Source organism: Pseudomonas sp. AC242, from assembly GCF_979258655.1.
This window is the reverse complement of the sequence record NZ_OZ409873.1, coordinates 3550807-3608477: the sequence shown is the minus strand read 5'-3', so window position 1 is coordinate 3608477 and position 57671 is coordinate 3550807. Positions and strand designations below refer to the sequence as shown.

The following is a 57671-nucleotide window of genomic DNA, read 5'->3' as shown; positions in this document are numbered from 1 at the left end:
CCCGATCATGGCTGGAAAGCCAAGTACGAGATCCTCCCGGGTAAAGAGAAGGTCATCGAAGAGCTGCGCCGGCTCGCCAAAGATGCTGACACCATCTATCTCGCAACCGACTTGGATCGCGAGGGGGAAGCCATTGCCTGGCACCTGCGCGAAGCCATCGGTGGTGACGACAGCCGCTACAAGCGTGTGGTGTTCAACGAAATCACCAAGAAGGCGATTCAGGAAGCCTTCTCGGAACCGGGCGAGCTGGACATCGATCGTGTCAACGCTCAGCAGGCCCGTCGTTTCCTCGACCGCGTTGTGGGTTACATGGTCTCGCCGCTGCTGTGGGCGAAGATCGCCCGTGGCCTGTCTGCCGGTCGCGTGCAATCGGTTGCCGTGAAGCTGGTGGTCGAGCGTGAGCGTGAAATCCGTGCATTCAACCCGGAAGAGTACTGGGAAGTGCATGCCGATCTCGGCACCACCAAAGGCTCGACCGTGCGTTTCGAAGTGGCTCGCGAGAAAGGCGAGGCCTTCAAGCCGCTCAACGAAGCCCAGGCCATGGCCGCGCTGGAGAAGCTCAAGTCTTCCAGCTACAGCATCGTCAAGCGCGAAGACAAGCCGACCAGCAGCAAGCCTTCGGCGCCATTCATCACCTCGACACTGCAACAGGCTGCGAGTAACCGCCTGGGCTTCGGCGTGAAGAAAACCATGATGATGGCCCAACGTCTCTACGAAGCCGGCTACATCACTTACATGCGTACCGACTCGACCAACCTCTCGGCTGATGCCGTGACGATGGCGCGTACTTACATCGAAGACGAGTTCGGCAAGAAGTACCTGCCGGAAACGCCAAACGTCTACAGCAGCAAGGAAGGCGCACAAGAGGCTCACGAAGCGATTCGTCCGTCCGACGCCAACACCATTCCGAGCAAGCTTGCAGGCATGGAGCGTGACGCTGAGCGTCTCTACGAGTTGATCTGGCGCCAGTTCCTCGCTTGCCAGATGCTGCCGGCGCAATATCTGTCGACCACCGTCAGCGTGGGTGCTGGCGATTTCGAGCTGCGTGCCAAGGGTCGTATCCTCAAGTTCGACGGTTACACCCGCGTTATGCCGCAAATTGCCAAGCCGGGTGATGACGACGTTCTGCCCGATATGGCGCAGGGCGACGTGATGAAGCTGATCAAGCTCGATCCGTCCCAGCACTTCACCAAGCCGCCGGCGCGTTACTCGGAAGCGAGCCTGGTTAAAGAAATGGAAAAACGTGGCATCGGTCGTCCTTCGACTTACGCTGCGATCATCTCGACCATTCAGGATCGCGGCTACGTGACCCTGCACAACCGTCGTTTCTATTCGGAAAAGATGGGTGACATCGTCACCGAGCGTCTGTCGGAAAGCTTCTCCAACCTCATGGACTACGGCTTCACTGCCGGCATGGAAGAGAATCTCGATGACGTGGCACAGGGTGAGCGCGACTGGAAAAGTGTGCTGGACGAGTTCTACGGCGACTTCAAAAAGAAGCTCGAAGTAGCCGAAAACCCGGACAGCGGCATGCGTGCCAACCAGCCGGTCATGACCGACATTCCGTGCACCACTTGCGGCCGTCCGATGCAGATTCGTACTGCGTCGACCGGCGTGTTCCTTGGTTGCTCAGGCTACAGCCTGCCGCCGAAAGAACGCTGCAAGGCCACCGTCAACCTGGTGCCGGGCGACGAAATCGCTGCGGACGACGAAGGTGAGTCGGAATCGCTGGTGTTGCGTGGCAAGCATCGTTGCCCGATCTGCAGCACGGCGATGGACGCTTACCTGCTGGACGAGAAGCGCAAGCTGCACATCTGCGGTAACAACCCGGATTGTGCTGGCTACGAAATCGAAGAGGGCAGCTATCGCATCAAGGGCTACGAAGGTCCGAGCCTGGAATGCGACAAGTGCGGCAGCGAGATGCAGCTCAAGACTGGCCGTTTCGGCAAGTTCTTCGGCTGCACCAACCCTGAGTGCAAGAACACCCGCAAACTGCTGAAAAGCGGTGATGCAGCGCCGCCGAAGATGGATCCGGTGAAGATGCCTGAGCTGAAATGCGAAAAGGTCAACGACACCTACATCCTCCGTGACGGTGCCTCTGGTCTGTTCCTGGCCGCCAGCCAGTTCCCGAAAAACCGTGAAACCCGCGCTCCGCTGGTGATCGAGATTGTGCCGCACAAGGACGAAATCGATCCGAAGTACCACTTCCTCTGCGACGCGCCGAAGAAGGATCCTGATGGTCTGCCAGCGGTCATCCGCTACAGCCGCAAGACCAAGGAGCAATACGTGCAGACTGAAGTCGACGGCAAGCCTACTGGTTGGAAAGCTTACTACGACGGTGGCAAGTGGACGGTTGAAGACAAGCGTACGAAGGCCAAAGCTGAATAAGCATTAGCCTGATACTGAAAGGCCGCATGAGAACCCTTGGGTTTTCATGCGGCCTTTTTGTTTTGTGCTTGCGGTGGGATCGGCTGATCCATGACACTGTCCGGCCTGTGTGAAGCAATTATTTCGTTGTGGGGAGCGCCGTCATGGCTCACGAACTCTATACCCGTACCAATCAGAAGATCTATTTCGCTGGCCTGTCGCTCGAAGCCTTGGCTCGCGCTGAGGAGGGGCGGGCGATGAATTCACTGGCGTTGATTCAGGCCGGACGTGAATCGGCGCTGTTTCACCTGTACGGCGCCTTGCTGGGTCTTTGCCACGAGATCGCGGGTTTCTATCGTCTGCCGCAGGCCAATGCGCCACGGGCTGAGATGCTGCTGACGCGTGAAGTGCTGGAGTCGATTGCGATTCCTGAACTCGCCGAAATGGTTGAGTTGGCGGGCAACTCTGAAACCTGGCTGGCAAAACTGCTGGCTGCGCATTCGGCGCTGTTCCAGCCGCCACGGGTGCCACACAAACCGAAAGGGGATGTGACTCAGCCGTTGATTCAGGCGATTAATCTGGATGAAGAGGAAGCGCCGGAAGAGTTGAGTCGAGAGGAGCTGGAGAGCTGGCGGCAGAACTTGAAAGGTCTGGCGATACGTTTTCGCGAAGGCTTGAACGAGTGCTGAGGGCGATTGACACGGTGGCAATCTGAAACATGCTGCTGGTCAAGATCCCGAGCGAAGCCTGAATGATGTCTATATAATGCCTGCCTTTCGTGGAGAACAGACCTTTATGCCAACGTCCTTTCTAGAAATTGTCGAGTTACCAGACGGCCGAATCGAACTGCGCAGGGCTGAGGACGAGGGTTCTTTGGTGACGCTGGATTTCTCCGACGATGCCAAGGCGTTCCTGCAAGGTCAGCATGTGGAAATCGCTAAAGCGATGTTGAGCGTCGGCGTGCAAATGGCCGGTCGTATGGTCGAAGGCGAGTTTGATAAGGAAGAGGGGCCGCGGGTTCTTCATTGATCCCCGCCTTTCTACTGTTTGACGTTACCGCTTCAGATCGGCTTCTCTGTCCCTGGAGAAGCCCTGCGCTTCACACAGCGCGTGCTGCCAGCAATCAACCCAAGCGGATGTTTAGACTCTGAGCGTCGCCCGTGCGTGCAGCGCTGATCAGTTGTTGCCGCGAGTGGGTGTTTAGCGGGTTGAGCCAAGTGACCACGGTATGACTGCGACCCAGCTTCAGAGCTTCGCACGCCAGTTGTTGAGCGCTCTGAGCGCCCCTTGGTTGCAGTAGCAGAATGCGTTCGCGATTCAGCCCGGCATCTCGCAGCCATGTCTGGGTCAGGCTGGCAGGTGGTGCGATCAGCGTCAGCCAGCGCGCGTCCTGATCTTCACTGAGTTCGCGCAGGATCGGGGCGAGCAGGTTCAGGCAGTTCCCGGCAGCACCGCGCAGTGACAGCTCACTGAATACTTCGGGTTCGGCATTCCAAGGGCGTTCGACCACGTCTTTCAGGATCGGCGCCATCGGTTGCGCCAGAAACGCTTCGAATAAAGGCAGTTGTGTTTGCTGAGGGGTGTGTGGGAACTGCATAAAGCCTCCTTTAGCGGCGAATGACGCCGACACTCAAGCCTTCGATCACCAGTTCCTGATCTTTCAGGTCGACTTCGATCGGGGCGAACTCAGGGTTTTCGGCAATCAGCCAGACCTTGCTGCCTTCACGCTTGAAGCGTTTGACCGTCACTTCATCGCCGATGCGGGCGACGACGACCTGGCCATTGCGCGCTTCGCGGGTGGTGTGCACGGCGAGCAGGTCACCGTCGAAAATGCCGATGTCCTTCATGCTCATGCCGTGTACACGCAACAGATAATCAGCGCGTGGATGAAAGAAGGCCGGATTGATGTTGCAGGATTCTTCGATGTGCTGCTGGGCGAGGATTGGCGCGCCGGCAGCGACCCGGCCAATGATCGGCAGAGTGGAGTCGTCGGCCTTGGCTTCGAAGCCGGGAATGCGAATACCGCGAGAAGCGCCAGGGGTCATCTCGATGGCACCTTTGCGGGCTAGTGCCTTGAGATGTTCTTCAGCCGCGTTCGGCGATTTGAAACCCAGTTCCTGAGCGATTTCCGCGCGGGTTGGCGGGTAGCCGTTGTCTTCGAGGCAGCGTTTGATAAAGGCCAGAATCTCGGCTTGGCGTGGCGTCAGCTTTAGCATATTGATCGCTCTGTCTTTTTATACAGTGACTGGGATTATATACAGTGAATCGCCCTTGGCAATGCCCGTTTTTTCCTGCGCCGCCGGACGGTCGGCTTTCGTGCTTATTAATGCACTGGGCTTGTGTGGTTAAATAGCTGACCGACCATTCCCAAAACGAACAGGCGGGCTTGACAAGGCACAGGCTGAAACGTATGTTTCAAACAAGTGTTTGTCAGGCGGAGTAGCCATGGCCCAGTCGGAAACCGTTGAACGCATTCTTGATGCTGCCGAGCAGTTGTTCGCGGAGAAAGGTTTCGCTGAAACCTCATTGCGTTTAATCACCAGCAAGGCTGGCGTCAACCTGGCAGCAGTGAACTATCACTTCGGCTCGAAAAAAGCGCTGATTCAGGCGGTTTTCTCGCGCTTCCTCGGGCCGTTCTGCATCAGCCTGGACAAGGAACTGGAGCGCCGTCAGGCCAAGCCTGAAAACAAACCGACGCTCGAAGAACTGCTGGAAATCCTCGTCGAGCAGGCGCTCGTGGTTCAACCACGCAGCGGCAACGATCTGTCGATCTTCATGCGCCTGCTCGGTCTCGCGTTCAGCCAGAGTCAGGGCCACTTGCGCCGTTACCTGGAAGACATGTACGGCAAGGTGTTCCGTCGCTACATGCTGCTGGTCAACGAAGCCGCACCACGCATTCCGCCGATCGAACTATTCTGGCGCGTGCATTTCATGCTCGGCGCCGCCGCGTTCAGCATGTCCGGCATCAAGGCCTTGCGCGCGATCGCCGAGACCGATTTCGGCGTCAACACCTCCATCGAGCAAGTGATGCGCCTGATGGTGCCGTTCCTCGCTGCGGGCATGCGCGCCGAAACCGGTGTCACTGACGCCGCGATGGCCACCGCGCAACTGCGTCCGCGCAGCAAGTCTACGCCGGTCGCCGCCAAGGTTTAACCGCGCACGGGTGGGCGCGGCAGCTTGTATCCGCTAAGCTAGCCGCCCATGCCGACTCTCGTTCTGAACCCGAAATCCATAGAAATTGCCGACCTGCCGAGCATGGCTCACGGTAGCGATTTGTTGCGGATCGGGTTTTTCGTTTTCAAGGAATCTCTATGACTGCTGGCCTGCAAGGCTCGTTGATGGTGGACGTCGCCGGTACCTGGCTGACGGCCGAAGATCGCCAATTGTTGCGTCAGCCCGAAGTGGGCGGCCTGATCATTTTCGCGCGCAACATCGAGCATCCGCGCCAAGTGCGTGAGCTGAGTGCGTCGATTCGCGCAATTCGCCCGGATCTTTTGCTGGCAGTGGATCAGGAGGGCGGTCGCGTGCAGCGTCTGCGTCAGGGCTTCGTGCGGCTGCCGGCCATGCGCGCGATCGCCGACAACCCGAATGCTGAATACCTCGCCGAGCAATGTGGCTGGATCATGGCTACCGAAGTGCTGGCGGTCGGTCTCGACCTGAGTTTCGCCCCGGTGCTCGATCTGGATTACCAGCGCAGCGCCGTGGTCGGCACCCGTTCGTTCGAAGGCGATCCTGAGCGCGCCGCGTTACTCGCCGGCGCATTCATTCGCGGCATGAACAGCGCTGGCATGGCCGCTACTGGCAAGCACTTCCCCGGTCATGGCTGGGCTGAAGCCGATTCCCACGTGGCGATTCCGAATGACGAGCGCAGCCTCGACGAAATCCGCGCCAACGACCTCGTGCCGTTCGCCAAACTGAGCAAACAACTGGCCGCGATCATGCCGGCGCACGTCATCTATCCGCAGGTGGATTCGCAGCCAGCCGGTTTCTCCCGGCGCTGGTTGCAGGACATTCTGCGCGGCGAATTGCAGTTCGACGGCGTGATCTTCAGCGATGACCTGTCGATGGCCGGTGCCCACGTGGTCGGCGACGCCGCCAGTCGTATCGAGGCTGCGCTGACTGCCGGCTGCGACATGGGCCTGGTGTGCAACGACCGCGCCGCTGCCGAACTGGCCCTGAGCGCCGCACAACGTATGAAGGTCAAGCCATCGGCCCGAATCGCGCGCATGCGCGGTCAGGCCTTCGCCAGCACCGACTACCGTCAGGATCCGCGCTGGCTCACCGCCATTGGCGCGCTCAAAGACGCTCAACTGATCGATTAAGGATTTTTCGCTATGACGGTTTACGCAATCATCGGTGGCACCGGCCTGACCCAACTCGAAGGCCTGACCATTCGCCAATCGCTGGCAGTGGACACGCCCTACGGCGCGCCGTCGGCCGACGTGCAGATTGGCGAATACGCCGGCAAGGAAGTGCTGTTTCTCGCCCGTCACGGTCACCCGCATCGCTTCCCGCCGCATAAGGTCAACTACCGCGCCAACCTGTGGGCGCTGAAGCAGGCCGGGGCCGAAGCGATCATCGCGGTGAACGCCGTGGGCGGGATTCATTCGGCCATGGGCACAGGACATTTCTGCGTGCCACACCAGATCGTCGACTACACCAGCGGGCGCGAGCACACCTTTTTCGCCGATGATCTGGAGCATGTCACCCACATCGACTTCAGCTTTCCTTACAGCGAGCCGCTGCGTCAGCAATTGATTGCCGCGGTAGCTGCCGAGGGCTGCGAGTACAGCGATCAAGGCGTATACGCCTGTACCCAAGGCCCGCGTCTGGAAACGGTCGCCGAGATCGTGCGTCTGGAACGTGATGGCTGCGACATCGTCGGCATGACCGGCATGCCGGAAGCCGCACTGGCCCGCGAGCTGGATCTGGATTACGCCTGTCTGGCGCTGGTGGTGAATCCGGCGGCGGGCAAGACCACGGAAGTGATCACCATGGCCGAGATCGAGCAGGCGCTGCATGACGGCATGGGTAAGGTGAAATCGGCGTTGGCGCGGGTGCTGGCTGGCTAAGGACTGCCCATGAGCATTCTCATCGAACGGCTTAAGTCGTTGGCCTGGCCCCGGGCATTCACTAGCGGCGCGCTGGCCAAGGCCCGGGCTTATGCCGCTGATGATCGGGTAGAGATCATCGAAATCGATGACAGAAAGATTGAGGCGTTCTGCGTCGGTTCGGAAAATCAGGCGTATGAACAAACCATTTACCTGTCCGAAGATCGGCTGGGTTCTGTCAACTTGCGTTGCCTGTGCACCTGTCCTGTCTCAATCGACTGCAAACACTGCGCTGCGGTGCTCTATCACCTGCAGGGCAGTGATCATGAAGCGTCTGAAAGTGACGCACAGATCCCGTTGGGTCGGGCGCTGGAACATTGGCTTTCGACCATCCCCGTTCCGGCCAAGCCTGCCGAAGAAGGCGCGCAAACCGCAGGCACGCGCCTGTTTTACAAACTCAAGCCAACGCCTGTGAGCGGCAAGTGGCTGCTCGATATTTTCAAGGTTTCCCAGCTCAAGAGCGGCGAGTTACGCGAAGTCAAACCGATGTATTCGCTGGCGGAAATGCTCATGCGTCAGCCCGGCTACCTGTCCGAGATGGATCTGCGTGTCGCCAGGCTGCTGGTTGCCATGCACTCTCACCACGCCTATTACAGCGGCTATCCGCTGGAAGGCAGCAGCGGCGCCGAACTGCTGGAAATGCTCCTGCGTACCTCGCGGCTGTTCCTCGATTTCGAGGATCTGCGACCGTTGGTGCCGGGCGCGAAGCGCATCGGCCAGTTCGCTTGGGCCGAGCAGGCCGACGGCGGTTTCCGCGCGCAGTGGAGCAGTGCCGAGGCGGCGCAGGAAACTGTGCTGGCGCTGGAGCCGCTTTATTACCTGGATCGTGAACAGCGGCAGATTGGCCCTCTGTTCAATGAACTGGAAGAAAAACTGGCCAGCCATTTGACTCTGGCGCCGGACATTCCGGCGCGTCAGGCCATGCAGTTCAGCCATCGCATGAGTGCCGCGACGAGAATCCCGCCGCCACACCAGCTGACCGAACGGATCATCGACGACGTACTTCCTCAGCCACAACTGACCCTCGTCAGCGGTCGGGAGCGCTCGCGCTGGGAATACGTTCTGGAGCACCGCGCCGCTCTGGTATTTACCTACAACGGCCAGCCGACGGTGGATCGCAACCCGGAAGTGATGATCCTCAACGGCACCGAAACCCAGCGCATTCAACGCCAGCCTGCGGTGGAAAAGAAACTGCGCCAGATCCTGCAAAGGCTCGGCTTCAAGAAAACCACGCGCAAGAGTTCGCTGGATCGTCCCGGCGAGATGTTCACGTTGGCGGATGATTCCGCCTGGCTCGGGTTTATGCACGAAGGGCTTGCCACGTTGCGCGCCTCGAACTGGGAAGTGGAGATGAGTCCCGGCTTTCATTTCAATGTGCAACCGGTTGAGCATTGGTACGCCGAGGTCGAAGAAGAGGCTGGGCATCAGTGGTTTGATTTGCAGTTGGGTATCGTCGTCAATGGCCAGCGCTACAGTTTGCTGCCGATCCTTCTGCACTTGTTGCGCACCCAGCCGCGCTTGCTTGACCCGGTCAATCTGGCACAACGCAGCGATGACGAAAAACTCCTGATCGAACTCAAGCCCAGTGGTTTTGGCGACTCTTCGGGCGACAAGGTCGCGCTGCCGCTGAGCCGGGTCAAACCGCTGATGACCGCGCTGGGCGAGTTGTACCTGGGCGGTCATCAGGGCGATGCACTGCGTTTGAGTGTCCCGGATGCCGCGCGCTTGAGTATGCTCGATGGCGTGCCGCTGGATTGGCAGGGTGGCGAGCGGCTGCGCACCTTCGCCAAGCGCTTGCAGAATTCCAGTCACACCCAGGTCGCTGCGCCGGCCGGCCTTAACGCGCAACTGCGCCCGTATCAGCTCGAAGGCCTGAACTGGATGCAGACCCTGCGCGAGCTTGAGGTCGGCGGCATTCTGGGCGATGACATGGGGCTGGGCAAAACGCTGCAAACCCTGGCGCATCTGCTCACGGAAAAACACGCCGGTCGCCTTGATTGTCCGGCTCTGGCGGTGATGCCGACCAGCCTGATTCCCAACTGGCTCGACGAGGCCGAGCGTTTCACCCCCCAGTTGAAAGTATTGGCGCTGCACGGCTCGGGGCGGCAAAAGGATTTCGCTGATCTGGCTGAGTACGATCTGATACTGACCACTTACGCGTTGCTGCCAAGGGATTTGGAGACCTTGCAGCCGCAGCTGTGGAGCGTACTGATTCTCGACGAAGCGCAGAACATCAAAAACCCGATCAGCAAAGCCGCGCAGGCCGCACGCGACTTGCAGGCCCGCCAGCGCTTGTGCCTGAGCGGCACGCCATTGGAAAACCATTTGGGCGAGCTTTGGTCGCAGTTTCATTTCCTCATGCCCGGTTGGCTTGGCGACAGCAAGTCCTTCAATCGCGATTACCGCACGCCAATCGAGAAGCACGGCAATGTTCAGCGCATGCAGCACCTGACAGCGCGCATCAAGCCGTTTTTGCTGCGCCGCAAAAAGGATCAGGTGGCCACCGAGTTGCCGCCGAAAACCGAGATTGTCCATTGGGTTGATCTCAGCGACGGCCAACGCGACGTCTATGAAACGGTGCGCGTGGCGATGGACAAAAAAGTCCGCGACGAAATTGCCCGCAGTGGCGTGGCGCGTAGTCAGATCATCATTCTTGATGCCTTGCTCAAGCTGCGGCAGGTCTGTTGCGACTTGCGTCTGATCAAGATGCCGCTGACGGCGAAGGCACTGCGCTCCGGCAGTGGCAAGCTGGTCAGCTTGATGGAGATGCTCGAAGAACTGCTCGGCGAAGGTCGCAGGATCCTGCTGTTCTCGCAGTTCACCTCAATGCTTGCCTTGATCGAGGAAGAATTGCAGCAACGTGACATTGCCTATTCGTTGTTGACCGGCGACACCACGGATCGGCGCACGCCAGTGAAGGACTTTCAGGGCGGCAAGGTGCCGCTGTTTCTGATCAGTCTGAAGGCCGGGGGTACCGGTTTGAACCTGACCGCTGCGGACACGGTGATCCATTTCGACCCTTGGTGGAATCCGGCAGTGGAGAATCAGGCCACCGATCGTGCCTATCGAATCGGGCAAAACAATCCGGTATTCGTTTACAAGCTGATCGCTCGCGGCACAGTAGAGGAAAAAATACAGGCGCTGCAGCAGGAGAAAGCAGCGTTGGCCGGGGCGGTGCTTGAAGGCGGGACGACGGGTGGCTGGAAGCTGGAGCAGAGTGACATTGAGGCGCTGTTTGCGCCGTTGCCTGTTGCCAAGGGCTGAGCCCTAAGTAATAGAGCAATATCTGATGGCCCCATCGCTGGCAAGCCAGCTCCCACAGGGTTTTGAGTCGTACACAAAACTGTGTTCCAACTCGATACCTGTGAGAGCTGGCTTGCCAGCGATAGCTATCTAACCGGCTACGCAAATCTCAACGCTTGTCGAGCTTGTCCGGCAGGGGCGCAAACAACGCTTCGATATCATCACTCTGCAACTTCCAGTCCCCGGCCTTGCGCCCATCCAGCACGCCCGCCGCCAAGTCGGACTTTTCCTTCTGCAGGTGCTGAATCTTCTCCTCCACCGTACCCCGGGCAATCATCTTGTAAACGAACACCGGCTTTTCCTGACCAATCCGGTACGCACGATCCGTCGCCTGATTTTCGGTCGCCGGGTTCCACCACGGGTCGTAGTGAATCACCGTGTCCGCTTCCGTCAGGTTCAAGCCGACACCGCCAGCCTTCAGGCTGATCAGAAAGATCTGACGCTTGCCACTCTGGAATTCCTTCACCGGCGTCCGTCGATCGCGGGTCTGGCCGGTCAACAGCGCGTAGGAAACGTTACGTTTTTTCAGCTCGTCTTCGATCAATGACAGCATCGAGGTGAATTGCGAAAACAGCAGGATCCGCCGGCCTTCCTCGAACAGTTCTTCGAGCATTTCCATCAAGCTGTCGAGCTTGCCGGAGGTGCTGCCGCGAGCGGGCAGGGTGGCGTCGTTGACCAGGCGCAGATCGCAGCAAACCTGACGCAACTTGAGCAGCGCCTCCAGAATGATGATCTGGCTGCGCGCCACGCCTTTGCGGGTGATCTCGTCGCGGACTTTCTTGTCCATTGCCAGGCGCATGGTTTCATACACATCGCGCTGCGCTTCGTTGAGATCGACCCAGTGGATGATCTCGGTTTTCGGCGGCAACTCGGTGGCCACTTGTTCCTTGGTGCGGCGCAGCAGAAACGGTTTTATCCGACCGTTGAGGTGCTGAAGTCTGACTTCACTGCCGCGCTTTTCAATCGGCACGCGGTAATCGGCGTTGAAGCTTTTCACGTCGCCAAGCCAGCCCGGCAACAGGAAGTGAAACAGTGACCACAACTCGCCCAGGTGGTTTTCCAGCGGCGTACCACTCAAGCACAAGCGCTGACGTGCATTAAGCTCGCGCGCGGCTTGAGCGGCTTTGCTGTTCGGATTTTTGATGTACTGCGCTTCATCCAGCACCAATACGTGCAGCGGCTGCTTGGCCAGCCGTTCGACGTCCTTGGGCAGCAGCGCGTAGGTGGTGAGGATCAGGTCGAAGTCACCCAGGTTGTCAAAATGCTTCTTGCGAGTGGCGCCGTACAGCGCGACTACTTTCAGTTGCGGGGTGAAGTGCGCCGCCTCATCCAGCCAGTTTGGAATCAGGCTGGTCGGCATCACCACCATGCATGGTCGATCGAGACGCCCGGCGTTTTTCTCGCTGAGAATATGCGCCAGGGTCTGTAGGGTTTTACCCAGACCCATGTCGTCCGCGAGAATCCCGCCGACTTCCAGTTGTCGCAGCGATTGCATCCAGCTCAAGCCTTCAAGCTGATACGGGCGCAGCGTCGCATTCAAGCCTTTCGGCGCTTCAACGCTGAAATCACGAATGTCTCGCAGACGTTGAGCGAACGTGCGGATCTGCTCGCCGCCTTCCCACAGTAGCGGAATGCCTTCCAGCGAGTTGAGTCGCGTAGCGTCCGCCTTGCTCAGGCGCAGGGTGGTTTCGCCCGGCTCCTGCAAATAGAACTCGCCGAGCGTCATCAGCACAGGTTTCAGCCGGCCTAGCGGCAACGCCACCTGCAGTGGCCCGTGCTCAATGTTGCGTTGTGGGACGTTGACCAGAATCAGCTCGTCATCGCGGCGGCGCGCAAGGCGTTCGGGATTGAGAATCTCCGCATGCGAGCGCATCAGATTGAGCAGGATCGGCAGCAGGCTCAGGCGCTCACCGTTAACGATGATCCCCAACTCCAGATCAAACCAGTCACGCTCCGGCGCCTGCTCGACTGTGGCGTACCAGTCATCCACAGCGGTCAGGTCAAAGCCGAACTCTTCATCGATCTGCAATTCCCAGCCCTGCGTTCGCAGTTTCGGCAGATCGTTAAGGGTGAACGTCAGCCAGGCGCTATCGTTGACCATTTCGTACAGCTCGCCCGCGCTCTCCGGCAGCGCTTTGCTCTGGCGAGTGGCGATACGAAAGCCGAGGATTCTTAACTGTTCGCGGTAGGACTGTTCGACTTCCGGGTGACGTTTTATCCGCAGCGTCTGGGTTTCCTGACGGATCAGAATGTCGCTGTTCTTCTGCCCGCTGACGTATTCGTCGAGATAGCTGAACGACAGCGCCGCGCGATGCTGAATATAACGCTGCATCTTGCCGTTGCGTGGTTCGAAAGCGCTGAATTCGACGCTGGCCAGCCACAGCCGCGGCAGCGGCTGAACATTATCGACCAGCACTTGCGGCGGTGCTTTCGGGCCACGATTCTCCAGCACGGCTTGAAGTTTCTCCAACAGCTCGGCGTCTTTCGCAGCGGCGGGGTAATCAAGGGTTTCCTGCACTTTCAGCAGTACCGCTGCGCAGTGTTTGCAGTTGCTGCGAACGGGGCAGGTGCAGCCGGCATCGACCAGCAGCAAGGTGCCTTTGGCTGACTCGCGCAGGTGAATGGTCTGACGGTAAACGTTACCGCCAGAGCCTTCACAACTGGCGGTGATCGTTGCATCGCCGACCTGGGCGATGCGTACTCGATTTTCCAGGGCGTAGCGTCGGCCACGTTCCAGGCTCTGTTCCTTGAATCGGCTGACCCAGGAGGGCGCCAACGGTTTACTCAGCGGCGGGTTCATAAGGACTTCGATCAGTCCGGAATCGCTTCAGGCGCTTCCCGTGGCGCAGGTGCGGTCAGGGAAGTGATCTTGATCAGCAGGGCCAGATGGCCGTTGTCGAGATAGTTGAGTTGGCCGTTCTTGGTGTGGCTGTCCTGTTTCAGGCGTTCGCTGGCAGTGACCATGCCGTTGCTGTCGATCTGGTTGACCCAGAAATCGGCGCTCACGTCGGTGAAACGCCCCAGTTTCATTTCCAGCGTGCCCTCGATCGGGAACTGACCGAACTGTTCCTGACCGTCGCTGACCGCAACTTTTGCCGGTGCTTCGCCAAGGGTTTGCTGCCAGGCCTTGTGCATCAACACGCTGTAGTCGCCGCTGGCGGTAAGCTTGCTGACAACGTCATTCAGCGCAGGCGTGCGCTTGCTGTCGTCGCCCAAGCGCTGGGCGCCAGCGGCCCAGTCTTCCGGCGCGGCGCGGCTGACGATGGCCGGTACGGCGTTCTGGCGCACCAGAATCATTTCGACCTGATACAGGTCATCGGCGAAAACCGAGGGTGCTACCAAGGTGAGTAGCAAAGTCAGCGAACGAAACAGGCGCATTGGGCGTCCTTCAAACAGATTTCGGGAGGAGGCGCTCAAACAGCGCCTCTACAGTATTAAAGCGCTCTTCCGGGCGTTCCATCGGCACCTGGAACTTGAACATCGTGGCGCCTTCGAATTTGTAGCGTTTTGGCTGGCTCTGGATCAGCTTGATCAGCGTCATCGGATCGACCGGCGTCTGCGCTTCGAACTCGATACGTCCACCTTGCGGGCCGCCATCGACTTTTTTGATGCCCAATTGCTCGGCCTGCAACTTCAACGCGGTGATGCGCACCAGATTCTTGGTCGGTTCCGGCAGCAGGCCGAAACGGTCGATCATCTCGACTTGCAGATCCTTCAAGCCTTCCTCGTCGGTCGCCGAAGCAATGCGCTTGTACAGAATCAGACGAGCGTGAACGTCCGGTAGATAGTCTTCCGGAATCAGCGCCGGCACCCGCAGATTGACTTCCGGGCCACCGCCGAGGGGTTGATCGAGGTTCGGTTGTTCGCCCTTGCGGATCGATTTCACCGCACGTTCAAGCATCTCCATATACAGTGTGAAGCCCACGGCCTGAATCTGCCCGCTCTGGCCATCGCCGAGCAGTTCGCCGGCGCCACGGATTTCCAGGTCGTTGGTGGCCAGGACGAAACCGGCGCCGAGATCCTGAGTATTGGCAATCGCTTCCAGACGCTTTTCCGCGTCCGAAGTGATTTGCTGGCGCGGCGGCGTCAGCAGGTACGCGTAAGCCTGGTGGTGACTACGGCCGACACGACCGCGCAACTGGTGCAGTTGCGCCAGGCCGAATTTGTCGGCGCGCTCGATGATGATGGTGTTGGCGCTCGGCACGTCGATACCGGTCTCGATAATGGTCGAGGCGATCAGCACGTTGAAGCGCTTGTGATAGAAGTCGCTCATCACCTGTTCGAGTTCGCGCTCGCGCATCTGTCCGTGACCGATGCCGATACGGGCTTCCGGCACCAGTTCGGCGAGGTCGGCAGCGCATTTCTCGATGGTTTTCACATCGTTGTGCAGGTAGTACACCTGACCGCCACGCAACAGTTCGCGGAGCAGGGCCTCTTTGACCGTGCTCTTGTTCTGCTCCATGACGAAGGTGCGCACCGACAGGCGTCGCGCCGGCGGCGTGGCGATGATCGACAGGTCGCGCATGCCCGACACCGCCATGTTCAGCGTGCGCGGAATCGGTGTGGCGGTCAGCGTAAGAATGTCGACTTCGCTGCGCAGGGCCTTGAGCTGTTCTTTCTGACGCACACCGAAGCGGTGCTCTTCGTCGATGATCACCAGCCCGAGGTTTTTGATCTTGACGTCGTCGGACAGCAGTTTGTGCGTGCCGATGACGATGTCGATCTTGCCTTCGGCCAGATCGGCGATCGCCGCGTTGACTTCCTTGGCCGACTTGAAGCGACTCATCACTTCCACGGTCACCGGCCAGTCGGCGAAGCGGTCGCGGAAGCTGTTGTAGTGCTGCTGGGCGAGCAGGGTGGTCGGTACCAGAATCGCCACTTGGCGGCCACCGTGTACGGCGATGAACGCCGCACGCATGGCCACTTCGGTCTTGCCGAAACCGACGTCACCGCAGACCAGTCGATCCATCGGTTTCGGCGCGAGCATGTCTTCGCGCACGGCTTCGATGGTCGATTGTTGATCCGGGGTTTCTTCGAACGGGAAACCGGCGCTGAACGTCGCGTAATCGGCTTTCGGGTCGGCGAACGCGTAGCCTTCGCGAGCGGCGCGACGGGCATAGATGTCGAGCAGTTCGGCGGCGACGTCACGCACCTGTTCGGCAGCTTTGCGTTTGGCCTTCTGCCAGGTCTCGGAGCCGAGGCGGTGCAGCGGGGCCAGCGCATCGTCGCTGCCGGTGTAGCGTGCAATCAAATGCAGGTTGGCTACCGGCACGTAAAGCTTGGCGTTCTCGGCATATTCGAGGGTAAGGAATTCGGCAGCCTGATTGTCGATTTCCAGAATCGTCAGGCCCAGATAACGGCCGACACCGTGATCGATGTGCACCACCGGCGCGCCTTCGCGCAGCTCGGTGAGGTTTTTGATCACCGCATCGTTATTGCCGTCGGCACGCTTCTCGCGGCGGCGACGCTGCATCACGCGTTGGCCGAACAGCGGACTTTCCGCGACCAATGCCAGCGCCGGATCGTCGAGCATCAGGCCTTCGTCGAGCGGGGCAATGGTGATCGCCAGACGATCCTTGCTCGCGACGAAGTCTGGCCAGCTGTCGACGGTTTTCGGTCGCAGCTTCAGGCGCTCAAGCAACTCCAGCAGCACTTCGCGACGGCCGGCGGACTCGGCGGTGAACAGCACGCGACCGGGGAATTCATCGAGAAATGCCGACAGCGCCGCCAGCGGTTGTGTGGCTTTGGCTTCGATCGCCAGATTCGGCAGTGCTTGTGCCGGGAAGCGCTCGCGACCTGCACCGCCTTCTACATCCTGTTGGCTGGCGACCACACGCGGCCAACTCTTCAGGCGGGCGAAACAATCTTCCACCGGCAGGAACAATTCCGCCGGTGGCAATAAAGGACGCGATGGATCGACGCGGCGCTCTTCATAACGATTGCGCACGTCGTTCCAGAAGTTTTCCGCCGCTTGCTCGATGCCCGGCAGGGAGAACACTTGCGTGTCCTGCGGCAGGTAGTCGAACAGCGTCGAGGTTTCGTCGAAGAACAGCGGCAGGTAATACTCGATACCGGCCGGGGTAATCCCGCTGCTCAGATCCTGAAAGATCGGGCAGCGCCGGAAGTCGACGTCGAAGCGCTCGCGAAAGCGCGCCTTGAAACGGGTGACCGCGTCTTTTTGCAGCGGAAACTCACGGGCCGGCAGCAGCTTGACCGACTCGACCTTGTCGATGGAGCGCTGGTTTTCCGGATCGAAGGTGCGCAGGGTTTCGATTTCATCGTCGAACAAGTCGATGCGATACGGCAGTTTGCTGCCCATCGGGAACAGGTCGATCAACGCACCGCGCACGGTGAACTCGCCGTGCTCATACACCGTGTCGACGTAACGATAGCCGCTGGCTTCGAGCCGCGAACGCATTTGTTCGACATCGAGTTTCTGCCCGACATCCAGCACCAGGCTGCTGCCAAGCAGGAATTTGGTCGGCGCCAAGCGGTGCAACGCTGTGGTGATCGGCACCACCAGCACGCCATGCGCCAGTTCCGGCAGCCTATAGAGGCTGGCGATACGCTGGGAAATGATGTCCTGGTGCGGCGAGAACAGGTCGTAGGGCAGGGTTTCCCAGTCGGGGAAATGCAGCACGGGCAAATCCGGGGCGAAGAAACTCAGCTCCTGTTCCAGTCGTTCAGCACTTTGGCTGTCGGCGGTCAGTAGCAGGGTGAAGCGCTTGGCAGCGCTGGCAGCCTCGGCAATCGCCAGGCTGAGGGCAGCGCCGGGCAAATTGCCCCAATGCTGTTTACCTGCCTCGGCAGGGAGTTGCGGTAGACGCAGAACGGGCACGGAAGGTTGAGCTCCAGGCTTTGCGACAAAGTCGGTAATTGTAGCGGCGTCCGGTGTCGCCTGTCAGTTGCAGACTACGTCTATCTTCGATGTTTGCGAGAAATGTAGTGGTAACCATAAAAACCAGCGCTTTTTTAGCGATTATGTAGTGCCAAAAGTGGTTGGTGTTACGGAGGGTTACAGACATCGTCTAACAGTCGTCGAAAAATTGACAGCGCTGGAAGCCGCGTATTTACTGGGCTGGCGCGAGGTGTGATTTTTTTGAAAGGAATTTTGTTACCGATTTCGCGACAAGCGCGCATTGCTGAATGAGGTTGTGGGCGGCATAATGTAGCCCCTTTTTTCTGCCCCTACATGTGGAAGGTTACCGTGACTCAGAAGCCCGACCAGTGTCTTGGTGAATGGATCGACCGTGAAGCACTCGCAGAAGCGATGATTCCGCTAATCGGTCAGCTCTACCGCAATAACAACGTGGTGAGCTCGATCTATGGCCGCAGCCTGATCAACCAGTCTGTCATCGCGATTCTCAAAGCTCACCGCTTTGCGCGCCACCGTTCTTCCGACGACAGCGAACTCTCCGTCCACGAAACATTCCCACTGCTCAAAGCCATGAGCGAGCTCAAGCTCGGCGCGGCTTCGGTAGATCTGGGCAAGTTGGCGTTCAAATTCCGCAACGAAGGCAACGGCCGCAGCGCCGAGCAATTCGTTCGTGAAGAAATGGCTGACGTGGTTGGCCAGCAAAACGCTTCCGCACGTAAAGGCACTGACGTTGTGCTGTACGGCTTCGGTCGTATCGGCCGTCTGCTGGCGCGCATCCTGATCGAGAAAACCGGTGGTGGCGACGGTCTGCGTCTGCGTGCCATCGTCGTGCGCAAAGGCGCCGACAACGACCTGACCAAGCGCGCCAGCCTGCTGCGTCGCGATTCGGTACACGGTTCGTTCAACGGCACCATTACCATCGACGAAGAAAACAACACCATCACCGCCAACGGTAACCTGATCCAGGTGATCTACGCGAAGAACCCGACCGAGGTGGATTACACCCAGTACGGCATCAAAGACGCGCTGCTGGTGGATAACACCGGTGTATGGCGTGACGCTGATGGCCTGGGCCAGCACTTGCAGTGCCCGGGTATCGACCGCGTTGTTCTGACCGCGCCTGGCAAGGGCAAGCTGAAGAACATCGTTCACGGCATCAATCACGGTGAAATCACCGCTGATGACAAGATCGTCTCTGCCGCTTCCTGCACCACCAACGCCATCGTGCCGGTGCTGAAGGCTGTGAATGACAAGTTCGGCATCATCAATGGTCACGTCGAAACCGTTCACTCGTACACCAACGACCAGAACCTGATCGACAACTTCCACAAGGGCGATCGCCGTGGTCGTAGCGCCGCGCTGAACATGGTCATCACCGAGACCGGTGCTGCCACCGCTGCTGCCAAGGCCCTGCCTGAGCTGGCCGGCAAGCTGACCGGTAACGCGATCCGTGTTCCGACGCCGAACGTATCGATGGCCATTCTCAACCTCAACCTTGAGAAAGCCGCCACCCGTGAAGAAATGAACGAGTACCTGCGCTACATGGCGCTGCACTCCGATCTGCACAAGCAAATCGACTTCGTTAACTCGCAGGAAGTGGTTTCGACCGACTTCGTGGGCTCGCGCCACGCCGGTGTGGTCGACGCTGAAGCGACCATCGTTCAGGACAACCGCGTTGTTCTGTACGTCTGGTACGACAACGAGTTCGGTTACAGCTGCCAGGTTATCCGCGTGATGGAAGACATGGCTGGTGTAAACCCGCCAGCGTTCCCGCGCTAAGCGATAGCTGCACATGAAAACGCCCCGACCTAGGTCGGGGCGTTTTTTTATGCCTGCTAAATCTCGATTGACTGTTGCGGCCTCATCGCTGGCAAGCCAGCTCCCACAGGGTCTTGGGGTGTGAATGCAATCGTGTAACCGCCAAATAAACTTGTGGGAGCTGGCTTGCCAGCGATGGCGTCCTATCGGGCGCCACCGGGTATGGCTGCCTGCGCCGTGCGCAGTTCATGCTTATTGCCCCGGAACAACACCAGCGTCGCAATCAACCCCAGCACCGCCGCACCACTGAGCCAGATCCCCGGCGCAGCCTTGTTATCCAGCACATGAATCAGATACGTACACGCCGCCGGGGTAAACCCGCCGAACGTCGCTGTCGCCAGGCTGTAGGCCAGCGAGAAGCCGGTCGTGCGCACTTCAACCGGCATGATCTCGGTCAGCGCCACCACCATCGCGCCGTTGTACGAGCCATACAGGAACGACAGCCACAACTCGACGATCAGCAAATGGCTGAAACTCGGGTTCGCCACCAGCCACGACAGGGCAGGGTAGGCCGTCAGAATCGCCAGAATCGTCGCCGCGAGCAGTAGGGGTTTACGTCCGATCTTGTCGGACACTGAACCCATCACCGGCAACCAGAAAAAATTAGAAAGGCCAATGCACACGGTAACCAGCAACGCGTCGAAGTCCGACAGGTGCAGTTCAGCCTTGCCGAATGTCGGGGTGTACGCGGTGATCAGGTAGAAAGAAACAGTGGTCATCACCACCAGTGCCATGCCTGCGATGACGATGCCAAAGTTCTGACCGATCGAGCGGACGATTTCCCGCAGGGTAGGGCGATGTTTTCTGGCCTGGAACTCTGGGGTTTCCTCCAGTGAGCGACGGATCACGAAAATGACCGGCACAATCATGCAGCCGATCAGGAATGGCACGCGCCAGCCCCAGTCACCCATCTGTTCCGGGCTCAGCCAATGGTTGAGACCCACACCGAGCAATCCGGCGAAGACCACTGCCGCTTGCTGACTCGCCGACTGCCAACTGACGAAGAAGCCCTTGCGGCCCGGTGTGGCGATCTCTGCCAGATACACCGACACACCACCCAGCTCCACGCCGGCCGAGAAGCCTTGCAACAAGCGACCGAACAGTACGATTAATGGCGCAGCGACGCCAAGGGTCGCATAGCCCGGAACGCAGGCAATCAGCACCGTGCCGGCAGCCATCAACGCCAACGTGATGATCAAGCCTTGGCGACGGCCATGACGGTCGATGTAGGCGCCGAGGAATATCGCCCCCAATGGACGCATCAGAAAACCGGCACCAAACGTGGCCAGTGAAAGCATCAGCGAAGCGAAGGCACTGTCGGTGGGGAAGAAGGTTTTGGCGATGGCCGTGGCGTAAAAGCCGTAGACCATGAAGTCGAACATTTCGAGAAAGTTGCCGCTGACAACGCGAAAGATCGCTTTGCCTTTGCCCGTGGTGGAGGACATGTTCAGGTACTCGCTATTGGATTTTGTATAAAGATGTTGCAGATCCTTTAATTCATAATGGCCGCCGCGGTTTTACGGAGAGATGAATAATTGTTCACTGGACGCTTGTTTTGGCTTGTGATGCTGGCTGGCGTATTGGCTGGCTGCGGTAATGGCGAGTCCATGGAAAGCTTCGGCGGGCCTACCATGGGCAGTACGTATTCAATCAAGTACGTACGCCACGCCGGCATGCCTGAATCAACTCAGGTTCGCAGTGAAGTGGAGGGCATCCTCGGCGCAGTCGATCGACAGTTGTCCACCTATCGCAATGATTCGGATATCGAGCGCTTCAACGCTTTGCCCGCCAACAGCTGTCAGAAAGTGCCTGGGTCGGTACTCGAATTGGTCCGAACTGGCGAACAACTGTCAGCGCAAAGCGAGGGCTCCTACGACCTGACCGTCGAACCGCTGATGAACCTCTGGGGGTTCGGCCCACAAGGCCGCGAGGAGAAAGTCCCTGACGCCGCTGCGCTGGCCGAAGTGATGCAGCGGGTCGGCCATCAGCACCTGCACGTCAATGGCGATCAATTGTGCAAAGACGCCGCCGTCGAGGTCGACTTCAATAGCATCGCCGCCGGTTATGCCGTCGACACCATCGCGGCCAGACTCGACGCCCTGGGTATCCACGATTACCTCGCTGAAGCCACGGGTGAGTTGAAAGCCAAAGGCAGAAAGCTTGATGGCTCACCGTGGCGCATTGCTCTCGAAGAGCCCCGTGACGATCAACAGGTCGCCGAGCGCATCATCAATGTCGACGGCTACAGCGTTTCCACCTCCGGCGACTACCGCAACTATTTCCTGCAGGACGGTCGGCGCTATTCCCACACTTTCGATGCGCACACCGGTGCACCTGTCCTACACGATCTGGCGTCAGTCACGGTGATTCATCCTTCAGCGTTGATGGCCGATGGACTATCGACGCTGTTGTTGATTCTCGGCCCTGAAAGGGCCTGGGACTATGCCGAAAAGCATGACATTGGTGCATTCTTTGTGATTCGTGCCGATACAGGTTTTGTCGTCCGCACCAACAAGGCTTTCGAACGCCTCAGTGGCGAAAAAACTGACTGAGAACAATACGAAAGCTGGCGTTGTAGTGCAGGCAAAAGTAGCCTACGACGCGACCAAGGGTTAATGTGCGCGGCGTTGACGCTTCTATAGACTGTGTCCGGGTTCTTGATTGACCCCCAATTGTTCCTTCGCGCCGCCGTTCGGCGTGATTTAGCCGCCGGTGCTGCTGGCACCGCGGCCTGTTCTGAGGAGTACGCATGGCTGTCTACAACTACGACGTGGTGGTGCTGGGTTCCGGCCCGGCGGGAGAAGGCGCGGCAATGAACGCCGCCAAAGCAGGGCGCAAGGTCGCGATGGTCGACAGCCGTCGCCAGGTCGGCGGCAACTGCACCCACCTCGGCACCATCCCGTCCAAGGCACTGCGTCACTCGGTGCGGCAGATCATGCAGTTCAACACTAATCCTATGTTCCGGGCGATCGGCGAGCCACGCTGGTTCTCCTTCCCGGACGTGTTGAAAAGCGCTGAAAAGGTTATTTCCAAACAAGTCGCTTCGCGTACCGGCTACTACGCCCGTAACCGCGTCGACGTGTTCTTTGGCACCGGCAGCTTCGCCGACGAGCAAACCATCGAAGTGGTCTGCGCCAACGGTGTGGTCGAAAAACTGGTGGCCAAGCACATCATCATCGCCACTGGCTCGCGTCCTTATCGTCCGGCGGACATCGATTTCCACCACCCGCGTATCTACGATAGCGACACCATCCTCAGCCTCAATCACACCCCGCGCAAACTGATCGTTTACGGCGCCGGCGTGATCGGTTGCGAATACGCATCGATCTTCAGCGGTCTGGGTGTACTGGTCGAGCTGGTCGACAACCGTGGTCAGTTGCTGAGCTTCCTCGACTCGGAAATCTCCCAGGCGTTGAGCTACCACTTCAGCAACAACAACATCACCGTGCGCCACAACGAAGATTACGATCGCGTTGAAGGCGTCGACAACGGGGTGATCCTGCACCTGAAGTCCGGCAAGAAGATCAAAGCCGACGCCTTGCTCTGGTGCAACGGCCGTACCGGCAACACCGACACGCTGGGTCTGGAAAACATCGGCGTCAAGGTCAACAGCCGTGGCCAGATCGAAGTCGACGAGGCGTACCGCACCTGCGTGCCGAACATCTACGGTGCCGGTGACGTGATCGGCTGGCCGAGCCTGGCCAGTGCCGCCCACGACCAGGGTCGTTCGGCTGCTGGCAGCATTGTTGATAACGGTAGCTGGCGCTTTGTGAATGACGTGCCGACCGGCATCTATACCATTCCGGAGATCAGCTCGATCGGCAAGAACGAGCAGGAACTGACCCAGGCCAAAGTGCCGTACGAAGTCGGCAAGGCGTTCTTCAAGAGCATGGCGCGTGCACAGATCGCCGGCGAGCCGCAAGGCATGCTGAAAATCCTGTTCCACCGTGAAACCCTGGAAGTGCTGGGCGTTCACTGCTTCGGTTATCAGGCGTCGGAGATCGTCCACATCGGTCAGGCGATCATGAACCAGCCGGGCGAACTGAACACCCTGAAGTACTTCGTCAACACCACGTTCAACTACCCGACCATGGCCGAAGCCTATCGGGTAGCGGCGTACGACGGCCTCAACCGGCTTTTTTGACGGGCTCCGGCCGGTGGCCTGAGCCGGCCGGGGAGACCGATTTCAGCAATTCTCGAGGGTGGCAGTGGCCAAACCGGGAAAGTCTGTAATCAGGCTGTCAACGCCGAAGTCGGCGAGTCTGCGCATCAGCGCAGGCTCGTTGACGGTCCACACCGACACATGCAGCCCCTGACGCTGCGCCTTCTGCAGGCGTTCCGGCGTACACAGCGTCCAGTTCAGCGCAAGAATCTCACAGCCATAGCTGGCCGCGACCTTCAGCGGGTCGAGCCAGGCGTATTCGGCCACCAGTCCGCGCGACACGTCCGGCACCAGATCCAGCGCCGCTTTCAGCACTTCCCGCGAACTCGAGGTGATCGTCACCTTGTCGAGCAGGCCATGCCGTTGGGCCATTTCACGAATCGCCAGCACGGTGGTTGCTGCGCGAGTACGCGAAGCGCTTTTGACTTCCAGTTGCCAGTGCTCGAAATCGCATTTTTCGAACAGCTCTTCCAATGTCGGAATCGGGCAGGGTTTGATCCAGCCCGGGCCGCCCTTGCGCGCGTCGTAAGTGACCAGTTCGGCGGCGCTGTGTTCGACGACTTTGCCGCGCCTTTCCGTGGTGCGTTTGAGGGTCGGGTCATGAATGACCATCAACTCGCCGTCCTTGGACAGGTGCAGATCCAGTTCGCAGCGGCGCACGCCGTGCTTGAGACATTCCTGAAAGCTGCTCAGGGTGTTTTCCGGTGCTTCGCCCTTGGCGCCGCGGTGGCCGTAGATGAGGGTCACGGTTCTTCCTTAAATTTAAATGCCTGATTCGTTCTGTTCGCGGGCCAGACGTCGTTCCTGGGCCTGCTTCTGCAAGATGTAGCGGGCGAGCAACTGGCGCTGGGCGTCGGTCAAGTGTTCGAACTCGGTGCCTATGTCATAACCTTCGCCCTTGCGATCGCAATGGGTGACGCGGGCGCGCAGCAGCAGGCCCAGCGCTTGCGGCATCAGCACCAGTTTCACCGACAGGTGTGCGCCGGTGGCAATTGGCGTCGGGTGCTGGAAGTCGATCCCGCCCTCGGAAATGATCACCGGTTGCGGCTCGCCGATATGGCCGAGCACAGTCAGGGCGACCACTTGGCTGAGCAGATCGATGCGTTTGTTCTGCGATTTCAGGAACGCGGCGATGGCCCGGTCGCGCTCGCTGATCTGGCGCAACAGGTGCTGCGACTCGAATTCGCTCAGGTGCAGTTCACTGAGCAGGTTGAACAGTGGGGAAGCATCCTGCAACACTTCCTGGCCTGCGGCTTCGGGAGCGGACAGGGGCCGAATTTCCAGTGCGATCGTGTCCTCGATACGGTAGTATTCGCGGCGATCTTCTTCATCTAATGTCGACATGGCGAACCCATGGTAGCGGCGGTGGTCTGAGTGTAAAGCTGGTTATCGACCCCCGCCACAAGGACGTTCCTTTTCCCTCCGAACAAGCCCCGACATGTTCAGACCTCTCTTCGTATTTATCGGCACGCGTTATACCCGTGCAAAGCGTCGCAATCATTTTGTGTCATTCATTTCCCTGACTTCGATGATCGGGCTCGCCCTTGGCGTGGTCGTGATGATCGTCGTGCTCTCGGTGATGAATGGCTTCGATCATGAGATGCGCACCCGCGTGCTGGGCATGGTGCCCCACGCGACCATTGAATCCACTGAGCCGATCAACGATTGGCAAAGTCTGGCCAACAAGGTCAAGCAGAACCCGCAGGTGACGGCGGTTGCGCCGTTCACCCAGATGCAGGGCCTGCTGACCAATAACGGTCAGGTGTCCAAGGTGTTGCTCAACGCCATCGACCCTGCGCTCGAGCGCAACGTGTCGATCATCGACAACTTCATGAAGCAGGGCAAACTCGACGATTTGACGCCGGGCAGCTTCGGCATCGTCATCGGCGACAAGGCCGCGACCAAGCTCGGCGTGGGCATCGGTGACAAGGTCACCTTCGTCGCGCCGGAGGTCAGCGTGACCCCGGCCGGGATGTTCCCGCGCATGAAGCGCTTCACCGTGGTCGGCATTTTTCATGTCGGCGCCGGCGAACTCGATGGCTATCTGGGCGTCACCAACCTGCAGGATCTGGCGAAGATGCACCGCTGGAAGCCTGATCAGGTGCAGGGCATCCGCCTGAAGTTCGACGACCTGTTCCAGGCACCGCGCGTAGCATGGAACATCGCCCAGCAACTCGGCGAAGATCATTACTACGCCCGCGACTGGACGCGCACCCACGGCAATCTGTATCAGGCGATCCGCATGGAAAAAGCCATGATCGGTCTGCTGTTGCTGCTGATTGTCGCCGTAGCGGCGTTCAACATCATTTCCACGCTGGTGATGGTGGTCAACGACAAGAAGGGCGACATCGCCATTCTGCGCACCTTGGGCGCGACGCCGGGCACGATCATGCGCACGTTCATGGTGCAAGGCACGGTGATCGGTGTGGTCGGCACGGCGATTGGTGCAGTGGTCGGGATTTTCGCGGCGCTTAATGTCAGCGCGGCGATCTCGGCACTGGAAGGCCTGATCGGCCACAAATTCCTTAATGCTGACGTGTATTTCATTGATTATCTTCCGTCGCAGGTGCAGAGCCAGGATGTGGTCATGGTCTGCGCGGCGGCGTTGGTTCTGAGTTTCCTCGCCACCCTGTATCCCGCCTGGCGTGCCGCGCGCACCCAGCCGGCGGAGGCGCTACGTTATGAGTGAGTCGGGCATGAGTGAACAAGCAATCTTGAGCTGCCGTAATCTGGGCAAATCCTACGAGGAAGGCCCGGAATCGGTAGAGGTATTGGCCGGCCTGCAACTGGAGTTGCACCCGGGCGAGCGTGTGGCGATCGTCGGCACCTCGGGTTCGGGCAAAAGTACCTTGCTCAACCTGCTCGGTGGTCTGGACACGCCGACCAAGGGCAGCGTCTGGCTCGACGGCGAAGAGTTGTCGGCACTGAGCGAGAAGAAGCGTGGCCTGTTGCGTAACCGTGCGCTCGGTTTCGTTTACCAGTTCCACCACTTGCTGCCGGAATTCACCGCACTGGAAAACGTCTGCATGCCGCTGCTGATCGGCAAGACGCCGATCCCGGAAGCCCGTCAGCGTGCCACGGCACTGCTGGAGCGCGTTGGCCTCGGTCATCGTCTGGAGCACAAGCCGGCGGAACTGTCCGGTGGCGAGCGTCAACGTGTGGCCATCGCTCGCGCCCTGGTGAACAAGCCAGGCCTGGTGATGCTCGATGAGCCAACCGGCAACCTCGACTCCCACACCGCCCAGGGCATTCAGGATTTGATGCTGGAACTCAGCACCTCGATGCGCACGGCGTTCCTGGTGGTGACTCACGACATGAACCTGGCTCGCCAGATGGACCGCGTCTTGCACCTGCAAGAAGGCTGCCTCACGCCTATCTGATTGGCTGAAACCCGACGTCTGTAAAGGCGTCGGGTCTTTTATTTTTATACGGTGCCCCAGCGAATGTTCAGACCGTTATCGATCTTTATCGGCACGCGCTATACCCGCGCCAAGCGCCGCAATCGCTTTGTTTCGTTCATTTCGATGACTTCGATGATCGGCCTCGCCCTCGGCGTGCTGGCGATGATCGTGGTGTTGTCGGTGATGAACGGCTTCCAGCGCGAAATGAGCTCGCGCATCCTCGGCATGGTGCCGCACGCGACCATCGTCGGCGTCAAGCCGATTGATGACTGGCAGCCGGTTGCTGCCGCCGCGATGAAAAATCCTGAGGTGACTGCCGCCGTGCCGTTCACTGAGATGGAAGGCATGCTGTCTTACAAGGGGTTGATGCAGCCGATCCAGATCAGCGGCGTTGATCCGGCGCAGGAAGGCAAGGTCTCGATCGTTGCCCAGCACATCGTGCAGGGCCGTCTCGATGCGTTGAAGCCGGGAGAGTTCGGCGTGGTGATTGGCGAAATCACTGCGCGGCGTTTCCGCCTCAATGTCGGCGACAAAATCACCCTGATCGTCCCGGAAGTCAGTACTGCGCCGGGCGGCATCACCCCGCGCATGCAGCGTCTGAACGTGGTCGGTGTGTTCAAGGTCGGCGCTGAGCTGGATGGCTCCATGGGCCTGATCCACGTCGCCGATGCCGCGACCATGCAGCATTGGGAGCCGAATCAGGTTCAGAGTGTGCGACTGGCGGTCAAAGACCTGTACGCCGCACCGAAAGTCTCCTCGGATATCGCTGCCGGTTTGGGCGCGGACTTCAAGGCTGACGACTGGACCCACACCCAGGGCAGCCTGTTCAGCGCGATGAAAATGGAAAAAACCATGATCGGCCTGCTGTTGCTGATGATCGTCGCGGTGGCGGCGTTCAACATCATCGCGACCCTGATCATGGTGGTGAACGACAAGGGCGCGGACATCGCGATTTTGCGCACCATCGGCGCCACGCCACGGCAGATCATGGCGATCTTCATGGTGCAGGGCACGGTGATCGGCATTGTCGGTACGATCATTGGCGGCGTGCTGGGCGTGATCGCCGCGCTGAATGTCAGTCAGATCGTGGGCTGGATCGAGCGAGTCAGCGGGCAGCACATCTTCAGTTCGGATGTGTATTTCGTCAGCAATTTGCCGTCGGAATTGCAGGGTGGGGATGTGCTGTTGATTTGCTCGGCGGGCTTTATTCTGAGCTTCCTGGCGACGGTGTATCCGGCGTGGCGGGCGGCGAAGATCGAGCCGGCTCACGCCCTGAGATATTCGTAAGCGACTCCATGCTCGTTCCCACGCTCTGCGTGGGAACGCCTCAACGGACGCTCCGCGTTCGGCTCTGGAAGGGACGCGGAGCGTCCCGGGCTGCATTCCCACGCAGAGCGTGGGAACGATCAGGTTCGAGGCAACTCAATCACAAACCGCGTCCATCCCGCCTCTGATTCGCAATGAATCTGCCCACCATGGGCGCGGATGATCGACTGAGTAATCGCCAATCCCAACCCCGCATGCTCACTGCTGCCTTCCTGCCGCGCCGGATCGGCCCGATAAAATCGATCAAACAGGCGTGGCAACAACTCCGCAGAAATCCCCTCGCCACTGTTCTCGACTGAAATGCGTACCGCGTTCGGTTGATCAACGATCCGCAGGCTCACATAGCCCTCAGCCGGGGTAAACCGCAGCGCGTTATCCAGCAGATTCGACAAGGCCCGGCGCAACATACTGCGATCACCCTCGATCCGCGCATTGCCCTCACGCGTCAGTTTGACCCCGGCGTCCTCCGCCAGCGGCGCAAAAAATTCCAAAAGCACATCTGTTTCATCCGCCAGTTCCAGCGGTTCCCGCTTGGGCATCAGCAAGCCATGATCGGCCTTGGCCAGATACAACATGTCGTTGACCAGTTGTGCCATCCATTGCAGTTCTTCGAGGTTGCTGTGCAGCGCTTCGCGGTAGTCCTCGATCGGCCGGGGGCGGGTGAGGGTGACCTGAGTGTGGGTCAGCAGGTTCGACAGTGGTGTACGCAACTCATGGGCAATGTCGGCGGAAAACGCCGAGAGCCGCTGAAACGAGTCGTCGAGGCGTGCGAGCATGGCGTTGAAGCTGTGGGCCATTTCCGCAAGTTCTGGCGGCATTTGCGCTTCGGGCAGTCGCGCATTCAGCGATTGTGCGGAAATCCCACGGGCGACTGCACTCATGCGTCGCAATGGCCGTAAGCCGCTGCGTGCTGCCCAGGCACCGAGCAACGCCGTCGCCAGCGCTGACAACCCGACGGTCAGCCAGATCAGGTGCTGCATGCGTTGCAGGAAGTGTTGGTGATGGGTGATGTCCAGCAACAAGGACAGTTGCGGTGAATCGGCTTTGTCCGGGTAGAGCGGGGCGTTAAGCACGCGGTAATCGGTGCCGTCATGGCTGATGGTCGACAGGCCGGATTGTTGCGGCAAATCCTGGGGATTTGCGTCGAACTGTCATACCAGCGCTGGCCGTCAGTGCCGGTAATGCGCAATGACAGATCGGCCTGACGGCTCAGCTCATCCGCCAGCCGTGCTTCACGTTGACCGGGCTGAAGATCCTGCAAGGCGCGGCGCAGGCCGATTAGTTTGCCGTCCAGCTGTTGCTGGTCGAGTTCGATAAAGTGCGCTTCGCTGGCGCGGTTGAACAACACCCCGGCGAACAGCGAAACCACAGCGGTGCAAGCGGCAAACAACAAGGCCAGGCGCGAACTCAGGGACAGTCGGCGCATCAGGCGCCACGCTCTTCGAGCACGTAACCCATGCCGCGCACGGTGTGGATCAGTTTGTTGGGGAATTCGTCGTCGATCTTCAGGCGCAAACGGCGGATCGCCACTTCGATGACATTGGTATCGCTGTCGAAATTCATGTCCCAGACCTGTGAAGCGATCAGCGACTTTGGCAGCACTTCGCCTTGGCGACGCAGGAGCATTTCCAATAGTGCGAATTCCTTGGCCGTCAGGTCGATGCGCTGGCCGCTGCGTTCGACGCGGCGACGGATCAGATCCAGGCGCAAATCGGCCAGTTGCAGGCTGGTTTCCTGGGTTGTAGCACTGCCGCGACGCAACAGGCTACGTACCCGCGCCAGCAGTTCGGAGAAGGCGAACGGTTTGACCAGGTAATCGTCGGCGCCCAGTTCGAGGCCGTGAACCCTGTCCTCTACGGCGTCTTTGGCTGTCAGAAAAAGTACCGGCGTATCCAGCCCGGCGCTGCGCACCGCTTGCAGGATCTGCCAGCCACTGCGCCCTGGCAGCATCACGTCGAGGATCAGCAGCGCGTAATCACCACTCAGCGCCAGATGCTGACCACTGTTGCCGTCGGCCACCAGTTCCGTATTGAACCCGGCCTCGGTCAGGCCCTGACGCAGGTATTGGCCGGTTTTCGCTTGGTCTTCGACGATCAACAGTTTCATGGGCGACTCGGGTGGGTTCGGGGGTGTTGTAGTCACGAAAGCTTTATACCGTGAGCGCTGGCGGCAAACGCCAACCTGACAAAGTTGTAATCTGCCTGTCAGGTAGATGCCAGCGCCGGCCGGCTAAAGTTTCCCATAAGCTGAACCTTATCTTGTTGGAGAACGACCATGTTTTTACGCCAATCCCTGGCCATCTGTTTTTTGGCAATGAGTTCGACGGCGTTTGCAGCACCCGCGCACACCTATGATTTCGGCCAGCCAGCACCAGCCGCCAAAGCCTCGCGCAGCATTGAAGTGGTGATGGGCGATATGTCCTTCGATCCCAAGGCGATTCAGATCAAGGCCGGTGAGACCGTTCGTTTTGTGCTGGTGAATAAAGGCCAGTTGTTGCACGAATTCAACCTCGGTGACGCGGCGATGCATGCCAAGCACCAGCAGGAAATGTTGCAGATGCAGCAAAGCGGCATGCTGACGCCTACCGGCATGAAGGAAATGTCCCACGATATGGCCGGCATGGATCACGCGGCGATGGGCCATGGCATGAAGCACGATGATCCGAACAGCGTATTGGTCGAACCGGGTAAAACCGCCGAGCTGACCTGGACCTTCAGCAAGGCCACCAGTCTGGAATTTGCCTGCAATATTCCCGGGCATTATCAGGCGGGCATGGTCGGCAAACTGACGGTCAGTCAGTAAGCACTCAAAGGCGCGGGCAAAGGCTGGTAGAATCCGCTGATTATTCAGTCAGGTTTCCGCCATGCATCCCGCAGCCGAACATTCGCCGCTGGGCAAATCCAGCGAATACATCGCCACGTACACGCCGTCCTTGCTGTTCCCGATTCCGCGCACCGCGAAATGGGCCGAGCTGGGCCTGACCGCCGACACCCTGCCGTATAAAGGTGTGGATTTCTGGAACTGCTTCGAGCTGTCGTGGCTGTTGCCATCCGGCAAGCCAGTGGTGGCGATCGGCGAATTCAGCATCCCGGCGGATTCGCCGAATATCATCGAGTCGAAGTCGTTCAAGCTGTATTTGAACTCGCTGAACCAGACGGCGTTTGCCGACGTGGCGTCCTTGGAAGCGACCCTGATCAAGGATCTGTCGGCCGCCGCCGGCAAACCGGTGGGGGTGCGCGTTCGCAGCCTCAAGGACGTTGAAGCGGAAGGCGTTGTGGCGTTGCCGGGCGTGTGCATCGATGATCTGGATATCAGCGTCAGCAACTACGAGCATCCGCGCCCGGAACTGCTGCGTTGCGATGAGTCGCGGATTGTCGAGGAGACGGTGTATAGCCATCTGCTCAAATCCAATTGCCCGGTGACCAGTCAGCCGGACTGGGGCACGGTGGTGGTGGAATATCGTGGATCGGCACTGGATCACGCCAGTTTGCTCGAATACATCGTCAGCTTCCGCCAGCACTCGGACTTCCATGAGCAGTGTGTTGAGCGGATTTTCCTCGACTTGCAGCGCTTGCTGAAACCAGAAAAGCTGACGGTGTTTGCACGTTACGTGCGTCGCGGTGGATTGGACATCAACCCATATCGCAGCACCGAAAGCGTACAGCTGCCGAATCACCGCCTCGTGCGTCAATAAAGATCAACTGTAGGAGTGAGCCTGCTCGCGATAGCGGTGTGTCAGTTGACGATGATGTTAACTGACACACCGCTATCGCGAGCAGGCTCACTCCTACAGGGGAACGCATTGCCAAAGTTGAAATGAAAAAGCCCTGCCATCGCTGGCAGGGCTTTTTGCGTTTCGGGGAGAATCAGATCCCCATGCTGCCCAGCGCATTAACGATGTTGCGCAGGGTGCCGGCAATGGCCGGATGTTCGAGTTCAAAGCGATCAACCGCCAGATTGACGCCGTCAGCGATGCTGGCGTCTTGAGTGGCAGTCTCCAGTTGAATTTCGGATTCAATCTGCGCCATCAGCGCATGCAAATCCTCACGCTCGGCTTCCGACAGCGGCGGATTCTGCTCCAGCTGCTCGCGCAGGGTATCGAGCTGTTTTTGCAGTTCTTGGGCGGGCATGGTGTTTTCCTTTTATCAATAGGCACTGGCATTGACCGCAGCCGCGCGCCAAAGGTCTATGGCTGACCTTTAGATTAATCCACTCCCGGCAAACCTGCATGATCCCGATCAGGGCTTTTCGCCTTTGTGACGGCGCAGGCTGATGTCGGCCAGGCAGGTGTCGAGTTCACCCAAGTGATCGATAACCGAATGCACGCCGAGGCCGAACAACTGCATCGTCGCCTTGCCACGCAGTTGTTCGCGTTCTTTCTGGCTCAGCGCTTGCCATTCGCCCGGCGCCAGGCCGCACAGCGAGCCGCAGGAGGCGAGACCGATCGTCCACAGACCGGCGTTAAGGCCCGATTGGAGCAAGCGCGGCTCACCACTGACCAATACGCAGCCGTCCAGACTGCTGACGTTCAGGTCCATCAGGGCCTGCCAGCAAGCGTTCGGTGCAGGCCATGGATTGATTGTTGCCGAATGTTGCGCAGGTTTGATCCACGCCGGCAGTGAGGCCGACAAGGACCGGGCGAGGGCAGGGGGCAGTTCATCCAGCCAGACACAGGGAATCTGCTGGCGCTGCAAACTGTGCAAACTGTCGAATGCGCCTGGTGTGGCTTCAGCGTATTCAGGCAGGGCGATCGTCTGTTGCCGGGCACGGGCACCGAAATCCACCAGGCAACCGCTGAGTCCAAACAGTACCGCGGTCAGTCTGGGCGCGGCGACGGGCAAGGTTTCGGCGTGTGTCATGGCAACATCCCTGAAATAACGATCAGGCTAGGGCGTATCAGTGACAGTTGGATGACAGCGGTGTGAAGGGCGATGCACGAAGCGTCCTACAGACTGCTGCATTGCGCGGACTGTCCAAACGGGCTTTTACGCTTATACTAGCGACCTGAATAGCCGGGCCCAGAGGTCCGCGACAGTACCATTCCAAGGAGTTTTTCTATGCGCTGGAGCAATCCGCTCGCTCAGCTTTGTTTATGTGCCGGCCTGTTGCTGGCTCCGTTCGCCACTCAGGCGGCAACGGAAGAAGACCCTTGGGAAAGCGTTAACCGTCCAATTTTCCAGTTCAACGACTTCGTTGATACTTACGCGCTGAAGCCATTGGCGCAGGGCTATGAGTTCGTCACACCGCAGTTCCTCGAAGACGGCATCCACAACATGTTTCGCAACGTCGGTGACGTCACCAACCTTGCCAACAACATCCTGCAAGCCAAACCGGCTGCCGCTGGCGTCGACACCGCTCGCCTGATCTTCAACACCACCTTCGGCCTGCTCGGTTTCTTCGATGTCGGCACCAAGATGGGCCTGAATCGTAGCGACGAAGACTTCGGTCAGACCCTCGGTTACTGGGGCGTCGGCAGCGGTCCGTATGTGATGCTGCCGCTGATGGGTCCGAGCACCTTGCGTGACGCACCGTCTAAATACGTCGACAGCTACACCGGTATGTACCGCTACATCGACCACGTGCCTACGCGTAACTCGATCTTCGGTCTGAACATCGTCGATACCCGCGCCAGCCTGTTGTCTAGCGAGAAGCTGATCAGCGGCGACAAATACACCTTCATCCGCAATGCCTACTTGCAGAACCGTGAGTTCAAGGTGAAGGATGGCCAGGTCGAAGACGATTTTTAATCTCGACCGATAAAAACAAAGGCGACCTCAGGGTCGCCTTTTTTGTGTGTAGCTATTTCATCTTCAGGATGGTCAGGCCGAGCTTTTGGCCGCCGCCATCCTGTGCACTGACCCAGACCACTTCGGTCTCTGCCTCAAGGCCGCGGAGTGCGGCGAGATCGGAGTCGATGCGTACGCTCAAACGGTCGCCGACCGCGAACCGACGCGGCGCTTCGACCTGCATGCCACTGCTGGAGAGGTCGATGCACACCCCTGAAATCTGATCGCCTTCATGAATCAACACGATATCGGCATCGACCCGCATGCGGATGAAATCGCGCTTTTCGCTGTAGTCCCGACTGGTTTGACTCATGGTTACGTCCTTCCATTGGGTTACGGTTTGAGCTGTTCTTATAACTCTCGGTGATTTGACAAGTAAAGTCGTCAAGCGACCATCGGCGCATGCTTGAAACGCTCTGCGGATGGGAGTACCGTCTGCGCCTTAGAAGGGCACCTCTGATGTAACCGCGTTTGCAGACAATGCTCGAAAGCGGTGCAGCAGAGAGGCTAGAAAGCGAATCCAGTAGTCTGCGCAGGGCCCGATGCCCCGCCAACTACGCCAACCTAATTCTGGCGCCGTTTGCCCACATGCCAAAAACCAGTGCCACGCTGCTGATAATCGATGATGACGAAGTAGTGCGCGCGAGCCTCGCGGCCTATTTGGAAGACAGTGGTTTCAGCGTCCTGCAGGCCAGCAACGGCCAACAGGGTCTTCAGGTATTCGAGCAAGAACAGCCCGACTTGGTCATCTGCGATCTGCGCATGCCGCAGATGGGCGGTCTCGAACTGATCCGTCAGGTTACCGAGCGTTCACCGCAGACGCCGGTGATCGTGGTGTCGGGTGCCGGCGTGATGAACGACGCGGTCGAGGCTCTGCGCCTGGGCGCGGCGGACTACCTGATCAAGCCTCTCGAAGATCTGGCTGTGCTCGAGCACTCTGTGCGCCGGGCCCTGGATCGTGCGCGCCTGCTGGTGGAAAACCAGCGCTACCGCGAGAAGCTGGAAAAGGCCAACCGCGAGCTTGAGGCCAGCCTCAACCTGCTCCAGGAAGACCAGAACGCCGGTCGCCAGGTGCAGATGAACATGCTGCCGGAAAGCCCGTGGAGCATCGACGAGTTCAAGTTCGCGCACCAGATCATCCCGTCGTTGTACCTTTCGGGTGATTTTGTCGACTATTTCCGTGTCGACGAGCGCCGGGTCGCGTTTTACCTGGCGGACGTCTCCGGTCATGGCGCCTCTTCAGCCTTCGTCACCGTGCTGCTGAAGTTCATGACCACGCGCTTGCTGTTCGAATCCAAGCGCAACGGCACATTGCCGGAATTCAAGCCTTCGGAAGTCCTTGGTCATATCAACCGGGGGCTGATCAGTTGTAAGCTGGGTAAACACGTCACAATGGTCGGTGGAGTCATCGACGAGGAGACCGGTTTGTTGACCTATAGCATCGGCGGCCATCTGCCGTTGCCTGTGTTGTACACGCCTGACAGTGTTCGTTATCTCGAAGGGCGTGGTCTGCCGGTGGGGCTGTTCAATGAAGCCACCTACGAAGACCACGTGCTTGAGCTGCCGCCGACATTCAGCCTGACGCTGATGTCCGATGGCATTCTGGATCTTTTGCCAGAACCTACGCTCAAAGAAAAAGAAGCCGCTTTGCCTCAACGGGTGAAGTCGGCGGGCGGCAGCCTGGATGGTCTGCGGCAAGTGTTTGGATTGGCCACGCTAGGGGAGATGCCGGATGATATCGCCCTGTTGGTGTTGAGCAGGAATCTTTAATGAGTACCGGTAGAATCCAGTTCGCCGAGCAGGACGGCACCTTCGTCCTGAAGTTCGTCGGTGAAGTTCGCCTGACCCTGTGTTCGGCGTTGGATGCGACTATTGAGAAAATCTTCACCGCGCTGAATTTCAACGCGATCGTGATCGATTTGACCGAAACCCGCAGCATCGACAGCACGACATTGGGCCTGTTAGCCAAACTGTCGATCCTGTCGCGGCAGAAGGTCGGCCTGCTGCCGACCGTCGTCACCACCCACGAAGACATCACCCGTCTGCTGCAGTCGATGGGCTTCGAGCAGGTGTTCAACATCGTCAACCACCCGGTGCCATGCCCGGAGTGCCTGGACGACCTGCCGGATCAGGACCAGTCGGAAGAAGTGGTGCGGATCAAGGTGCTCGAAGCGCACAAGATCCTCATGGGCCTCAACGATTCCAATCGTGAAGCGTTTCATGATCTGGTGAATGCCCTCGAGCGGCATTGATCCGCTGAATTGAGGGTAGGCCCTGCTGGCCTCATCGCGAGCAGGCTCACTCCTACAGGGTTCTTCATTCGACACACAATCGCGATCAGACCACAGATCCCCTGTAGGAGTGAGCCTGCTCGCGATAGCTCTCGCAAGAACACTGATGTAATCCAGCGCACACAAAAAAGGGCGAACCTGTGAAGGTTCGCCCTTTTTGCATTTCACCCACTCAAATCACAGCTTGGCCTGCAACAGCGCCTCAAGCTTCTCCTGGTCGCGAGCAAACTGACGAATGCCCTCTGCCAGTTTCTCGGTGGCCATCGCGTCTTCGTTGGACAACCAGCGGAACTGCGCTTCATTGAGGCTCAGACGGGCTTCACCGGCGTTGCCTGGGGCCAGTTTGCGCTCCAGCTTGCCGGTATCGGCCGCCAGCTTGTCGATCAGGTCCGGGCTGATGGTCAGGCGGTCGCAGCCGGCCAGTTGCTCGATCTGATTGAGGTTACGGAAGCTCGCGCCCATGACCACAGTTTTGTAGTCATTGGACTTGTAGTAATTGTAGATGCGGGTAACCGACTGCACGCCCGGATCATCGGCGCCGGTGTAGTCGTTGCCATTGGCCTTCTTGTACCAGTCGTAGATGCGGCCCACGAATGGCGAAATCAGGAACACACCCGCGTCGGCGCACGCGGCAGCCTGTGCGAAGGAGAACAGCAGGGTCAGGTTGGTCTGAATGCCTTCCTTTTCCAATACTTCGGCGGCGCGGATGCCTTCCCAGGTCGAGGCGATCTTGATCAGTACGCGATCACGACCGATACCGGCCTTGTCGTACAGCTCGATCAAGCGATGTGCGCGTTTCAGCACGGCATCCTTGTCGAACGACAGGCGCGCATCCACTTCGGTGGAAATACGGCCCGGGATCACTTTGAGAATTTCCTGACCCACCGCGACGCCGAAACGGTCACTGGCCAGGCCGACATCGCCCTTGCAGTCGCTGACGCAGGCGTTCAGCAGCTCGGCGTAGGCCGGAATGGCCGCCGCTTTGAGCAGCAGGGAAGGGTTGGTGGTGGCGTCGACCGGTTTGACTCGGGCGATCGCTTCGAAGTCGCCGGTGTCGGCAACCACGGTGGTGAATTGTTTGAGTTGTTCCAGCTTGGAAGTCATGGGCGTGCTCTGTCCTATGGGTCTGATGACATTACCCGAGCGCTGACGGCCACTCAAGGGTAGGTGCGTGTATCGATGGCCCCTGCGGCAACAACCTGAAAACAATTGTTTGAAAGGCGGGGCGCGGTATCGATGAATACGATGCCAAAACGGCCAACAGGTTCAAAGCAACCGACCTGCGTACAGATCGGTTGCGCAGGACTACCCGGCGTTCAACAGGGCTTCGACCGACATGCGCGCCGGTTTCGGCTGGCCGTCAGAAGTCAGCAGGCCGAAGTTCTTCTCGCGATCGTTACTGCCGGAATCGCTGTTCTTCCATTCGTAGATGGAGGTCAGCGGGATATTGAGTTTTTTAACATCGCCAATAAACGCGTTGATCTTGCTCGCTTGTCCTTCCGGCCCGCCATTGGAGGTGAGCGCCGAAATCCCCCATTCACTGATGATCCCCGGCAGATGGAAGTTTTGCTGAATGAAGTTTTGCGCGTTGCTGATCTGCGTGGCGGTCATGCCGTAGGGGTGATAGGACACCGCGCTCAGGCATTTGGGATATTCGCTGACGATGCGGTTCAGCGCCACGGTTGAAGCCGAGCCGGCGCTAGGTGGGCGGGCGAAGCCGTAGCCGATCACCGGTGTCGATGGCGGTTGCGCCTGCAACGCCTTGCACACGCCGCTCATGAACGGCACAAACGTCGTGTCGAACTTGCCTGTCGGCCAGTAGGTTTCCAGATCGGGTTCATTCCATAGCTCGATCGCCACCAGTTGCTTGCCGTACGACTGTTGCAGCCCTGTCACGGCGTTGCCGAAGCCTTCACCGGCGGAGGTCAGCTCTGCGCTCGATGTGGCCGGTAACGGCTTGATCGCGCGGACCGTCAGCAACACCGGCAGGCTCGCCGATTGCGCCACCGCAAAGGCGTCGCTGACCTGTTTCTGATAAGCCTTGGCCGTCAGGCTGTCGCTCCACACACCGAAGCGGACAAACCCGAAGCCAGCCGATTTGATCTGCGCGGCGTCGGCGGCCGTGAAGTTCTGGATCTTTACTTGTACGCCGATGTTCTTGGCCGGAAGGTTGGGAAACAGCTCGCTGGCGTGAAGCTGGGTCGTAGCCCCCGCCATCATTAACGCCAAAGCGCCGAGTTTTTTGAGAGGTGTTGATTTCATGTCTGTTCTCCCGAAGAGAAGTGACAACTGCGAATAAATGATCTCGTTTCACAATTTTCGAGTGAGGTAATGGCACTTAGTGCACGAATGTTATTTTTTGTCGGAAAACAATCACTCGAAAATCACAGTTATTTTTAGTCCGCTAATTGTGGTTGGGGGGCTTTTAAACGCTGTGGTACTTAATACTTCGGTACTAACAGGGCGAATCTATTTCTGAGTGCAGGAAGATCTTGAGGGTTCATTCAATTGCTCTCGAGATGTTGGCCGTTTGACATTACACAGGAAAGTAAAACCTTGTTCAGAAAGATCCTTGTCGTTTGCGTGGGCAATATATGCCGTAGTCCGACGGCAGAACTGATGCTGCGTAACGCGCTGGCCCCTTCAGCGATCACCGTCTCCTCCGCAGGCCTGTCGGCGCGGGTTGGCGAGGGTGTCGAAGCTTCCGCCCGGCAAGTGCTGGAAGACCATGGGCATAGCGCCGAAGGCTTCAGGGCACGGCAACTGACCGCCGACATCGTCAATGAATCAGACCTGATTCTGGTCATGGAAAAACAGCATGTTAATCAAGTACTGAAGATTGCCTCTCACGCCAGAGGCAAAGTGTTTCTGCTCGGCAAGTGGCAGAGCGAGCGCGAAATACAAGACCCGTATCGTCAAGGCAAGGCCGCTTTTATTCATGCCCATGCATTGATTGAAGATGCTGTTAGCTCATGGGCGCAACGCCTCGCGCGTTGATAAATATTCTTCAGATCAATGAATGGTAAGAACAGACTTATGCAGTTACCGTCCGTCATCGGCACCCGCGACAATGATCAAGACAGTATTGATCTTCTCGGCATATTCGGCAGTTTGATCGACCAGAAATGGTTGATCGGGGCGCTCACCGGCGCCTTTATGGTCACCGGTGTGGCCTATGCAGTGTTGGCCACGCCCGTGTACCTGGCCAATGCGCTGGTGCAGGTCGAGCCGAAAAAGAACGACATGCTAGGGTTTTCCGACCTCAATAGCATGCTCGGCGGGCAATCACCGTCGGTGACCGAAATCGGCATCATCAAATCCCGCGCGGTGATCGGCAAAACCGTCGACGACTTGCGCCTGGACATCGATGTCACCCCCAACACCTTCCCGATGATTGGCGGCTTTCTCGCCCGGCGTTATCGCGGCGAGACCGAGACCAGCGTCGCTGCGCCGCGTTTCGGTTTGACCAGCTACGCCTGGGGTGGTGAACGCCTGGAGTTTGCCCGGCTGAATCTGCCGAAAGAACTGTTGGGCAAGAAACTCACCCTGATTGCTGGCGAACAAAAGCGCTTCCAGTTGCTCGATGACAACGACAACCTGCTGGTAGAAGGCACGGCGGGCGAAGCCTTCGCGCAGGATGGCGTAGAAGGGCAGATCACTCAATTGTTGGCTAACCCAGGTACGCGTTTCGAAGTGGTGCGCAACCCGCGAATCGTGACCATTCAGGGTTATCAGGACGCGCTGGACATCTCCGAGCAGGGCAAGGAATCGGGGATTATCAAACTGGCGCTGGCCAGCAGCGACGCCGCTGAAGCGGTGAAGATCCTCAACAAGATTGCTGCGCTGTACGTCGATCAGAACGTGCGTCGCACCTCGGCGGAAGCGGCGCAGAGTCTGGCTTTCCTGCAAAGCCAGTTGCCGCAGGTCAAGCGTGATCTGGCCAAGGCCAGCGATGCGTTGAACGCCTACCAGACCCACGGCAAGACCGTGAACATCTCGCTGGAAACCCAATCGGTGCTCGGTCAGTCGGTAGCGCTGGAAACGCGGATCTCCGAGCTGAAAATGCAGCAGGCGGAGATGGATCGCAAGTTCACCAAACAGCACCCGGCCTATCGCGCGTTGATGAGCCAGATTGGCGAACTGACCCAGCAACAGAAATCGCTGGAAGGCAAAGTCGGTGATCTGCCCGCGACGCAGCAGGAATTGCTCAACCTGACCCGCGATGTCGAAGTGGCCTCGCAGATCTACACGCAGTTGCTGAACAAATCCCAAGAGCTGGACATCGTCCGTGCCGGCGCGGTGGGTAACGTGCGGCTGGTCGACGCGGCGGATGTCGACCTGACCAGTCCGGTCAAACCGAAAAAAGCTCTGATCGTTATCATCGCCACCTTCCTCGGTGCCTTCGTTGGTGTGGCGCTGGTGCTGCTGCGTAAATCCCTGAGCCGTGGTCTGGAAGGCCCGGAGGCCATCGAGCAACTCGGTTTGCCGGTGTACGCGTCGATTCCGTACAGCGCCTTGCAGGATGAAGAAGACAACAAAAAAGGCCGCGCCCGCGACGGTGTCGACAAACCGGCGTACCTGCTGGCCCTGCGTAACCCGACGGATCTGTCGATCGAATCGATTCGCAGCCTGCGCACCTGCCTGCACTTCGCCGGGCTCGATTCGACCAACAACCGCATCATGATTTCCGGGCCGAGCCCGCAGGTCGGCAAGACCTTCGTCTCGTCCAACCTCGCCGCCGTCATGGCCCTGAGCGGCCAGCGCGTGGTGCTGATCGATGCCGACATGCGCAAAGGACACCTGCACAAAACCCTCAACACGCCGATCACCAACGGCTTGTCCGACCTGCTGGTCAAGCGCTGCAGTATCGATCAGGCGATCAACAAAATCGAAGTCGACAACCTGCACTTCATCAGTCGTGGTCAGGTGCCGCCGAATCCTTCCGAACTGTTGATGCACGCCAACTTCCGCGAGCTGCTGGCGGAACTGAGCGAGCGCTACGACCTGGTGATCATCGATACGCCGCCGCTGCTGGCGGTGACCGATGCGGCAATCGTTGGCCGTGAAGCCGGGATCAGCCTGATCGTTACGCGCTTCGGGGTGAACCCGGCCAAAGAGATCGAACTGACCATTCGCCGCTTCGCGCAGAACGGCATCGAGCTCAAAGGCGCGGTGTTCAACGGCGTCGAGAAGCGCGCCGCCAGCTACTACGGCAACGGCGGCTACGGCTATTACAACTACGAATACGCGTCCGACAAATCCTGACTGTCAGCGACTGTTTTTTCCTGTTTGAAGTGGGTGATTTGTGAAAAAAATACTGCACGTGGCAGAGACGATCAAAGGTGGCGTCGCGACGGTGATCCGGACGATTTCGGCTTCGCCGGAAGGCGACGCGGCGAACTACGAGCTGGTGTATCTGGTCCCGGAGGATCAGGCCAAAGAGTTGCACGGCATTGGCGAGCAACAGATCCGCACCTTTCCCCGCACCGGGCGCAATGTACCGTCGTTGCTGCGTTTCGCCTGGCGCCTGACCCAGGTCATGCTCAAGGAAAAACCCGACGTGGTGCATTTGCACAGCACCTTTTCCGGGGTGATCGGCCGTTGCGTGTGTGTGCTGCTGCGACCGTGGCGCAAGCCGAAAATCGTCTACTGCCCGCACGCGTTTTCGTTCCTGATGGAAAGCTCGCCGACCAAGCAGAAAGTCTATGCGTGGATCGAGCGAGTACTGCAGAAAGTCACCGACGTGATCATTTGTGTCAGCCAGTACGAACTCGACAAAGCCGCACGCTTCGGCATCGAGCGCAAGCGCATGAAGCTGATCTACAACGGCATTCACCGCAAGGATGACGCGCCGAAAGCGGCGAGTCCTGAGCCGATTCATCTGCTCTTTGTCGGTCGTCTCGATTACCAGAAAGGCTTCGACGTGTTGCTCAAGGCCTTCGCCAATGTGCAGCGCAAAGACTTGAAGCTGACCGTGGTCGGCAGCGCGGTGAACGAGGACGCGGTGGAGTGCCCGCCGATGGACTCTGTTGAATACCTGCCATGGGTCACGCCGAGCGAAGTGCAGGCGCTGTATCAGCAAGCCGATGCGCTGATCGTGCCGAGTCGCTGGGAAGGTTTCGCCATGGTGCCGCTGGAAGGCATGGCCATGGGCTTGCCGGTGATCGCCAGCAACTGCACGTCGCTGCCTGAACTGGTCACCAATGAAGTCTCCGGTTATGTCTTCCCGTCCGGTGATCACAAGGCGCTGGCCGATGTCCTGACGATCATCCAGAAGCCGCGCCTGCTCGACCTCGGCAACCAAGGTCGGAGCATCGTCCGCGAGCGTTTCAGTGCCGCGTTGATGATTCGCCAGACCTACGACCTGTATCGCGCTCCCACTTTTTAAGTAGAACTCAAGCATATGAACGTAACGATTTTGCATGGCTACAGTGCGTCCAACTCCGGTGACGGTCTGCTCGTCGATCTGGCCATCGCGCTGGTGCAGCGCAACTTTGGTGAAGACACCGCGATCAGTGTCGTGGCCTCCGATCCGGACTCTTTCAGCTACTTGCCGCACCCGCGTTTCGACGCGCCGGTGATGGCGGCCAAAGGTTTGGGCCGGGTCAAGCAAGCGGTGTTCCTTAATCAGTCCTACGCCGGGCTGGCGGATCTGTTGAAGAAAACCGACCTGATCGTCGGTGTCGGCGGCGGCTACATGCGCTCGAAAAGTGCTTTCGAACACATCAAGCTGAAACTCGGCCACGCCAAACAACTGGAAACCGCGATCCTCAGCAAAGTGCCGTCGGTGTACCTGCCGCAAAGCATTGGCCCGTTCCACGGCGAGAGCAGCAAGATCGTCGAGCATTACGCCAGTGCTGATGCGGTGTTCGTCCGCGACAATCGCTCTTCGGCGATTTTCGATGCCTGCGCCAACGTCTACCGCGCGCCGGATCTGGCCGTGCAGTCGTTGGCGAGCAAAATCCTCCAGCAAGCAAAATTCACCCGCTGCGCGTCTTCGCCAGCCACCGTGTGCGTGGTACTGCGCAAGCCGCCGGAGTGGAGCAAGGAAAAGAAAGTCGCTTACGTGGCCAATCTGAAGTTGCTGCTGCAGCGTTTGAAGAACAAAAGCAAAGTGGTCTGCGCCGTGCAGAGCGCGGTACGCGGCAACGATGACGGCGCGTTCTATCGCGAACTGGGCATCAGCGAAGACTTGTTGTCGTTGAAGGCGACGATTGCCAAGTATCAACCGGACCTGGTGATTTCCGTGCGTCTGCACGGCGCCATCGAATCGCTGCTCTCCGGCGTGCCGGCGTACCACATCAGCTATGAACGCAAAGGCTTCGGCGCCTATCAGGACATGGGCGTGGAAGATTGGGTAATCAACGGCGGCGACATCAATGTCGACACCATCATCAACACGGTTTACGCGCCGAATGCACTGTCGGATTTCGGCAAGCGCCTGACTGACACCTGCCGTGAAATCGAAGCGAAAACCGTGGCCATGGACGACATCATCAAGGGTGTCGTTCGATGATATTTCGGCTGCTGCTTCGCGGCGGAGCGTTAGGCGCGAAGTTTTTGCTGGTGTTGGCGATCACCCATTACCTCGGTTATGAGGCGCTGGGCTTTTACGGTGTGGTGGTCGCGGCGTCGCTGATTGCGTCGAAGTTCTACAGCGTCGGTTTCAGTTCCGAGATCAACCGCTTGATCAGCGTCGGCGGCAGTTCTCGCCGCGTGGTCGATAAAGTTCTGCTGCTGTATCTGGCAGTGGGGCTGGTGCTGTCGGTGGTAACGGTGTTGATTTATTCGCTGTTCCAGACAGTCGAAGCGACCGCCACGCTGATTCTCTGCGTGACCTTGGTGTTGCTCACAGAGCACCTGTCGTTCGAGATCAACTCGTTCGTGTTTTCCGCGCAGAAAGCCACGGCCGGCGCATTGCTGTTCTTCATCAAGACCGGTCTCTGGGCGGTGTTGGCGGTGGGCGGGATGATGCTCGGTTGGGTCTCGGGAATCGCCAGCGTATTGTGGCTGTGGGTCGCCGCCAACGTGCTGGTGATCATCGCCGGTTACTTGATCGTGGTGAACGTTCATCACGGCCGAGAAGCCGGGACACTGGCCACCGCCACTGTGTGGAAAGCGGGACTACCGTTTTACCTCGGCACCGGGTTGATCGCCTTGAGTCAGTACGCCGAGCGGTTTCTGATCGCCGACCTCGAACCGTACGCCAAACTGGGTCAATACGTGTACGCATGGTCGGCGGCGAACACCTTGCAGGCGTTGTCTTACGCGGTGGTGGCGGTGGTCGGGATTCCGCTGTTGGCCAAGCGTTTTCAGGCGGATCAACAGCCGTTCACGGTCAAGCAACTGTTCATCAACAAGTGGGTCATGCGCTCGCTGGTGGTGTCGGCGGCGGTGGCGGTGGCGATCTATGTGTTTTTCAACGTGGTGCTCGATTACGTCGCTACCAGCGTGCCGCGCCCGGATAACGGCATTCTTGGCGTGCTGATTTTTTCCTTCGCCTTACGGGCGATTGGCGACATTGTCTGGGGCGGTTTGATTGCCTCGAAAAACAGTCGGGTGTCGCTGGCCAGTGCGGCGATTTGCCTGCTGGTGTCAGTGCCGGTCAGCTATCTGCTGATCAAGCATTATTCGATTTACGGCGCGGCGTGGGGCAATGTCTTCGCGATCATCGTGCAGCTTGTGGTGATTGCTGTGCTGACCCGTGCGACCCAGGCGAAAAAGGCCGCATTGTCATGGGCCTGAAGCTGCCGTGCATCGAGTTTCGTGGCAAGCGACTCGATTCGTATGTGTCGTTCCTGATCCTCTTCACCGGGCTGTTTCTGTCAGTGGCCATGCCGCTGCTGATCCCGCGTGATCCGGGTCCGGATGCGATGACCTTGTGGTCGTCTTACGCGCGTGCCGACAACTGCAATTTCTGGAACCCGTTCTCGCCGGATCGCTCGTCCTACGAGTGTTCGGCATTCCTGCTGCGGCCCACCGGGATCAACCTGACCAATGCCTGGGCCTACGGCATGTTCTGCAATTTTTTCCTCACGGCGATACCGGTGGTGGTGTTTCGGCGCATGCCGTTGGCGATCTTCGGCACCCTGTGTCTGTGGGGCATTGTGCGTTCGTTTTTCCTCGAGAACCTGACCAAGGAAATCATCGTCTCGGTGGCGGTGTTGAGCATTTTGCTCAGCTCGCTGACGCGCAAATATCGCGGCGGATTTTTCCTCTCGGCAGTGATCTACGGTGTGCTGATCCGGCCTTACTGGATTTTGTTTTCGCTGTCGTGGGTCGGCGTCTGTGTGATGAAAAAGTATGTGTCGCGCACGACGTTCTTTCTGATGCTGTTCCTGTTTTATCTGGCGGTGGCGATGTCGATCCAGCTCGCCCTGGGCTTTCCGGTGTCATCGATTCGCGCCAGTAACAACGAACTGCGCACGGCGGGCGAGGAGGGCTCGAAATCGTTGATCGTGTCGTGGCTCAGCGGCAGCGACTTCGTTTCGCAGGCGCTGGACTCGATGATCATTTTCTTCCGGCTGTCGTTCCCGGTGGAGCTGATTCTGCTCTCGGGGCCAGGTCAGGTGATCTTCGTCGCGTTGATGATCATGACTGCGTTGCTGCTGTTCAAAGTCATCACTTCGACCGATTACAAAGGCGCGCCGATCCAGACCAAACCCAAGGAACTGATCGCGATCCCGCTGGCGTTTCTGCTGGTGCAAGGCCTGTTCGAGCCGGACTTCGGCTCCTTCGCCCGGCACTTCTCGATGGTGGTACCGGTGTTGTTCGTGGGCCTGGGCTTGATGCTGCGGGCGAACAAACCGGTGCAGGTTGAATCACGAATTCTGAATTGAGGCAGGTGCTTTATGTCGAGCAAGAAAAAGTCCCTGGAGATCGAAACCCTGCGTGGCCTGGCGTGCCTGTTGCTGGTGCTCTATCACGTCATCGGGCCGTTGGGCGGCGGGCTGAAGATCGATATCGGCTCGCCGTTCCGGGTGATCGCCGATTCGATGGTCTACGTGCGCATGCCGTTGTTCACGTTTATTTCCGGGTACATCTATTCGATCTACAAAATTCGCGGCAATGACTTTTCCGCGTTCTTCAGCGGCAAGGTGCGCCGCTTGATCGTGCCGCTGTTTTGCGTCGGCGTGCCGTTCTCGGTGTTGCAAGCGGTGGGGCCGGGGGTGAACAAGGATGTCGGGGTGATCGACGCGTTGTTGTCGTTCTGGGTGCCGATCAACCACTTCTGGTTCCTGCAGGCGGTGTTCATCATTTTCATGTTCGTCGGGCTGCTGGAGTGGCGCGGGATGCTGCGCTCGGCGACGCGGTTGTATGGGTTGTTCGCGTTTGCTGCGCTGTTGTTTCTGCTGCCGCCGTTCAAGTTCGATGCGTTCGGAATTAACGGCGCGATTTATCTGCTGCCGTTTTTTGTCGCGGGGATGATTGGCCAGGAGAATGTCGACGCGCTGAAACAGCGCTTCAAGGTGATCGGGCCGCTGGTGTTTGTACTGATCTCGTTGACGCTGTTGTATGTGGCGGCGATTGATCGCGAGTTGATTGTTGATCGTCGCAGTTTGATCGGTCTGACTGTCGGTTGCGTGTCGTGCATCGCCTTGCTGTCGAGTGATATGCGCTCGAAGGCGCTGACCTGGCTCGGTGGTTATTCCTACGCGATCTTCCTGTTTCATGTGCTGTTCGCGGCGACGTCGCGGTTTGTGCTGGGGCGGTTGGGGGTGAAGGATGAGAGCTTGCTGGTGCTGGGTGGTTTGAGTTGTGGCTTGCTCGGGCCGGTGGTGTTGTCGATGGTTTTCAGTCGGTTCAATTTCACTTCGGTGTTGTTTCTTGGCGAGCGCGCGGCGAAGAAGAAACCCTTGGTGCCTGCCACCCCGGTGGTGCAGACCCAATCATCCCTGTAAGTCACACCATCCCTGTGGGAGCTGGCTTGCCAGCGATAGGGTCGGGTCAGATACAAATTTGTTGCCTGACCCACCGCTATCGCTGGCAAGCCAGCTCCCACAGGATTTCTCGGTGTACACAGATTTAGCGGGTGACCGCGATAAATGTAGGCCTTCGCCTGCTCGCGATAGCGTTGCGTCAGTCAATGCATTTGTATTGGATAGACCGCTATCGCGAGCAGGCTCACTCCTACAGTTGATCTGTGTACATCCCGGCACTCAGTGGGCCATTCCAGACTGAAGGAAATTTTGCATGGTGGCAGTAGATGATGCGCAACCCGTCGCAGCGTCGGTGGTTCAGGTGGGCGATGCCCGCGAGCGATTCGCGCAGTGGCGTGAAGGCAAGGCCGGCAAGGTGTTGTCAGTCTCGGTAATCGGTGACAGCTACACTGCCGGGCAGGATTTCTACCTGAACAAACTGGTGCAACGCGTGGCCGGGGAGGTCGGTTTTGCCGGGCCGGGTTACGTCGGTTTCAACCACGGTGCCGCGCTGGGCGGCACGCATTTCAAATACACCCGCAGCAGTGACAAGTACTTTGGCGGTGACTGGAAGGTTTCAGAGTTGGGCCAGGCGAGCCCGGACAGTCGCACGGTAACAGGCCGGCCCGGCGCTTGGCTGCAAGTGGATGCCAACCCGACGCCGCGCATCGATACGGCGGTTACTCAGGCGAAATTGCTTTACCTGGGCACTGGCGAATCCTCCGAGATCCGTTACCGCTGGTCACCTTCAGAAGATTGGCAGCCCATGACGCTGACAGGTGCGGGGGTTCAGGAAGTGCCATTGGCAGGCCTGTCTGCAGCGAAAGACTGGTCCTTCAAACTGGAAGTGGTGAAGGGCGCACCGACGTTGTTCGGCCTGTGGATGAGCAACGATCAGAACGGCGTGCGGGTCTCGAAACTGGCGGCATCGGGCGCAGCGTCTGCGGATTTCTATCACAAGGATCCGCAATGGCAGGTGCAGTGGAAAGCTGCCGTGTCGAAGATCCCCGCTGATGTTTACCTGATCATGCTCGGTGGCAACGATCAGGGCTTCGGCGTTAAACCCGCGCAGTACTTGCAGAATGTTCAGGGGCTGGTGGGCATGCTGCGTGAGATTCAACCGCAGGCGAGCATCAACCTGATCATGCGTCAGGACACCACGCGCTCCAGTGCTTACCCGATGTCGGCGTACGCGCAGGTGCTTGAACCGTGGGCACGTGAGCAGCATCTGGGTTATGCCAACCTGCAATGCGCGTTCGGGCCGGACGTCAAACGCTACGCGGCGGCGATGATTGGCCCGGACAAGATTCATCCGGTGCCGGCCACGGGCGGGAAGGTCATTGCCGATTATTTTTATGGCTGGATCACTGGCACCCAAAGCGGTTGCGAAGCTTCGCCACACTGATCGTTCCCACGCTCCGCGTGGGAATGCCGCCCGGGACGCTCCGCGTCCCCTCGCTGTGTGACGCAGAGCGTCACTGGATGCATTCCCACGCAGAGCGTGGGAACGATCAGGTGAGGGGAGTTATTCGAAGGCGTCGACCTGCTCGAGCAACTCCGCAATCTTCTGTGGCATCAACCGCGTATCACAACGGGTTTCCACGTTGATGATGATCGCCGGGTCGTTACAGCAAATCCGCACGCGAAAGCGCCAGTCGCTGAAGATCACCTTCAGCCCATCACTGTCATCCATCTCCAGCGCCTGCTCGCCGTACAGCTTTTTCAAATGCGCGAGCAGCGGATAGGGATCGCGTAGCGGCCGGCGAATGTCCCCGGACGCGGGAAACACGCCAATCCGCTCCACCAGCAGAATCGTGCCCAGCCAGGACTCGTTGGCGCTGGGCAACGGCTGATGGCGTGACAGCCAGCTCATCACCCCGAGGTTACCCACCTCGCGTTCAATCTCTACGGAATGTTGTGCAATGTTCATGGTGGCCTCGTTGAGTGATGGGAGCCGTCTCAGCGGCCCTTGAGATAGACGTTTTCGTAGCAGAAATTGGTCGCCTGCAAGTAGCCCTCGGCGTCACCGCAGTCAAAGCGCAGGCCTTTGAACTTGTAGGCCAGCACGCAGCCGTTCTGCGCCTGTTTCATCAGCGCGTCGGTGATCTGGATTTCGCCGCCCTTGCCCGGTTGGGTGTCGGCGATCAGGTCGAAGATGTCCGGAGTGAGGATGTAGCGACCGATGATCGCCAGGTTCGACGGCGCGTCTTGCGGGGCCGGTTTTTCTACCATGTTGTTGACCCGGTAGATGCCGTCGGACATCAGCTCGCCGGCGATCACCCCGTACTTGTGGGTCTGGTCGGCCGGGACTTCCTGGATGGCGACGATCGAGCAGCGGAACTTCTTGTACAGCTCAATCATCTGCGTGAGTACGCCGTCACCTTCGAGGTTCAGGCACAGGTCATCGGCCAACACCACGGCAAAGGGTTCGTCGCCGATCAGCGGACGACCGCTGAGAATCGCGTGACCGAGGCCCTTCATTTCCACCTGACGGGTGTAGGAGAAGGTGCAGGTGTCGATCAGCTCACGGGTGCCGGCGAGGAATTTCTCTTTCTCGGTGCCGCGGATCTGGTGTTCGAGTTCGTAGCTGATGTCGAAATGGTCTTCCAGCGCACGCTTGCCGCGACCGGTGACGATGGCCATGTGTTGCAGGCCGGCGTCCCGTGCTTCTTCAACGGCGTATTCGATCAACGGCTTGTTGACGATTGGCAGCATCTCTTTAGGCATGGCTTTGGTGGCCGGCAAGAAACGCGTGCCGTAGCCGGCAGCGGGGAACAAACATTTACGAATCATAAAAGTATCCTGGACAGTCATGGAACACAGGCGACAGATGCGCGCACTAATAAAGGGCGTACAAGTTTCAATGTTGGATTGAAGGCTTACTTTAATACCTGAGTCAGGTTATTAATGGCAAATGCTCGTGACGGTAAAACACGACAATGTTATGAGATGTCGGTAAGTGCGTTGTTAGTTATTTTTAGTCGGTATCTGTTGATAGTGATGAGTGCACAGGGAGTGCTAATAAGTAGCGGGCAATACAGTGTGACCTGCAAAAATATTTATTGCCAGTCATTGAACTAGTTTTGTTTTCGGTTGTTGTCGCCTTGTTTGTGTGGATTGTGACACATCTTCAATGAATCAGGCTTGACACGCTACTTGTCACTCATTCAAAGACGGATCGCGCTATGAAGATTCTGGTAACGGGTGGCGCCGGCTATATCGGCTCGCACACCACACTTGCTCTACTTGAAGCAGGTTATGAAGTTGTCGTACTGGATAACCTTTGTAACAGCAGCGAAGCATCGTTGCACGCCGTTGAGGGCATTTGCGGCAAGAGTGCCTGGATGATCCGCGGCGATGTCTGTGACCGGGCACTGCTCGACCGGATTTTCCGTGAGCACAACATCGACGCGGTGCTGCATTTTGCCGGCCTGAAAGCGGTCGGCGAAAGCGTGCGCAAACCGCTCGAGTACTACGAGACCAACGTCAGCGGTAGCATTAATCTGTGCCAGGCAATGGCGGCGGCGGGGGTGTTCCGGCTGGTGTTCAGTTCGTCGGCCACGGTGTATGGCGAGCCTGAGCAGATGCCGATCCGCGAGGATTTCCCCACTGGTAATCCGACCAATCCTTACGGCCAGTCCAAGCTGATCGTCGAGAACGTGCTGCGTGACCTGAGCCTGGCCGAGCCGCGCTGGAGCATCGCCTTGCTGCGCTACTTCAACCCGATCGGCGCCCACGCCAGCGGCCATATGGGCGAAGACCCCAACGGCATCCCGAATAATCTGGTGCCGTACATCAGTCAGGTGGCGGTCGGCAGCCTGCAAGAGTTGTCGATTTTCGGCAACGATTACCCGACTGTCGACGGTACTGGCGTGCGCGATTACATCCACGTCGTCGATCTGGCGGACGGTCACTTGAAGGCGTTGCAGTCGATCTCCGGACGCACCGGCATTCATACCTGGAACCTTGGCACGGGCGATGGCTACAGCGTGCTGCAAGTGCTCCACGCGTTTGAACAGGCCTGCGGGCAACCGGTGCCTTACCGGATGATGCCGCGCCGTTCCGGGGATATCGCCGAGAGCTGGGCCGACGCCTCCAAGGCTGCGAAGGAACTTGGCTGGAAAGCCACGCGCAACTTGCAGGATATGGTCACTGACACTTGGCGCTGGCAATCGAACCATCCCAAAGGCTACTTGGGATGATGGCCATTTAACTCAATGTTATTTTCAGTCAGGTTGTTAGATAACGTCGGGAAATTACACTGGCAATGCCTTTTGCAAGTCCGTAGATATAAACCTGCCGTTCGACTTTTATCAGTTGGGTAAGACTGTGAAAGAACGACGGATCATGTTCGCGCTTTTTGCGGACTTGAACTCACCACCGCTAACTCAGGCCGGTTTTTTAACAGGTCGAATGTTAGAAAGGAGTTGATATGAAAAAAGTGATGGCAGTTGCCCTGTTGACGATGTTGAGCAACTGGGCTGCCGCCGCTGAAGCACCGCTGACAGCGGTAACCAATGTAGGTGGCAACGTGGCGGCTTCTCAAGCGCCCGCAGCCAGTACTGCAATGGTTGCCAGTGCTGTAGCGGCGTCTAACAGCGGTGGCAGTGCCAACGGCGGTACCACCGGTACGACGGGTACCACCGGTACCACCGGCACGCATAACTAACAGGAAGTTCTGTTAGTGCAGTACAAGGTCGCCCGACGCAAGTCGGGTGACTTTGTTTTTGGATTCGCCCTTGAATAGCGTAGTGCCATTATGACTCGTAGTGTTTATCTTTTAATGTTGGCAAGTCTCGCTTTGCAAGGTTGCATGTTTTCCCCCGGTCAATACCTCAGCACCGGCAGCATCACCCGCCAGGGCGCCAGCGAAAGCAGCCGGGTCGAGCTGATTCCGATCACACCCAAGCTGATTGCCATGAACCGCGCCACGCAAAAGCGTGAGTCGCTGCCGCCGGAGTTGTTGGCGACCCCGGCCGAATACCGCATCGGCAACAACGATGTCCTGTACATCACCGTGTGGGATCACCCCGAGCTGACGGCCCCGTCCGGCGCGCAACAACAGATCGATGCCAACGGCCGTCTGGTGCGCTCCGATGGCACGCTCTATTACCCGTTCATCAAGGAAGTCCAGGCCACCGGCCGGACCATCCAGCAACTGCGCTCGGACATTGAACAGCGGCTGTCGGCATTCATTGCCGAGCCGCAGGTGGATGTCGCGGTGTTGCGTTTTGCCAGCCAGAAAGTCGTGGTCACTGGCGCGGTGGCCAAGGCCGGCCCGCAAGCGATTTCGACCAATCCGCTGAGCGTGGTCGAAGCCCTCGGTTCCGCCGGCATCGATACCAACAATGCCGATTTGTCCGGGCTGTTGCTGACCCGCAACGGCCGCACGTATCCGCTCAACCTCGACTCGCTCAATCAGCAGGATTCCGAGTTGCAGAACGTCTTCCTCAAGGGCGGCGATCAGCTGTATCTGCCGTACAACGACAACAAGCGCATCTACGTGATGGGCGAGGTCAACCAGCCGCGCGCGTTGAGTTTCAAGACCGCGACGATGAACCTCACCGATGTGCTCGGTTCGGTCGGCGGCTTGAGCCAGACCACCTCCAATGGCAACGCGGTGTACGTCATTCGTGGCGTGGAAAACCTCGATGTCGAGCCGGCGAAGATCTACCAGTTGGAAGCTGAATCGCCGACTGCCATGGCGCTCGCTTCGCACTTCGAAGTCCGCCCGCAGGACGTGGTGTATGTCGGGCCTGCCAACGTGACTCGCTGGAACCGTCTGATCAGCCAACTGGTGCCGTCGGCATCGATTGTCGGCACTGGCGCTTCCGCTGCGAAGAACTGGAGCGAATACAGTAACAACAGCAAATAAGGTCGCCGACTTTGAATATTTTGAAAGTTGGCCTGTGCCTGATGGCGGCCTCGTTGCTGTGCGGCTGTAACCCGCTGATGAGCGCTTCGTTGAACAACCTTAAGGCGGCAGTCGTCGGCCCGGATGAGGTCGACGTGTCGGCGGCTGAAGTGGCCGGGGTCAATTATCCGCAAATGAAACTGACCACGCCGTCCGGTTCCGGGGTGCTGGCGCTGGTGCGCGAGCGCGAAGACCTGCAGTTCTGGGTCGCCTCGGGCAAACAGGTTCTGCTGCTGCGCAATGGCCTCGCCGTGCGCAGCATCGGCCTGGGGCTGGAAGGCGATCTCGATGGCACGCGGCTGGCCGATGACTCGCCGTTCAAACAAGGCCTGCATCACGTCGCCGACGGTTTCACCACGCGGCGCTGGATCGACCTCTACAAGGGCCAGGAAGTCGGGGTGATCGTCAACAGCCGCTTCTCCCGCCGCTCCGAACAGACCCTGCAGATTCTCGACAAGGAATACACCGTGCTGCGTGTCGATGAGCAGATTGACGCCCCGGCCATCGGCCTGAGCGCGACCAATCGTTACTGGGTCGATCCGCGTGACGGTTTCATTTTGCAGAGCGAGCAGCAACTGACCTCGCAGTTACGCGTCAAGGTTGTGCAACTGACCCCTGATCGCAGGCACCTGCCGTGATGCGCCTGAAAATGTTATCGGCGAGCTTGTTGCTGGTCGCGAGTGTGAGTCAGGCGGCCGTCACGGTGTCGGGCGATGTCGCCAATCCCGGGCCGGTCGCGTTACCAGCCGGCGGGCGCTTGCTCGATGTGATCAGCGAAGCCGTGCCGAATGCCGAAGGTTATTGGCTGGCGGGCGGGTTGCTGCGTCAGTCGCTGATCGAGGAGCAAACGCGGCTGAAGGTCGGCGTGTTGTTTGACCTGGATGTGCTGCAACGCATGTCGATGCTGTTCGATCTGCCGAGTCGGGCGGCGCTGGCGCAGCGTATTGCCGAAGAAGTGCGGCGGATGCCGGTGACCGGGCGGCAGATTGCCGATCTCGATCCGGTGGCGCTGGAGGTTGGCTTCGCGCGCAACATTCGCCTCGATGACGGCGATCGTCTGGTTTATCCGCAACGCGTCGACGAAGTGCAAGTGTTGGGCGCAGTCGCCGAGCCGTGTCACTTGCCGTATCAGCCGTTGCAGGAGGCCCGTGAGTATCTGCAAGGCTGCTCGATTCTGGCCGATGCCGAAGCCGATTACCTGTGGTTGATCCAGCCCAACGGCGTGTCGCGGCGCGTCGGCATTGCCCACTGGAATCGCGAGTCCGGGCAGTTTCCGGTGGCCGGCAGCAAGATTCTGGTGCCGTTGAAAAATGATGATCTTGATCCGCCTATCCCTGAGCTGAATCAGCAGTTGGCTGAATTTATTGCCACGCAGCTGGCCGAGGTGGTTCGTTGAAGTTACGTTTTGCAGCTGTGTTGTTATTGCCGTGTGGTTTGGCTCATGCAGAGCCGCGCATTACCCAGAATGACTTCGGTGGCACCGGTCTGTTGCAGACGCCGACCGCGCGCATGGCCCCGGCCGGCGAGTTGAGCGTCAACGCCAACCGCACCGATCCGTACAGTCGCTACAGCGTGTCGTTGCAGCCGCTGGACTGGCTCGAAGGCTCGTTTCGCTACACCGCGATCACCAACCGGCCGTACGGCTCGGAGGCCCTCAGCGGTAGTCAAAGCTATAAGGACAAGGCGGTCGACGTCAAAGTCCGGCTGTGGCAGGAAAGCCACTGGCTGCCCGATGTGGCGCTGGGCTTCCGAGACGTCGGCGGTACGGGTTTGTTCTCCAGTGAATTTTTCGTCGCCAACAAGCGCTACGACAACTTCGATTTCAGCGCCGGGATTGCCTGGGGTTACCTGGGTAATCGCGGCGATATCGACAACCCGTTGGGCTACGTCAGCGATCGCTTCGATACCCGACCGGCCCTGGAGGGCACCGGTGACGTCAACTCGGGTTCGTACTTTCGTGGGCGGCCGTCGTTCTTCGGTGGCGTGAGCTATCAGACGCCGTGGGATCGCCTCAGCCTGAAACTCGAATTCGAAGGTAACGACTACAAGCACGAGCCGAAGGACAACGAGATCAAACAGGACTCGCCGATCAACCTTGGCGCAGTGTTCAAGGTGACTGATTCGGTCGATGTCAGCGCGGCGTGGGAGCGCGGCAACACGGCGATGTTCGGCGTGACCTTCCACACCAATTTCGTCAGCCGCAAGGCACCGGCGAAGACTTACGATCCGACCCCGGAACCGCTGCCGGCGAAGGCACCGACCACGGCGATGGATCAGGTCAACTGGGCCAACGTCTCGCAGCGTTTGCAGCAGAATGCCGGCTACAAGGTCGAGCGCATCACCCAGCGTGATTCCGAACTGATTGTGTATGGCGAGCAGCAGCGTTACTTCCATTCGTCCAAGGCTGTCGGGCGGGCGAGCCGGATTCTCGACAACAGCGTCAACGACGACATCGACTGGTTCACCGTGGTCAACAAGCGCTACGACTTGCCGCTGGAAGAAACCAGCGTGCCGCGCCAGACCTTCCGCGAAGTGATCAACAACGAAGAGCCGCTGCAATCGCTGCACCGCACCACCGAGATCAACCCGGCGATGCCGCGTAACGAAAAGACCCTTTACACCGAAGCGCCGCAGCATTTCAGTTATGGCGTGGGATTGGGCTTCAAGCAGAACGTTGGCGGTCCGGATGGCTTGCTCTATCAATTGAGCGCCGATGCCGACGCCGAATACCGCTTCAATCGCAACACCTGGTGGAGCGGCTTGCTCAGTGCCAACCTGGCCAACAACTTCGACAAATTCACCTACGACGCGCCGAGCGGCTTGCCGCGTGTGCGCACGGATTTGCGTCAGTACCTGACCACGTCCAACACGACCATGCCGTTGTTCCAGGTCAGCCATGCCGAGCAGTTGGATAAAGACTGGTACGGCATGGTGTATGGCGGTTATCTGGAGTCGATGTTTGCCGGTGTCGGCGGTGAGGTGTTGTTCCGCCCGACCGGTGAGCGCTGGTCGGTGGGCGCGGATCTGAACTGGGTGCGTCAGCGTGATTTCGATCAAGGCTTTGCCTTGCGTGATTACTCGGTGGTGACCGGGCATGTCACGGCGTATACCGATTTGCCGTTCGATACGCTGGCGGCGGTTAGTGTTGGGCGTTATCTGGCCGGAGACTGGGGCGGCACGCTGGACATCTCGCGCGAGTTTTTCAATGGCGTGCGTTTTGGCGCGTGGGCGACGATCACCACGGCGGGCAGCGCGGAATATGGCGAAGGTAGTTTCGACAAAGGCATCTACCTGTCGATCCCGTTCGACGAAATGATGAGCATGTCGACCATGCGCCGCGCCAACCTGGTCTGGGCCCCACTGACCCGTGACGGTGGTGCGCGACTGAATCGCGGCTACCAACTGCACTCGATGACCGATAGCCGGGAAGGGGATATGTTTTATCGGAATTTCGAGAAGATTACCGAGTAAGCGCAGATATCCGAAACACCTCTGAAACCTGTGGGAGCTGGCTTGCCAGCGATGAGGTCGGCACATTCAAGATTGATATTGGCTGACCCACCGCCATCGCTGGCAAGTCGAATCGTCGCACCGCAGCTCCCACAGGTTATGTGTCTAGCCACAAGGCCTGAGCCAACCACAAATCCCCTGTAGGCCTTCGCCTGCTCGCGAACGCGTCCGTACAGTCGACATCCCTGTTGCCTGACCCACCGCCATCGCGAGCAGGCGAAGGCCTACATTGGTTATTTGTCACGCCACAAATCCCGAACCAGCCAAAAATCCCCTGTAGGAGTGAGCCTGCTCGCGATAGCGTTCGACCAGCCGACATCCCTGTTGCCTGACCCACCGCCATCGCGAGCAGGCGAAGGCCTACATTGGTTATTTGTCACGCCACAAATCCCGAGCCAATCCCGAATCCCTGTGGGAGCTGGCTTGCCAGCGATGAGGTCGGCACATTCAATATTGTTATTGGCTGACCCACCGCCATCGCTGGCAAGCCAGCTCCCACAGGTTGCGTGTCTAGCCACAAGGCTTGAGCCAAACACAAATCCCTGTGGGAGTGAGCCTGCTCGCGAAGGCGTCGGCACAGTCAGCATCATCATTGCCTGACCCACCGCCATCGCGAGCAGGCTCACTCCCACAGTTTTTGCATCCATCCAAGATCCGATTCCATCCCCAAATCCCAGGCACAAAAAAGGGGACTTTCGTCCCCTTGCGGTATACAGCTTCAAACCTCAGTAAATATCCTTCGACAGCAACGTAAACGGCGTCTTCACCAGGATCTTCAGGTCCAGCCACAACGACCAGCTGTTGATGTACTGCAGGTCAATCTCGACACGCTTCTGCATCTTGTCGATGGTGTCCGTCTCACCGCGGCAGCCGCTGATCTGGGCCA

The 57671-nt window shown here is 58.8% G+C and carries 49 protein-coding genes and 1 pseudogene (2 of these 50 only partly in view); 32 read left to right on the top strand and 18 right to left on the bottom strand.

All coding sequences use genetic code 11. The features are described from left to right. From topA to ACZZ0A_RS16130, 3 genes are all read left to right on the top strand, one after another. On the top strand, positions 1-2388 hold the 3' portion of the coding sequence (gene topA / locus ACZZ0A_RS16140) for a type I DNA topoisomerase (RefSeq protein ID WP_007949671.1). Its footprint begins 243 nt before the window's first position; only the last 2388 of its 2631 coding nucleotides appear in the window; its start codon lies beyond the left edge, outside the window; the stop codon is at positions 2386-2388. 143 nt (positions 2389-2531) lie between these two features. Beyond that, positions 2532-3056: a DUF6586 family protein gene (locus ACZZ0A_RS16135; RefSeq protein ID WP_007910470.1), complete on the top strand. Its 525-nt coding sequence runs from the start codon at positions 2532-2534 to the stop codon at positions 3054-3056. Positions 3057-3162: 106 nt separating this feature from the next. Then, complete coding sequence (locus tag ACZZ0A_RS16130; RefSeq protein ID WP_007910471.1) at positions 3163-3396, top strand: hypothetical protein; 234 nt, start codon at positions 3163-3165, stop codon at positions 3394-3396. Positions 3397-3490: 94 nt separating this feature from the next. Here the strand turns inward: ACZZ0A_RS16130 and sulA are convergent, their stop codons facing one another. After that, positions 3491-3964, bottom strand: coding sequence for an SOS-induced cell division inhibitor SulA (gene sulA / locus ACZZ0A_RS16125; RefSeq protein WP_007910472.1), 474 nt, complete (start codon positions 3962-3964; stop codon positions 3491-3493). Positions 3965-3974: 10 nt separating this feature from the next. After that, positions 3975-4583, bottom strand: coding sequence for a transcriptional repressor LexA (gene lexA, locus ACZZ0A_RS16120; protein WP_003226590.1), 609 nt, complete (start codon positions 4581-4583; stop codon positions 3975-3977). 229 nt (positions 4584-4812) lie between these two features. Between lexA and ACZZ0A_RS16115 the strand changes: the two genes are divergently transcribed. From ACZZ0A_RS16115 to ACZZ0A_RS16100, 4 genes are all read left to right on the top strand, one after another. Continuing rightward, positions 4813-5520: a TetR/AcrR family transcriptional regulator gene (locus ACZZ0A_RS16115; protein WP_007910473.1), complete on the top strand. Its 708-nt coding sequence runs from the start codon at positions 4813-4815 to the stop codon at positions 5518-5520. 158 nt (positions 5521-5678) lie between these two features. Next, entirely contained in the window at positions 5679-6689 is a 1011-nt protein-coding gene (gene nagZ, locus ACZZ0A_RS16110; protein WP_007910482.1) for a beta-N-acetylhexosaminidase, read from the top strand. 12 nt (positions 6690-6701) lie between these two features. Then, positions 6702-7439, top strand: coding sequence for an S-methyl-5'-thioinosine phosphorylase (locus ACZZ0A_RS16105; protein WP_007910483.1), 738 nt, complete (start codon positions 6702-6704; stop codon positions 7437-7439). A 9-nt stretch (positions 7440-7448) separates the two neighbouring features. After that, entirely contained in the window at positions 7449-10742 is a 3294-nt protein-coding gene (locus tag ACZZ0A_RS16100; RefSeq protein ID WP_463543450.1) for a DEAD/DEAH box helicase, read from the top strand. Positions 10743-10890: 148 nt separating this feature from the next. On the opposite strand, the gene ACZZ0A_RS16095 is transcribed toward ACZZ0A_RS16100, so the two are convergent. From ACZZ0A_RS16095 to mfd, 3 genes are read right to left on the bottom strand one after another with little or no spacing between them, the layout of a single operon-like run. Further along, on the bottom strand, positions 10891-13581 hold the full coding sequence (locus ACZZ0A_RS16095) for a DEAD/DEAH box helicase (RefSeq protein WP_463543449.1): 2691 nt from the start codon (positions 13579-13581) through the stop codon (positions 10891-10893). 11 nt (positions 13582-13592) lie between these two features. Beyond that, the gene (locus tag ACZZ0A_RS16090; protein ID WP_095114304.1) at positions 13593-14159 is read right to left on the bottom strand and encodes a CsiV family protein; all 567 of its coding nucleotides are present in this window, start codon (positions 14157-14159) and stop codon (positions 13593-13595) included. A 10-nt stretch (positions 14160-14169) separates the two neighbouring features. Then, on the bottom strand, positions 14170-17619 hold the full coding sequence (gene mfd, locus ACZZ0A_RS16085; protein ID WP_007910487.1) for a transcription-repair coupling factor: 3450 nt from the start codon (positions 17617-17619) through the stop codon (positions 14170-14172). Positions 17620-17973: 354 nt separating this feature from the next. On the opposite strand from mfd, the gene ACZZ0A_RS16080 reads away from it, so the two are divergent. Continuing rightward, the gene (locus tag ACZZ0A_RS16080) at positions 17974-19437 is read left to right on the top strand and encodes a glyceraldehyde-3-phosphate dehydrogenase (protein ID WP_007910488.1); all 1464 of its coding nucleotides are present in this window, start codon (positions 17974-17976) and stop codon (positions 19435-19437) included. Positions 19438-19619: 182 nt separating this feature from the next. On the opposite strand, the gene tcuC is transcribed toward ACZZ0A_RS16080, so the two are convergent. Beyond that, entirely contained in the window at positions 19620-20921 is a 1302-nt protein-coding gene (gene tcuC, locus ACZZ0A_RS16075) for an MFS transporter (protein WP_016986740.1), read from the bottom strand. A gap of 120 nt (positions 20922-21041) precedes the next feature. Here tcuC and ACZZ0A_RS16070 point away from each other — a divergent pair, with 120 nt between their 5' ends. Beyond that, complete coding sequence (locus ACZZ0A_RS16070) at positions 21042-22028, top strand: FAD:protein FMN transferase (RefSeq protein WP_463544100.1); 987 nt, start codon at positions 21042-21044, stop codon at positions 22026-22028. Between the two features lie 197 nt (positions 22029-22225). After that, positions 22226-23620 carry a Si-specific NAD(P)(+) transhydrogenase gene (gene sthA, locus ACZZ0A_RS16065; protein ID WP_007910498.1) on the top strand — a complete coding sequence of 465 codons (1395 nt, stop codon included), beginning with the start codon at positions 22226-22228 and terminating at the stop codon, positions 23618-23620. A gap of 42 nt (positions 23621-23662) precedes the next feature. On the opposite strand, the gene ACZZ0A_RS16060 is transcribed toward sthA, so the two are convergent. Then, positions 23663-24385 carry a glycerophosphodiester phosphodiesterase gene (locus tag ACZZ0A_RS16060; RefSeq protein WP_016986737.1) on the bottom strand — a complete coding sequence of 241 codons (723 nt, stop codon included), beginning with the start codon at positions 24383-24385 and terminating at the stop codon, positions 23663-23665. Between the two features lie 15 nt (positions 24386-24400). Beyond that, positions 24401-24982: a PilZ domain-containing protein gene (locus tag ACZZ0A_RS16055; RefSeq protein ID WP_007910502.1), complete on the bottom strand. Its 582-nt coding sequence runs from the start codon at positions 24980-24982 to the stop codon at positions 24401-24403. Positions 24983-25076: 94 nt separating this feature from the next. Between ACZZ0A_RS16055 and ACZZ0A_RS16050 the strand changes: the two genes are divergently transcribed. From ACZZ0A_RS16050 to ACZZ0A_RS16040, 3 genes are all read left to right on the top strand, one after another. Then, on the top strand, positions 25077-26327 hold the full coding sequence (locus tag ACZZ0A_RS16050; RefSeq protein ID WP_007910504.1) for a lipoprotein-releasing ABC transporter permease subunit: 1251 nt from the start codon (positions 25077-25079) through the stop codon (positions 26325-26327). Then, positions 26320-27018, top strand: coding sequence for a lipoprotein-releasing ABC transporter ATP-binding protein LolD (gene lolD, locus ACZZ0A_RS16045; RefSeq protein WP_007910506.1), 699 nt, complete (start codon positions 26320-26322; stop codon positions 27016-27018). The genes ACZZ0A_RS16050 and lolD overlap by 8 nt, the downstream gene beginning before the upstream one ends. A 63-nt stretch (positions 27019-27081) precedes the next feature. Continuing rightward, entirely contained in the window at positions 27082-28326 is a 1245-nt protein-coding gene (locus ACZZ0A_RS16040) for a lipoprotein-releasing ABC transporter permease subunit (protein ID WP_034156425.1), read from the top strand. Positions 28327-28445: 119 nt separating this feature from the next. On the opposite strand, the pseudogene ACZZ0A_RS16035 reads toward ACZZ0A_RS16040, so the two are convergent. Continuing rightward, positions 28446-29791, bottom strand: a pseudogene (locus ACZZ0A_RS16035) (heavy metal sensor histidine kinase). Continuing rightward, positions 29791-30471 carry a heavy metal response regulator transcription factor gene (locus tag ACZZ0A_RS16030; protein ID WP_007910514.1) on the bottom strand — a complete coding sequence of 227 codons (681 nt, stop codon included), beginning with the start codon at positions 30469-30471 and terminating at the stop codon, positions 29791-29793. The pseudogene ACZZ0A_RS16035 and the gene ACZZ0A_RS16030 overlap by 1 nt, the downstream one beginning before the upstream one ends. A gap of 168 nt (positions 30472-30639) precedes the next feature. On the opposite strand from ACZZ0A_RS16030, the gene copI reads away from it, so the two are divergent. Continuing rightward, positions 30640-31167 carry a copper-resistant cuproprotein CopI gene (gene copI / locus ACZZ0A_RS16025; protein ID WP_007910516.1) on the top strand — a complete coding sequence of 176 codons (528 nt, stop codon included), beginning with the start codon at positions 30640-30642 and terminating at the stop codon, positions 31165-31167. Between the two features lie 61 nt (positions 31168-31228). Further along, positions 31229-32059, top strand: a complete 831-nt coding sequence (queF, locus tag ACZZ0A_RS16020; protein WP_414915694.1) for an NADPH-dependent 7-cyano-7-deazaguanine reductase QueF — start codon at positions 31229-31231, stop codon at positions 32057-32059. Positions 32060-32231: 172 nt separating this feature from the next. Here queF and ACZZ0A_RS16015 read toward each other — a convergent pair whose 3' ends face one another. Beyond that, positions 32232-32495 (bottom strand): DUF4404 family protein, encoded by a 264-nt coding sequence (locus tag ACZZ0A_RS16015; RefSeq protein ID WP_007910520.1) that lies wholly within the window; start codon positions 32493-32495, stop codon positions 32232-32234. Positions 32496-32603: 108 nt separating this feature from the next. Continuing rightward, positions 32604-33224 carry an HAD family phosphatase gene (locus ACZZ0A_RS16010; protein ID WP_463543448.1) on the bottom strand — a complete coding sequence of 207 codons (621 nt, stop codon included), beginning with the start codon at positions 33222-33224 and terminating at the stop codon, positions 32604-32606. 198 nt (positions 33225-33422) lie between these two features. Here ACZZ0A_RS16010 and ACZZ0A_RS16005 point away from each other — a divergent pair, with 198 nt between their 5' ends. Continuing rightward, positions 33423-34112: an MlaA family lipoprotein gene (locus ACZZ0A_RS16005; RefSeq protein ID WP_007910522.1), complete on the top strand. Its 690-nt coding sequence runs from the start codon at positions 33423-33425 to the stop codon at positions 34110-34112. A gap of 52 nt (positions 34113-34164) precedes the next feature. On the opposite strand, the gene ACZZ0A_RS16000 is transcribed toward ACZZ0A_RS16005, so the two are convergent. Continuing rightward, complete coding sequence (locus tag ACZZ0A_RS16000; protein ID WP_123377049.1) at positions 34165-34464, bottom strand: PilZ domain-containing protein; 300 nt, start codon at positions 34462-34464, stop codon at positions 34165-34167. Between the two features lie 275 nt (positions 34465-34739). Here ACZZ0A_RS16000 and rssB point away from each other — a divergent pair, with 275 nt between their 5' ends. Together rssB and rssC are read left to right on the top strand one after the other, a co-directional pair. After that, a complete protein-coding gene (rssB, locus tag ACZZ0A_RS15995) occupies positions 34740-35921 on the top strand; it encodes a two-component system response regulator RssB (RefSeq protein WP_042705031.1) in 1182 nt (393 codons plus the stop codon). Further along, on the top strand, positions 35921-36403 hold the full coding sequence (gene rssC / locus ACZZ0A_RS15990) for an anti-sigma factor antagonist RssC (protein WP_003226553.1): 483 nt from the start codon (positions 35921-35923) through the stop codon (positions 36401-36403). The genes rssB and rssC overlap by 1 nt, the downstream gene beginning before the upstream one ends. A 216-nt stretch (positions 36404-36619) precedes the next feature. On the opposite strand, the gene tal is transcribed toward rssC, so the two are convergent. Together tal and ACZZ0A_RS15980 are read right to left on the bottom strand one after the other, a co-directional pair. After that, positions 36620-37546, bottom strand: a complete 927-nt coding sequence (gene tal, locus ACZZ0A_RS15985; protein ID WP_007910528.1) for a transaldolase — start codon at positions 37544-37546, stop codon at positions 36620-36622. A gap of 201 nt (positions 37547-37747) precedes the next feature. Continuing rightward, complete coding sequence (locus tag ACZZ0A_RS15980) at positions 37748-38704, bottom strand: glycosyl hydrolase family 5 (RefSeq protein WP_123377048.1); 957 nt, start codon at positions 38702-38704, stop codon at positions 37748-37750. A 294-nt stretch (positions 38705-38998) separates the two neighbouring features. Between ACZZ0A_RS15980 and ACZZ0A_RS15975 the strand changes: the two genes are divergently transcribed. The 8 genes from ACZZ0A_RS15975 to ACZZ0A_RS15940 all read left to right on the top strand — a co-directional run bounded on the left by ACZZ0A_RS15975 (position 38999) and on the right by ACZZ0A_RS15940 (position 48766). Beyond that, the gene (locus ACZZ0A_RS15975) at positions 38999-39439 is read left to right on the top strand and encodes a low molecular weight protein-tyrosine-phosphatase (RefSeq protein WP_007910532.1); all 441 of its coding nucleotides are present in this window, start codon (positions 38999-39001) and stop codon (positions 39437-39439) included. Between the two features lie 39 nt (positions 39440-39478). After that, positions 39479-41707 carry a polysaccharide biosynthesis tyrosine autokinase gene (locus tag ACZZ0A_RS15970; protein WP_007910534.1) on the top strand — a complete coding sequence of 743 codons (2229 nt, stop codon included), beginning with the start codon at positions 39479-39481 and terminating at the stop codon, positions 41705-41707. Between the two features lie 40 nt (positions 41708-41747). Further along, entirely contained in the window at positions 41748-42830 is a 1083-nt protein-coding gene (locus ACZZ0A_RS15965) for a glycosyltransferase (RefSeq protein ID WP_463543447.1), read from the top strand. 15 nt (positions 42831-42845) lie between these two features. Beyond that, complete coding sequence (locus ACZZ0A_RS15960; RefSeq protein ID WP_095114315.1) at positions 42846-43958, top strand: polysaccharide pyruvyl transferase family protein; 1113 nt, start codon at positions 42846-42848, stop codon at positions 43956-43958. Further along, positions 43955-45187, top strand: a complete 1233-nt coding sequence (locus ACZZ0A_RS15955) for an MATE family efflux transporter (protein WP_095114316.1) — start codon at positions 43955-43957, stop codon at positions 45185-45187. The genes ACZZ0A_RS15960 and ACZZ0A_RS15955 overlap by 4 nt, the downstream gene beginning before the upstream one ends. After that, positions 45178-46281, top strand: coding sequence for a hypothetical protein (locus ACZZ0A_RS15950; protein ID WP_016986717.1), 1104 nt, complete (start codon positions 45178-45180; stop codon positions 46279-46281). The genes ACZZ0A_RS15955 and ACZZ0A_RS15950 overlap by 10 nt, the downstream gene beginning before the upstream one ends. A 12-nt stretch (positions 46282-46293) precedes the next feature. Then, complete coding sequence (locus tag ACZZ0A_RS15945; protein WP_007910542.1) at positions 46294-47343, top strand: acyltransferase family protein; 1050 nt, start codon at positions 46294-46296, stop codon at positions 47341-47343. Positions 47344-47635: 292 nt separating this feature from the next. Then, complete coding sequence (locus tag ACZZ0A_RS15940) at positions 47636-48766, top strand: SGNH/GDSL hydrolase family protein (protein WP_463543446.1); 1131 nt, start codon at positions 47636-47638, stop codon at positions 48764-48766. 120 nt (positions 48767-48886) lie between these two features. On the opposite strand, the gene ACZZ0A_RS15935 is transcribed toward ACZZ0A_RS15940, so the two are convergent. After that, positions 48887-49291 (bottom strand): phosphohexomutase domain-containing protein, encoded by a 405-nt coding sequence (locus tag ACZZ0A_RS15935; RefSeq protein ID WP_414915698.1) that lies wholly within the window; start codon positions 49289-49291, stop codon positions 48887-48889. A 29-nt stretch (positions 49292-49320) separates the two neighbouring features. After that, positions 49321-50154 (bottom strand): UTP--glucose-1-phosphate uridylyltransferase GalU, encoded by an 834-nt coding sequence (galU, locus tag ACZZ0A_RS15930; protein ID WP_007910549.1) that lies wholly within the window; start codon positions 50152-50154, stop codon positions 49321-49323. A gap of 392 nt (positions 50155-50546) precedes the next feature. Between galU and galE the strand changes: the two genes are divergently transcribed. The 6 genes from galE to ACZZ0A_RS15900 all read left to right on the top strand — a co-directional run bounded on the left by galE (position 50547) and on the right by ACZZ0A_RS15900 (position 56746). Beyond that, entirely contained in the window at positions 50547-51563 is a 1017-nt protein-coding gene (gene galE / locus ACZZ0A_RS15925; RefSeq protein ID WP_447786440.1) for a UDP-glucose 4-epimerase GalE, read from the top strand. A gap of 230 nt (positions 51564-51793) precedes the next feature. Next, positions 51794-52030, top strand: coding sequence for a hypothetical protein (locus tag ACZZ0A_RS15920; RefSeq protein WP_007910552.1), 237 nt, complete (start codon positions 51794-51796; stop codon positions 52028-52030). Between the two features lie 90 nt (positions 52031-52120). Next, positions 52121-53236: a polysaccharide biosynthesis/export family protein gene (locus tag ACZZ0A_RS15915; protein WP_176472376.1), complete on the top strand. Its 1116-nt coding sequence runs from the start codon at positions 52121-52123 to the stop codon at positions 53234-53236. Between the two features lie 11 nt (positions 53237-53247). Further along, complete coding sequence (locus ACZZ0A_RS15910) at positions 53248-53913, top strand: YjbF family lipoprotein (protein WP_007910554.1); 666 nt, start codon at positions 53248-53250, stop codon at positions 53911-53913. After that, on the top strand, positions 53913-54671 hold the full coding sequence (locus ACZZ0A_RS15905; protein WP_463543445.1) for a capsule biosynthesis GfcC family protein: 759 nt from the start codon (positions 53913-53915) through the stop codon (positions 54669-54671). The genes ACZZ0A_RS15910 and ACZZ0A_RS15905 overlap by 1 nt, the downstream gene beginning before the upstream one ends. Beyond that, positions 54668-56746 carry a YjbH domain-containing protein gene (locus ACZZ0A_RS15900; RefSeq protein ID WP_463543444.1) on the top strand — a complete coding sequence of 693 codons (2079 nt, stop codon included), beginning with the start codon at positions 54668-54670 and terminating at the stop codon, positions 56744-56746. Before ACZZ0A_RS15905 ends, ACZZ0A_RS15900 begins: the two co-directional genes overlap by 4 nt. A gap of 764 nt (positions 56747-57510) precedes the next feature. On the opposite strand, the gene ACZZ0A_RS15895 is transcribed toward ACZZ0A_RS15900, so the two are convergent. After that, positions 57511-57671, bottom strand: partial view of an undecaprenyl-phosphate glucose phosphotransferase gene (locus ACZZ0A_RS15895; RefSeq protein WP_414893277.1) — the end only. 1234 nt of this gene lie beyond the right edge of the window; only the last 161 of its 1395 coding nucleotides appear in the window; its start codon lies off the right edge, out of view; it ends in the stop codon at positions 57511-57513.

Bases quoted from the DNA above. Each gene is read 5' to 3' on its own strand.
- ACZZ0A_RS16055 (WP_007910502.1), bottom strand. From the start codon at position 24,982: ATGTCGACATTAGATGAAGAAGATCGCCGCGAATACTACCGTATCGAG.
- copI (WP_007910516.1), top strand. From the start codon at position 30,640: ATGTTTTTACGCCAATCCCTGGCCATCTGTTTTTTGGCAATGAGTTCG.
- ACZZ0A_RS15970 (WP_007910534.1), top strand. From the start codon at position 39,479: ATGCAGTTACCGTCCGTCATCGGCACCCGCGACAATGATCAAGACAGT.
- lexA (WP_003226590.1), bottom strand. From the start codon at position 4,583: ATGCTAAAGCTGACGCCACGCCAAGCCGAGATTCTGGCCTTTATCAAA.
- ACZZ0A_RS16000 (WP_123377049.1), bottom strand. From the start codon at position 34,464: ATGAGTCAAACCAGTCGGGACTACAGCGAAAAGCGCGATTTCATCCGC.
- queF (WP_414915694.1), top strand. From the start codon at position 31,229: ATGCATCCCGCAGCCGAACATTCGCCGCTGGGCAAATCCAGCGAATAC.
- ACZZ0A_RS15920 (WP_007910552.1), top strand. From the start codon at position 51,794: ATGAAAAAAGTGATGGCAGTTGCCCTGTTGACGATGTTGAGCAACTGG.
- rssB (WP_042705031.1), top strand. From the start codon at position 34,740: ATGCCAAAAACCAGTGCCACGCTGCTGATAATCGATGATGACGAAGTA.
- sulA (WP_007910472.1), bottom strand. From the start codon at position 3,964: ATGCAGTTCCCACACACCCCTCAGCAAACACAACTGCCTTTATTCGAA.
- nagZ (WP_007910482.1), top strand. From the start codon at position 5,679: ATGACTGCTGGCCTGCAAGGCTCGTTGATGGTGGACGTCGCCGGTACC.
- ACZZ0A_RS16015 (WP_007910520.1), bottom strand. From the start codon at position 32,495: ATGCCCGCCCAAGAACTGCAAAAACAGCTCGATACCCTGCGCGAGCAG.
- ACZZ0A_RS15960 (WP_095114315.1), top strand. From the start codon at position 42,846: ATGAACGTAACGATTTTGCATGGCTACAGTGCGTCCAACTCCGGTGAC.
- ACZZ0A_RS16050 (WP_007910504.1), top strand. From the start codon at position 25,077: ATGTTCAGACCTCTCTTCGTATTTATCGGCACGCGTTATACCCGTGCA.
- ACZZ0A_RS16115 (WP_007910473.1), top strand. From the start codon at position 4,813: ATGGCCCAGTCGGAAACCGTTGAACGCATTCTTGATGCTGCCGAGCAG.
- ACZZ0A_RS16005 (WP_007910522.1), top strand. From the start codon at position 33,423: ATGCGCTGGAGCAATCCGCTCGCTCAGCTTTGTTTATGTGCCGGCCTG.
- tal (WP_007910528.1), bottom strand. From the start codon at position 37,546: ATGACTTCCAAGCTGGAACAACTCAAACAATTCACCACCGTGGTTGCC.
- ACZZ0A_RS16030 (WP_007910514.1), bottom strand. From the start codon at position 30,471: ATGAAACTGTTGATCGTCGAAGACCAAGCGAAAACCGGCCAATACCTG.
- galE (WP_447786440.1), top strand. From the start codon at position 50,547: ATGAAGATTCTGGTAACGGGTGGCGCCGGCTATATCGGCTCGCACACC.
- ACZZ0A_RS16135 (WP_007910470.1), top strand. From the start codon at position 2,532: ATGGCTCACGAACTCTATACCCGTACCAATCAGAAGATCTATTTCGCT.
- ACZZ0A_RS16095 (WP_463543449.1), bottom strand. From the start codon at position 13,581: ATGAACCCGCCGCTGAGTAAACCGTTGGCGCCCTCCTGGGTCAGCCGA.
- ACZZ0A_RS15935 (WP_414915698.1), bottom strand. From the start codon at position 49,291: ATGAACATTGCACAACATTCCGTAGAGATTGAACGCGAGGTGGGTAAC.
- galU (WP_007910549.1), bottom strand. From the start codon at position 50,154: ATGATTCGTAAATGTTTGTTCCCCGCTGCCGGCTACGGCACGCGTTTC.
- ACZZ0A_RS16070 (WP_463544100.1), top strand. From the start codon at position 21,042: ATGCTGGCTGGCGTATTGGCTGGCTGCGGTAATGGCGAGTCCATGGAA.
- ACZZ0A_RS15905 (WP_463543445.1), top strand. From the start codon at position 53,913: ATGCGCCTGAAAATGTTATCGGCGAGCTTGTTGCTGGTCGCGAGTGTG.
- ACZZ0A_RS16010 (WP_463543448.1), bottom strand. From the start codon at position 33,224: ATGACACACGCCGAAACCTTGCCCGTCGCCGCGCCCAGACTGACCGCG.
- ACZZ0A_RS15915 (WP_176472376.1), top strand. From the start codon at position 52,121: ATGACTCGTAGTGTTTATCTTTTAATGTTGGCAAGTCTCGCTTTGCAA.
- lolD (WP_007910506.1), top strand. From the start codon at position 26,320: ATGAGTGAGTCGGGCATGAGTGAACAAGCAATCTTGAGCTGCCGTAAT.
- ACZZ0A_RS15955 (WP_095114316.1), top strand. From the start codon at position 43,955: ATGATATTTCGGCTGCTGCTTCGCGGCGGAGCGTTAGGCGCGAAGTTT.
- rssC (WP_003226553.1), top strand. From the start codon at position 35,921: ATGAGTACCGGTAGAATCCAGTTCGCCGAGCAGGACGGCACCTTCGTC.
- ACZZ0A_RS16040 (WP_034156425.1), top strand. From the start codon at position 27,082: ATGTTCAGACCGTTATCGATCTTTATCGGCACGCGCTATACCCGCGCC.
- ACZZ0A_RS15945 (WP_007910542.1), top strand. From the start codon at position 46,294: ATGTCGAGCAAGAAAAAGTCCCTGGAGATCGAAACCCTGCGTGGCCTG.
- ACZZ0A_RS15950 (WP_016986717.1), top strand. From the start codon at position 45,178: ATGGGCCTGAAGCTGCCGTGCATCGAGTTTCGTGGCAAGCGACTCGAT.
- ACZZ0A_RS15940 (WP_463543446.1), top strand. From the start codon at position 47,636: ATGGTGGCAGTAGATGATGCGCAACCCGTCGCAGCGTCGGTGGTTCAG.
- ACZZ0A_RS16090 (WP_095114304.1), bottom strand. From the start codon at position 14,159: ATGCGCCTGTTTCGTTCGCTGACTTTGCTACTCACCTTGGTAGCACCC.
- ACZZ0A_RS15980 (WP_123377048.1), bottom strand. From the start codon at position 38,704: ATGAAATCAACACCTCTCAAAAAACTCGGCGCTTTGGCGTTAATGATG.
- sthA (WP_007910498.1), top strand. From the start codon at position 22,226: ATGGCTGTCTACAACTACGACGTGGTGGTGCTGGGTTCCGGCCCGGCG.
- ACZZ0A_RS16080 (WP_007910488.1), top strand. From the start codon at position 17,974: ATGTGGAAGGTTACCGTGACTCAGAAGCCCGACCAGTGTCTTGGTGAA.
- ACZZ0A_RS16130 (WP_007910471.1), top strand. From the start codon at position 3,163: ATGCCAACGTCCTTTCTAGAAATTGTCGAGTTACCAGACGGCCGAATC.
- ACZZ0A_RS16105 (WP_007910483.1), top strand. From the start codon at position 6,702: ATGACGGTTTACGCAATCATCGGTGGCACCGGCCTGACCCAACTCGAA.
- ACZZ0A_RS16100 (WP_463543450.1), top strand. From the start codon at position 7,449: ATGAGCATTCTCATCGAACGGCTTAAGTCGTTGGCCTGGCCCCGGGCA.
- tcuC (WP_016986740.1), bottom strand. From the start codon at position 20,921: ATGTCCTCCACCACGGGCAAAGGCAAAGCGATCTTTCGCGTTGTCAGC.